Origin of the sequence: Catenulispora pinisilvae (genome assembly GCF_015356865.1) — a bacterium.
In the GTDB taxonomy this organism is placed as follows: domain Bacteria; phylum Actinomycetota; class Actinomycetes; order Streptomycetales; family Catenulisporaceae; genus Catenulispora; species Catenulispora pinisilvae.
The window spans coordinates 1-57671 of the sequence record NZ_JAAFZA010000027.1; the positions used below are offsets into that span (position 1 = coordinate 1).

At 66.1% G+C, this 57671-nt stretch carries 47 protein-coding genes and 1 pseudogene; 18 read left to right on the forward strand and 30 right to left on the reverse strand.

From position 1 onward, the window contains the following. Both IZR01_RS10095 and IZR01_RS10100 read left to right on the forward strand, forming a co-directional pair. Window positions 1-976: pseudogene (locus tag IZR01_RS10095) on the forward strand (hypothetical protein); the annotation flags it as partial. A 673-nt stretch (window positions 977-1649) separates the two neighbouring features. Beyond that, window positions 1650-2723, forward strand: a complete 1074-nt coding sequence (locus IZR01_RS10100) for a tyrosine-type recombinase/integrase (protein ID WP_194892009.1) — start codon at window positions 1650-1652, stop codon at window positions 2721-2723. Between the two features lie 626 nt (window positions 2724-3349). Here IZR01_RS10100 and IZR01_RS10105 read toward each other — a convergent pair. From IZR01_RS10105 to IZR01_RS10170, 14 genes are all read right to left on the reverse strand, one after another. Continuing rightward, window positions 3350-4609 (reverse strand): cytochrome P450, encoded by a 1260-nt coding sequence (locus IZR01_RS10105; RefSeq protein WP_194923701.1) that lies wholly within the window; start codon window positions 4607-4609, stop codon window positions 3350-3352. Window positions 4610-4616: 7 nt separating this feature from the next. Beyond that, window positions 4617-7865 (reverse strand): non-ribosomal peptide synthetase, encoded by a 3249-nt coding sequence (locus IZR01_RS10110; protein ID WP_194923702.1) that lies wholly within the window; start codon window positions 7863-7865, stop codon window positions 4617-4619. A gap of 15 nt (window positions 7866-7880) precedes the next feature. After that, complete coding sequence (locus tag IZR01_RS10115; RefSeq protein ID WP_194923703.1) at window positions 7881-8819, reverse strand: NAD(P)-dependent oxidoreductase; 939 nt, start codon at window positions 8817-8819, stop codon at window positions 7881-7883. Next, window positions 8816-10630, reverse strand: a complete 1815-nt coding sequence (locus IZR01_RS10120; RefSeq protein WP_194892005.1) for a non-ribosomal peptide synthetase — start codon at window positions 10628-10630, stop codon at window positions 8816-8818. Before IZR01_RS10120 ends, IZR01_RS10115 begins: the two co-directional genes overlap by 4 nt. Next, the gene (locus IZR01_RS10125) at window positions 10627-11757 is read right to left on the reverse strand and encodes a pyridoxal-phosphate-dependent aminotransferase family protein (RefSeq protein WP_228553921.1); all 1131 of its coding nucleotides are present in this window, start codon (window positions 11755-11757) and stop codon (window positions 10627-10629) included. Before IZR01_RS10125 ends, IZR01_RS10120 begins: the two co-directional genes overlap by 4 nt. Before the next feature lie 109 nt (window positions 11758-11866). Beyond that, window positions 11867-13219, reverse strand: a complete 1353-nt coding sequence (locus tag IZR01_RS10130; RefSeq protein WP_194892003.1) for an MFS transporter — start codon at window positions 13217-13219, stop codon at window positions 11867-11869. Window positions 13220-13263: 44 nt separating this feature from the next. Beyond that, window positions 13264-13491, reverse strand: coding sequence for an MbtH family protein (locus IZR01_RS10135; protein ID WP_194892002.1), 228 nt, complete (start codon window positions 13489-13491; stop codon window positions 13264-13266). 43 nt (window positions 13492-13534) lie between these two features. Then, complete coding sequence (locus IZR01_RS10140; RefSeq protein ID WP_194892001.1) at window positions 13535-17827, reverse strand: non-ribosomal peptide synthetase; 4293 nt, start codon at window positions 17825-17827, stop codon at window positions 13535-13537. Window positions 17828-17839: 12 nt separating this feature from the next. After that, entirely contained in the window at window positions 17840-20107 is a 2268-nt protein-coding gene (locus IZR01_RS10145; RefSeq protein WP_194892000.1) for a condensation domain-containing protein, read from the reverse strand. A gap of 50 nt (window positions 20108-20157) precedes the next feature. Next, entirely contained in the window at window positions 20158-21189 is a 1032-nt protein-coding gene (gene gntD / locus IZR01_RS10150; protein ID WP_194891999.1) for a guanitoxin biosynthesis L-enduracididine beta-hydroxylase GntD, read from the reverse strand. A 22-nt stretch (window positions 21190-21211) separates the two neighbouring features. Continuing rightward, window positions 21212-22285: a capreomycidine synthase gene (vioD, locus tag IZR01_RS10155; RefSeq protein ID WP_194891998.1), complete on the reverse strand. Its 1074-nt coding sequence runs from the start codon at window positions 22283-22285 to the stop codon at window positions 21212-21214. A gap of 331 nt (window positions 22286-22616) precedes the next feature. Next, window positions 22617-24947 (reverse strand): amino acid adenylation domain-containing protein, encoded by a 2331-nt coding sequence (locus IZR01_RS10160; RefSeq protein WP_194891997.1) that lies wholly within the window; start codon window positions 24945-24947, stop codon window positions 22617-22619. A gap of 458 nt (window positions 24948-25405) precedes the next feature. After that, window positions 25406-28354, reverse strand: a complete 2949-nt coding sequence (locus IZR01_RS10165) for an AfsR/SARP family transcriptional regulator (RefSeq protein ID WP_323746124.1) — start codon at window positions 28352-28354, stop codon at window positions 25406-25408. A gap of 102 nt (window positions 28355-28456) precedes the next feature. Next, window positions 28457-29530, reverse strand: coding sequence for an integrase core domain-containing protein (locus tag IZR01_RS10170; RefSeq protein WP_194923705.1), 1074 nt, complete (start codon window positions 29528-29530; stop codon window positions 28457-28459). Between the two features lie 131 nt (window positions 29531-29661). Here IZR01_RS10170 and IZR01_RS10175 point away from each other — a divergent pair, with 131 nt between their 5' ends. From IZR01_RS10175 to IZR01_RS10195, 5 genes are all read left to right on the forward strand, one after another. After that, complete coding sequence (locus IZR01_RS10175) at window positions 29662-29943, forward strand: GyrI-like domain-containing protein (RefSeq protein WP_323746971.1); 282 nt, start codon at window positions 29662-29664, stop codon at window positions 29941-29943. Between the two features lie 745 nt (window positions 29944-30688). Then, window positions 30689-31654 carry an AfsR/SARP family transcriptional regulator gene (locus IZR01_RS10180; RefSeq protein WP_194923707.1) on the forward strand — a complete coding sequence of 322 codons (966 nt, stop codon included), beginning with the start codon at window positions 30689-30691 and terminating at the stop codon, window positions 31652-31654. An 88-nt stretch (window positions 31655-31742) separates the two neighbouring features. Further along, complete coding sequence (locus IZR01_RS10185; RefSeq protein ID WP_323746970.1) at window positions 31743-32813, forward strand: integrase core domain-containing protein; 1071 nt, start codon at window positions 31743-31745, stop codon at window positions 32811-32813. Between the two features lie 108 nt (window positions 32814-32921). Further along, window positions 32922-33110: a hypothetical protein gene (locus IZR01_RS10190; protein ID WP_194923709.1), complete on the forward strand. Its 189-nt coding sequence runs from the start codon at window positions 32922-32924 to the stop codon at window positions 33108-33110. Next, the gene (locus IZR01_RS10195) at window positions 33107-33298 is read left to right on the forward strand and encodes a hypothetical protein (protein ID WP_194923710.1); all 192 of its coding nucleotides are present in this window, start codon (window positions 33107-33109) and stop codon (window positions 33296-33298) included. The genes IZR01_RS10190 and IZR01_RS10195 overlap by 4 nt, the downstream gene beginning before the upstream one ends. Window positions 33299-33810: 512 nt before the next feature. Here the strand turns inward: IZR01_RS10195 and IZR01_RS10200 are convergent. Then, a complete protein-coding gene (locus tag IZR01_RS10200) occupies window positions 33811-34713 on the reverse strand; it encodes a phosphotransferase (RefSeq protein ID WP_194891992.1) in 903 nt (300 codons plus the stop codon). Window positions 34714-34725: 12 nt separating this feature from the next. Beyond that, on the reverse strand, window positions 34726-36072 hold the full coding sequence (locus tag IZR01_RS10205; protein WP_194891991.1) for a helix-turn-helix domain-containing protein: 1347 nt from the start codon (window positions 36070-36072) through the stop codon (window positions 34726-34728). A gap of 631 nt (window positions 36073-36703) precedes the next feature. Here IZR01_RS10205 and IZR01_RS10210 point away from each other — a divergent pair. Both IZR01_RS10210 and IZR01_RS10215 read left to right on the forward strand, forming a co-directional pair. Continuing rightward, complete coding sequence (locus tag IZR01_RS10210; RefSeq protein WP_323746123.1) at window positions 36704-37156, forward strand: ATP-binding protein; 453 nt, start codon at window positions 36704-36706, stop codon at window positions 37154-37156. Beyond that, window positions 37153-37800 carry a helix-turn-helix transcriptional regulator gene (locus tag IZR01_RS10215; protein WP_194891990.1) on the forward strand — a complete coding sequence of 216 codons (648 nt, stop codon included), beginning with the start codon at window positions 37153-37155 and terminating at the stop codon, window positions 37798-37800. The genes IZR01_RS10210 and IZR01_RS10215 overlap by 4 nt, the downstream gene beginning before the upstream one ends. Window positions 37801-37835: 35 nt before the next feature. Here the strand turns inward: IZR01_RS10215 and IZR01_RS10220 are convergent, their stop codons facing one another. Beyond that, on the reverse strand, window positions 37836-38435 hold the full coding sequence (locus tag IZR01_RS10220; protein ID WP_323746122.1) for an NUDIX hydrolase: 600 nt from the start codon (window positions 38433-38435) through the stop codon (window positions 37836-37838). Beyond that, a complete protein-coding gene (locus IZR01_RS10225) occupies window positions 38432-39244 on the reverse strand; it encodes a DUF5919 domain-containing protein (RefSeq protein ID WP_194891989.1) in 813 nt (270 codons plus the stop codon). The genes IZR01_RS10220 and IZR01_RS10225 overlap by 4 nt, the downstream gene beginning before the upstream one ends. A gap of 269 nt (window positions 39245-39513) precedes the next feature. Here IZR01_RS10225 and IZR01_RS10230 point away from each other — a divergent pair, with 269 nt between their 5' ends. The 9 genes from IZR01_RS10230 (at window position 39514) to IZR01_RS10270 (ending at window position 47833) form a co-directional block, all read left to right on the forward strand. Then, a complete protein-coding gene (locus IZR01_RS10230) occupies window positions 39514-39690 on the forward strand; it encodes a hypothetical protein (protein ID WP_194891988.1) in 177 nt (58 codons plus the stop codon). After that, complete coding sequence (locus IZR01_RS10235; RefSeq protein WP_194891987.1) at window positions 39678-40793, forward strand: radical SAM protein; 1116 nt, start codon at window positions 39678-39680, stop codon at window positions 40791-40793. The genes IZR01_RS10230 and IZR01_RS10235 overlap by 13 nt, the downstream gene beginning before the upstream one ends. Beyond that, a complete protein-coding gene (locus IZR01_RS10240; RefSeq protein WP_194891986.1) occupies window positions 40790-40960 on the forward strand; it encodes a hypothetical protein in 171 nt (56 codons plus the stop codon). The genes IZR01_RS10235 and IZR01_RS10240 overlap by 4 nt, the downstream gene beginning before the upstream one ends. Window positions 40961-41027: 67 nt before the next feature. Further along, complete coding sequence (locus tag IZR01_RS10245) at window positions 41028-41843, forward strand: phosphotransferase (RefSeq protein ID WP_194891985.1); 816 nt, start codon at window positions 41028-41030, stop codon at window positions 41841-41843. After that, on the forward strand, window positions 41840-42553 hold the full coding sequence (locus IZR01_RS10250) for a hypothetical protein (protein ID WP_194891984.1): 714 nt from the start codon (window positions 41840-41842) through the stop codon (window positions 42551-42553). The genes IZR01_RS10245 and IZR01_RS10250 overlap by 4 nt, the downstream gene beginning before the upstream one ends. A 171-nt stretch (window positions 42554-42724) precedes the next feature. Beyond that, entirely contained in the window at window positions 42725-43732 is a 1008-nt protein-coding gene (locus IZR01_RS10255; RefSeq protein WP_323746121.1) for a tyrosine-type recombinase/integrase, read from the forward strand. A 201-nt stretch (window positions 43733-43933) separates the two neighbouring features. Beyond that, window positions 43934-46258 (forward strand): tyrosine-type recombinase/integrase, encoded by a 2325-nt coding sequence (locus IZR01_RS53110; RefSeq protein WP_323746120.1) that lies wholly within the window; start codon window positions 43934-43936, stop codon window positions 46256-46258. Beyond that, window positions 46255-46947 (forward strand): DUF6262 family protein, encoded by a 693-nt coding sequence (locus tag IZR01_RS52255; RefSeq protein WP_194891982.1) that lies wholly within the window; start codon window positions 46255-46257, stop codon window positions 46945-46947. The genes IZR01_RS53110 and IZR01_RS52255 overlap by 4 nt, the downstream gene beginning before the upstream one ends. Then, window positions 46934-47833 (forward strand): hypothetical protein, encoded by a 900-nt coding sequence (locus tag IZR01_RS10270; protein ID WP_194891981.1) that lies wholly within the window; start codon window positions 46934-46936, stop codon window positions 47831-47833. The genes IZR01_RS52255 and IZR01_RS10270 overlap by 14 nt, the downstream gene beginning before the upstream one ends. Before the next feature lie 152 nt (window positions 47834-47985). On the opposite strand, the gene IZR01_RS10275 is transcribed toward IZR01_RS10270, so the two are convergent. The 12 genes from IZR01_RS10275 to IZR01_RS10330 all read right to left on the reverse strand — a co-directional run bounded on the left by IZR01_RS10275 (window position 47986) and on the right by IZR01_RS10330 (window position 57634). Beyond that, entirely contained in the window at window positions 47986-48465 is a 480-nt protein-coding gene (locus tag IZR01_RS10275; RefSeq protein WP_194891980.1) for a hypothetical protein, read from the reverse strand. A gap of 438 nt (window positions 48466-48903) precedes the next feature. After that, window positions 48904-49962, reverse strand: coding sequence for an AfsR/SARP family transcriptional regulator (locus tag IZR01_RS10280; protein ID WP_194891979.1), 1059 nt, complete (start codon window positions 49960-49962; stop codon window positions 48904-48906). A gap of 200 nt (window positions 49963-50162) precedes the next feature. Continuing rightward, on the reverse strand, window positions 50163-51533 hold the full coding sequence (locus tag IZR01_RS10285; RefSeq protein WP_194891978.1) for a LysM peptidoglycan-binding domain-containing protein: 1371 nt from the start codon (window positions 51531-51533) through the stop codon (window positions 50163-50165). Between the two features lie 39 nt (window positions 51534-51572). Further along, entirely contained in the window at window positions 51573-51977 is a 405-nt protein-coding gene (locus IZR01_RS10290; RefSeq protein ID WP_194891977.1) for a TadE/TadG family type IV pilus assembly protein, read from the reverse strand. A gap of 26 nt (window positions 51978-52003) precedes the next feature. Further along, window positions 52004-52429 (reverse strand): TadE/TadG family type IV pilus assembly protein, encoded by a 426-nt coding sequence (locus IZR01_RS10295; RefSeq protein ID WP_194891976.1) that lies wholly within the window; start codon window positions 52427-52429, stop codon window positions 52004-52006. Continuing rightward, entirely contained in the window at window positions 52426-52779 is a 354-nt protein-coding gene (locus tag IZR01_RS10300; RefSeq protein WP_194891975.1) for a TadE/TadG family type IV pilus assembly protein, read from the reverse strand. Before IZR01_RS10300 ends, IZR01_RS10295 begins: the two co-directional genes overlap by 4 nt. An 89-nt stretch (window positions 52780-52868) precedes the next feature. Beyond that, window positions 52869-53096 (reverse strand): hypothetical protein, encoded by a 228-nt coding sequence (locus IZR01_RS10305; RefSeq protein WP_194891974.1) that lies wholly within the window; start codon window positions 53094-53096, stop codon window positions 52869-52871. A gap of 18 nt (window positions 53097-53114) precedes the next feature. Continuing rightward, a complete protein-coding gene (locus IZR01_RS10310; protein WP_194923712.1) occupies window positions 53115-53999 on the reverse strand; it encodes a hypothetical protein in 885 nt (294 codons plus the stop codon). Further along, complete coding sequence (locus tag IZR01_RS10315) at window positions 53996-54886, reverse strand: type II secretion system F family protein (RefSeq protein ID WP_194891972.1); 891 nt, start codon at window positions 54884-54886, stop codon at window positions 53996-53998. Before IZR01_RS10315 ends, IZR01_RS10310 begins: the two co-directional genes overlap by 4 nt. Further along, complete coding sequence (locus tag IZR01_RS10320; RefSeq protein WP_194891971.1) at window positions 54883-56220, reverse strand: TadA family conjugal transfer-associated ATPase; 1338 nt, start codon at window positions 56218-56220, stop codon at window positions 54883-54885. Before IZR01_RS10320 ends, IZR01_RS10315 begins: the two co-directional genes overlap by 4 nt. Next, complete coding sequence (locus tag IZR01_RS10325; RefSeq protein ID WP_194891970.1) at window positions 56217-56990, reverse strand: hypothetical protein; 774 nt, start codon at window positions 56988-56990, stop codon at window positions 56217-56219. The genes IZR01_RS10320 and IZR01_RS10325 overlap by 4 nt, the downstream gene beginning before the upstream one ends. Then, window positions 56990-57634, reverse strand: a complete 645-nt coding sequence (locus IZR01_RS10330) for an SAF domain-containing protein (protein WP_194923713.1) — start codon at window positions 57632-57634, stop codon at window positions 56990-56992. The genes IZR01_RS10325 and IZR01_RS10330 overlap by 1 nt, the downstream gene beginning before the upstream one ends. Between the last annotated feature and the right edge of the window lie 37 nt (window positions 57635-57671).

The window sequence follows — 57671 nt, forward strand, 5'->3', positions numbered from 1 at the left end:
GGGCGGAGGCGGCGGTGACATCGCCGACGTCCCGGGGTCTTTCGGCGGCGCAGGAGGCGCCGGCGGATCGGGCGGCTACGTGCACGGCGTCGTGACTGCCGCGTCGGCCAACGGCACCTTGACCGTCGTGGTCGGGTCGGGCGGCACCGGCGGCGCCGGAGCGCCGTCCGCCTCCGTGACCCACGGGGTTGCCGGTGCTTCCGGGCAGTCGGGTGCCGCCGGCGCAGACAGCACGGTCAGTACCGGCGGCTCCGTCGTCCTGGCCGCGCACGGGGGAGCCCCCGGAACCGGCGGGGGCGGGGGCGCCACGACCGGAGCCTACGGCGCCAACGGACAGGGCGGCGCCGGAGGCACGGGCACCTGCCCGGCCGGCGCCGGACTCACCCGCACCGGCGGCAACGGAGGAAACGCCGGCCATGACAGCACCAGCGTCCCCGTGGCCGGCGGCCCCGGCGGCTCCATCACCAACGGCTTGCTCCCGCCCACCTCCAACACCGGCGGCCCCGGCGGCCTCAACACCCAGGGCACCTCACCGGCGGGAACCGGCGGCGCCGGGCACACCGGCTATGTCGTGCTGACCCTGCTCGACAGCCCCACGGCCGCCCCCGCGGGCGGGTCCACCTACACCGGCCAACAGATCGTGCCGTACTCCGGCAACGCCTTCGGCCAGACCCTCAACAGCCAGAACAGCTACGCCACCGCGGCCTGCGCCGGCGGCACCCTCACCGTCCAGATCGTCCTGAACCAGACCAACCACCCCGGCGCCACCTTCCAGCCGGTCTACCTTCTGGACAGCGGCAGCTTCGTCTGGACCGGCGTGATGCTGACCACCGACGCCAACGGCAGCGGCGCCGCCGCCTTCACCGTGACCGGTATCGCGCCCGGATCGCACACCATGGCCATCGACATCAACAACACCCCCAACCCCGGAGACACCTACTACGTGCCGACCGCACGCATCCCCTTCACCTGCTGACACCCGGCGATCACGCGGCCCCAGCCCCCGGCCGCGAACGCGGCACGAAGAGGAAGTGATGAAGCGATGCGGACCGTACGCACCGCCATCTCAAACCCACACAGATACCGGTCCCATAAGCACCCTGCGCGCCAGAAGGCTGAAGCAGCAGGAACCACTCATAGCCTGACCAGGATCGGAGACTACGACGCGGTTCGCATACACGACCTCCACCAGCTCAACGGCCCTTGCCCGGCCGGCTTGGACATCGACGGCCAGGACCCACCGTCCTGCAACGAGCCGCTGAGCACTGCGGGCCGCCGCAGACGTCGAGCACGAATGGCATCAAGTCCGCGTCCCCGGTAGTTCTCGGGGATGGTTCGATGACGTCACAGCGAGACCATCGCCGTGAAACTATCGAGATCTCCGAGAAGACGTGCAGAACAACAACTCAAAAGGCAGCGTGTATGCACGCTGCGGCTGCCGACGCCCGATCGATTCCCGACCGCAAGGGGGTTGTGCTCGAGCGGGACGGCCTGGGCATGGCTCCTGGTACTACGCCCTCGACCTGCCACGGGAGGTGGAGGGTCGTCGGTTGCGGATACGTCGGGGCGGGTTTCGGACCCGCAACGAGGCAAGATCCGCGCTGAACCGGCTGCGGCTACCAGATTCGTCCGGACGCCGGGTGGCGACCGTGGGACAGTGGCTGACGGTCTGGTCGGAGACCAGACTGCGGCTGCGGCACTCCACCAGCCGTAGCTACCGCAGCATCATCGAGCACTACCTCATCCCGCACCTGGGGAAGGTGCCGTTGGTCGAGCTGGACCACAAGACAGTCGCCGCCATGTTCCGGGCGATCATCAAGGGCGGGGGAGTGTCGGGGAGGTCGCTGACGGCTGCGACCCTGCACCGGATCCACGCCACTCTCTCGGCGGCTCTGAACCGCGCCCGCCGCGAGGGGCTGATCGTCGGTAATCCGGCCCGGCTGGTGCGTCTGCCGCGCTCGCGTCGGCCGCAGGCGGTGGTGTGGTTGCCGGATGTGGTGGCGGCGTGGGAGGCGTTCGGGATTCGGCCGGCGGTGGCGGTGTGGACCCCGACGCAGCTGGCCGAGTTCCTCACGCGGATCCGCGGGCATCGGCTGTACGCGGCCTTCCATCTCACCGCGCTGCGTGGCTTGCGCCGTGGCGAGGTCGCTGGACTGCGCTGGTGCGACGTCGACCTGGACAGCGGCGTCATCCACGTCGCCTGGCAGTTGCAGAGACGGGACGGCGACCTGGTGATCGGACCGCCGAAGACCGCCTCCGGCCAGCGGTGGGTCGCGCTGGACTCGCTCACTGTCGAAGTGCTGCGCGCTCACCGCGAACGCCAGCTGGTGGAGCTGCGTGAGGCTGGAGCGGTCGACACCGGCTACGTGTTCACTGATGCTGTTGGGCTGCCGCTGGCACCTGCCCGTTTGTCGGATACCTTCCGGCGCCTGGTCAAGGCCACTCGGCTGCCACCGGTGCGGCTCCATGACCTGCGTCACGGCGCGGCGTCGCTGGAACTCGCCGTCGGGGCTGATCTGAAGTTGGTCTCAGATCAGCGTGGGCATTCCTCAATCGTGCTTACCGCCGATACCTATATCAGTATCCTGCCGCACCTGGTCCGCGACGTCGTCGAAGACGTCGCCGGGCTGCTCCTGCAACACGGCCTGCGCGTTCCGGGCCAGCCACGGTCGCGACGGCCGTTCGAGACCCGCTCCACGGTGCGGATGAGCGCGACTGTCTGACGTGTTGGTAGCCCGTCCGTAGTCCACAACGCCGGGATCTTCCGGGCGAATCGATCATGTCATGTCCGCAGATGCCCGAGCGCGGAATCAAAGCACAGGGATGGGTTTCCGCCTGCGGTTGAGTCCGAGCTGAACAACGCGATCACCCAGACTGCGTGGCGCACGGCGCCATGCGGTCATGTCGTGCTATCCAAGAACAGGGTCTGACCTGGGCGAATGACCATGGCCCCACATCGGACCCACGCCGGACCCACAAAACAAAACTGCTGGAACAGCAATACGCTGTTCCAGCAGGTCAATACGGGTGCGCCGCCAGGGACTTGAACCCCGAACCCGCGGATTAAGAGCGCGAATTTCCGCATCGCGGTGAGGGAGGGGTTCGTGGTCGAGCTGGGGCCGCGGGACGGATTCGGCCGTTCGAGGTACCGGCAACGAAGCCTGCAGCGGCCCAGGTCGGCATCGGTGTTCCGGTGGTTTCCCGGATCAGCGCCTCGACGGACCTGGACAATCTCCCTGGACCACCCTGGACCATCGAAATCCCGCGGACTTCGACCGCCGGACTCGCCGAGACTGTGGTCCAGGGATGGTTCAGGGTGAGTTCCTGGTACTGCTGTACCGCGCCGGTTCTATGGCGCAACTGGATGCCGTGCGCCCGGCGTGAACCGCACTGTCAGAGCGGAAATCCCGTACACGGGAGTCAAGTCCGGAAACCACCGGATAGACTCGTCGGCCACGCTGTAGTCGGGCATGCGATCGAAGACTTCTTCGAGCATCGCTGTGAACATCTCGCGGACCATCGGCGCTCCGAGGCAATAGTGTGGTCCGCCACCGAACGCCATGTGGCGATCGGAGTCCCTGTCGAGGTCGACCACATCGGGGTCGGTGAAGGTCCCCTCGTCTCGGTTGGCCGCTGCCCACGCCAGCAGAACGCGATCGCCCTTGCGCAGCGTCCGGCCAGCCATTTCGACGTCTTCCGAGAGGATTCGGCTCGTGCCCTGAACTGGCGAGACCCATCGTAGGAATTCGTCTGCGGCCTTCGGGATCAGCGTACGGTCGGCCATCAGTCGGGCTTTGAGTTCCGGCCGATGGTCAAGTGTCCGGAGCGCGATGGCGGTGAGACTGGATGTGGGGTCGATTCCCAGCAGCAGAAAGTACATCATCGAGACGATGGCGTCGTCCGATACCGGCTCGCCGTCAACCTCGCAGGTGATCAGGTGGGCCAGCAGGCCGCCGGGCGCTCCTTCGCGACGAGACTCCAGCGCCTCGACGATATCCAGGCAGATTATCTGTGCGGCTTCCCGTGCGGCCGGCGGGTCGTGGGGGGCGCTGAACAGGGCGCGATGGAGCATTGCGTCGATCTCGGACCATCGTTCCTCCGGGATTCCGATGTCGCGCATCGTCAGTATGCTCGGCAGCTTCTCTGTCAGCGCTTGCACGATGTCGCATGAGCCGGATTCGATCACTTCATCGATACATTCCCTGGCGAGCTTGCGGAACTCTCCGGCGCGGGCCGCGGTTCGCCTAGGTGAGTAGAAGGCGGCCATCAGCTTGCGGTATTTGAGGCACTCGGGGGAGTCAAGTTCGAGGGGGACCATCCTGCCTGTCTGCCCGAGCGGCGGAATTGTCACCCCCTGTACTGTGCCATCAGTCAAGTCCTGGGATGTTTTGAAGACTTTTGCGTTTCGGGCCGCGAGTGAGACTTCGCGGTGTCCGGTGGCGACCCAATAGCCATCCCAAGCCCGGCTCCATTGCACGGGGCAGGATTGACGCAGCCGAGCGTAAACCGGGTACGGGTCTTCGGCGATGGCCGGGTCGTGGCTGTCGTAGTCGACGTCGATATCCAGCAAGGAGGGCTTCTCGGGTGACGAGTAGACGTAATCAGTCATTCTCATCTCATGTCCTGTCTTGAGTCGGAGGGCGTCTTCCCTCGGCGGTGGCTCCATTGCCCGCGCTGATCAATCCGGCGACAGCCGCGATCGAGGAGTTCGCGAAGAAGTCGCCGATCGGGACGTCCACTCCGAACTCGCGCTGGATCCGCGAGACCAGGCGCAGGGCGGTCAGTGAGTGGAATCCGAGCCCGAAGATCTCCGCGTCCGGATCGATGTCGGGCAGGCCCAGCACCGTGCGATAGACGCCGTCAAGCCGCAGCTCCATTTCCGTCCCGCGCCGCTCGCGCCGTTCGATGGGGAGAGGCTGGATCGATAGCAGGGCTTCTTGATCGACTTTCCCGTGAGCCGTCATCGGGAAGCGATCGACCACGACGACCCGAGCCGGAACCATGTAAGTCGGCATCCGTGCGCGCAGGAAACGATCCACCGCTGCGGCCTCGGCACCTTCACCGACGATAAACGCCACAAGGTGGACGTCACCCGCACCCTGCCGTGACCGCTCGGGTGTGACCACAGCCTGCATGACATTCGGATGACCGGTGACGACGGCCTCGATCTCGGCGGGTTCCACCCGGTGGCCCCGTATTTTCACCTGTCTGTCGCTGCGGCCGAGGAACTCCAGGTTCCCGTCGGCGGTCCAGCGGCCGTAGTCGCCTGTGCGGTACATGCGAGCGCCTGCCCGCGGTGAGAACGGATCAGGAAGGAACCGCTCTGAGGTCATTTCGGGGCGGTTCAGATATCCCAAGCCGACCCCGGGCCCGGCGACGTAGATCTCACCCGGAATCCCGGGCCCGACCGCCGAGAGAGCCTCATCGAGCACATGGACGGCCGCGTGCGGCATGGGGGTGCCGATCAACAGGGCGTCTCGCCCGAAGTCCTTCGATGGCTGGAAAGTGGTACTGGTCACCGACGTCTCGGTCAGGCCGTAGACGTTGATCAACGGGACGCCGGTGTCACGCCATTGCTGATACGCCGAAGTGGGCGCCCGCTCGCCGCCGACCAGCAGCACCCGCATGTGCTCGAGCCGGCCCACCGACCCGAAAGCATCGCAGTTCACCAACTCGGCCCAGTAGGAAGTCGGCAGCTCGCAGATGGTGATCGTCCGGGACTGAAGGACTTCCAGGTACTCGTCGGCGATGGTTCTGGAAAGGTCGCCATCGAAGTAGACCAAGCATCCGCCGGCCGCCCACGTGGGAAAGAACTCCTCGACGTGCACGTCGAACGTCATCGCGGCGTTCTGCAGCATGCGATCGGCCGGTCCGAGGCCGAACGTGGTCACGGCCGAGCTGGTGAACGACACGAGGTTGGCGTGGGTGACCAGTGTCCCCTTCGGCGTGCCGGTCGATCCCGATGTGAAGGGGATGTACGCGACCTGGGTATCGCTGACATCGATCTCGTCGAGGTCCTCGCCGGGCTCCGCTGCCAGGGCCGACACGATGCCCTCATCGTCGAGCCGGAGAATCACCGCTCCGTCCGCGACGTCGGCTGCGAAGTCGCCGCGTGACAGAACGAAACGCGGCGTGCTTTCGGCCAGGATGTGGCTGATCCGCTCCACCGGGGCGAAGGGGTCGACCGGTACGTAAGCGCCACCGGCCTTGAGCACCGCCAGAACTGCCATCGGCCAGGACGAGTCTTGAGCCAAGGCGATCGCCACCGAGTCGCCGGTGGCGAGCCCTCTGGAGCGCAGCAGCCGGGCAAGCCGGTTCGCCTGCCCGTTCAGCTCTGCGTAGCTGACCTGGCTTCCGTCTTCGCGCTCCAGGGCGCCTGCTGCCGGAGTCATGCGGACGCGCTTCTCGAACAGGCCATGCAAGGTGCCGCTGTTCTCATTGTGCGGCGATTCGTCCGAGACGATTCCGAAGGGCTCGTTCCCAGCGGCCGTGGTGCGGAGCCGACCGATCTGCCGACCCGGGTGCGCCGAAGCGTCACCGAGTAATGCGAGATAGGACTTCGCCAGGTTCTCGATGGTCCCGGTGTCGAACAACCGGCTGTCATAGGCGAACTGCAGGCTCAAGGAGCCCAGTGCCTCCACGACACCGAGGTTCAGGTCGAATCGCGCCGCGCCATTGGAGAGCTCGTAGAGTTCTGTAATCTCGCATCCGGGCAACGAGGTCTCGAACTGGCTGGACTGCTCGAAGGAGAAGGCAGTCTGGAACAGCGGCGCCTGCCCGGCTGATCGGGAGCCCCCGACCGCGGTGACCAGTTCGGTGAACGGCACATCCTGACGCATGAGCGCTTCCAAGGTGCTGAGCTGCACCTCCTTGGCCAGGTCCGCGAACGGTTTGGCCATACTCGGACGCATCCGCAGCGGCATGGTGTTGACGAACAAGCCGATGAGGCTCTCCCACTCCGGACGACTCCGGCCGGCCAGCGGGCTGCCGATCAGAAGGTCCTCATGCCGGGTGAACCGGGCCAGGACGGCGCCCCAGGCCGCTGCCATCATCGATGCGGGCGTGATTCTGAGGGAACGTGCGCAGCGCAGCACCGCGTCGCAAAGTGCGCCGGGCGCTGTCAGTTGCAAATCTGTGCCCTGATATACGTTCGTCTCCCCGCGCGGGCGGTCGGTCGGCAGGTCCAGGAATGTCGGAGCGTCCGCCAGCTCCCGCACCCAAAGATCCAGGGCCTCCTGGTGCCCACCACTGTCGACCCAATGGCGTTGTTCCATCGCGAAGTCGCAATACCGTGTCGCGAGCTCCGGCAGCTTCGTATCAGCGCCGTCGACACCGGCGGCGTACAACTGGGCGAGCTCCGACCAGAACAGGCGCAGGGACCAACCGTCGGCAACGATATGGTGCATATTGAGAAAGAGAACGTTCTCGGTCTGGCTCAACCGCAGCAGACGTACTCTGATCAGCGGTCCGGTGACCAAGTCGAACGGCTCGGCAGCGGCTTGTCCCAGTAGGTCGCGCCACTGGCCCGAATAAGTCCGCAGATCGAGTTCCGGTACTTCGACCGGGTCGGCGGCGTCGGTGACCAGTAGTAGGTCGTCACCGTCGGGAACGAATCTTGATCGCAGCACTTCGTGCCTTCGAACGATCTCGGTCACGCAACGCGCGATCAGAGCGGCGTCTACGTCGCCGCGCAGACGGATCACCATCGGCATCCCGTACACGCTCCGGTCCGGCGCGAGCTGTTCGGCGATCCAGATCTGTTGCTGAGCATGAGTGGCTCTGACCCGGACTGAGTCGGCGATCGCGCGGGCGTCCCTGGTGTCCCCGGTCTCAGACGTCGTCGTCCCGGTGATGACATTGCTCATCGCAGCGCCAACCTCCTAGTAGCCGAGCAGGGGATCGATGAGGCCGATGGGTTCGCGGCCTTGAGCGACCAGTCGGATGTTGTCCGTCATCAGGTCGGCGAACGCCGGCAGCGAGTTCTCCAGGTCTCCACCGCAGTGCGCGGTGATCACACAATTGGGCATCGCCCACAGCGGGTGTCCTGCCGGGAGCGGCTCGGGATCCGTGACGTCGAGTCCCGCACCGCTGATCCGCTGCTCGGCCAGTGCCTGAACGAGGTCGTCCATGACGATCAGGCCGCCGCGCGCGACGTTGACCAGGCAGGCATCTGAGCGCATGACCTCGAGCCGTGCTCGATGGATCAATCCTTCGGTCTCAGAGGTCAACGGAAGCGCCAGGAAGACGACCCGGGCTTTCGCGAGCAACTCGTCCAACCGATCCAGCCCGTTCACCGTGACGGCCGCGCCGGGAACAGGCCCGCCGGAGCGCCGGACCACCGTCGTGTGGACCTGGAACGGTCGCAGGAGATCAAGCAGAGCACGAGCGATGGAGCCACCGCCGACGATCAGGACGTCGTTGTGCGCCAGCGAAACAGCGGGTCTCGGCTGCCATGTTCCGGATCGGATGGAAGCCGTCCCCTCGCGCAGCACCGTCAGCGCCAGCATCAGGGCATGCTCGGCTACCAGGTCGGCCTGGACCCCCATGGCCCGGCTCCACAGGACACCGCCGCGCATAAGCGGGAGGTAGTTCTCGATGCCCACACTGGCCAGCTGAACCCACCGTACTTTTGGAGCCACCTCCAGTATCTCCGCGAGTTCATCGGGTCCGTCTCCGATCCAGACCAAAGCCTCAGCCTCGGGTGCCGCACACAGCGCCGCGCCCGCGGCGTGTACCGCCGCGGACAGCTGCGGGTGCGGGGGTGCAGGCAGCACCGCGATCGACAAGCCTGGACTTGTAGTGGTCGATGCGGAAGTCATCGGTCACCGTCCAAGGCGTCGGCGGCAGCTGCTGCGAGCCTTGCTATGCCGCGGATGTGATAGTCGGCGAACACTTCGCGCAAACCAAGACTCACGCCGAGGTTCTTCCGGATCCAGCTGATCAGCCGAAGCATGAACAGCGAGTCTCCGCCGAGTTCGAGCAGATCGTCGACCACGCCCACCTCGTCCAGGCCGAGCAGCTCGGCCGCCGCCGAGGCCAGGCGCAGCTCCCGGTCATCGGCCGGAGGGACGAACTCGGTGGCCTGGTCGGGCCGGCGCCGCGGCGGCGCGGGCAGCGCGGCCACATCGATCTTCCGGTGCACGGTCATCGGCAACTCGTCGAGCCTGACCAGTACCGAGGGCACAAGGTGCGCCGGTAGTTCGGAGATCAGATGAGCCCGCAGCTCGACGAGGGTGACCGCAGCGGCGTCGGCGGCGACATACGCAGCGAGCCGCCGGTCGCCGGAGTCGTCGGTCTGGACGGTCACGGTGGCCTGACGCACGGCGGGGTGCCGGCCGAGAGCCGTCTCGATCTCGCCCGGCTCCACTCGGTATCCGCGGACTTTGACCTGATAGTCGCCGCGCCCCAGGAACTGCAGTCGGCCGTCCGGGAGGCGCCGGACGCGGTCACCGGTGCGGTAAAGCCTGGCCCCGGGCACGTCGGAGTACCGGTCGGCGACGAATCGTTCGGCGGTCGCGTCGGGCCGGCCCAGGTAGCCTCGCGCCAGGGACAGCCCTCCGACCAGTAGCTCGCCCTCGTCTCCCGCGGCCACCGGGTCGAGCCGTTCATCCACGATGTGGATGGTGGTGTTGATGATGGCGTCGCCGATGGGGAGGATGCCGTCTTCAGGCATCTGTTTGTCCGCGGGTTGCCAGTACGTCGCGGTCGCGGTCGTCTCCGTCGGACCATAGACGTGGACCAAGCCGACCCTGAACCGGTCCCAGTTCCTCACCATCTCGGGCAGGGGCCGGTCGCCGCCCATGATGATGAGTTTGAGCGAAGACGGAAGCGCCTCGCCGGTATCTGTCAGGTGACGGACCAGCAGATGCCAGTGTGCGGTCTGCATTTCCACGAGGGTCACGTGCCGCGATTCGATGTAATCCAGCAGGGCGTGAATCGGCGACAACGCCGCGCGATCGGCAGGAAAGACACACGTCGCTCCCTTGACCAGCGGTGGAAAAAGCTCTTCGAGCGATGCGGAGAAGGCCGCAGCCGCCAGCATCAGATACCGGTCACCCTGATCCATGGCGAATTCGTCGCTCGCCGCGGCGGCCAGGTTCGCCAGGCCCAGATGCGTGAGCATGACGCCCTTGGGCTGTCCGGTCGAACCCGACGTGTAGATCACGCATGCCACGTCATCCGGCCCGGGGGTCTGGACGTTCGGCGCTTTGTCCGATCGCCCTCGGTCCGGGGACAGCGTGGGAACGTCGACAGCGGGAATCGGGCCGGGGGACGTATCGGTGATCAGCAGCCTGATTTCCGAATTCTCGGCCAGGAATTCTTGCCGGCGCCGGGGATACTCCACGTCGATCGGCACGTACGCCGCGCCCGCTATGAGCACCCCCAGGACCGCCACCAGCAGGTCTGTCGAGTGCCGCATCATCACGCCGACCCGGTCCTCAGGGCGCACACCGGATTCGACCAGTCGCCCGGCCAGATGCCAGGCCTCGGCACGCAATTCCTGGTATGTCAGGGTGCGCTGTGGATCCTCAGCCGCCCGCGACCCAGGCGTGTTGAGTGCCGCGTCGTCGAGCAGCTCAGGCACCAGCGTCACAGTGGTCTGTGATCCCGTCGCGAAGCCGGTCGTCATGCCGAAACCTCCTGCGCGACCGCCAGTGTTGCGCCCTCTTGCAGGTCAACGATCGGCCGGAGGTCGGATCGCAGCACTTCGAGGGCGGGCACGACGCCGCTGCCGGACGCGGCTGCAACTCCGAAGGCGGGCAGGACCGCCTCGATCGCGGCCAAGGCCGCGACAATATCCAGCGGGTCCATATGCCCACAGTGGCCGAGCCTGATGACCTGATCGGTCAGATCACCGTTGCCCGCTGTCAGCTGCACCCCAGTGTTGTCGGCAACGGCTTGGACGACGTGCCCGGCCGACACATCGGCCGGGCAGTACGCCGCCGTCACGATGGCGTTGCGGTCCGATTCGGGCGTCAGCAGCGAGAGCCCCATCCCTTGCAACCCGGCCCGCGCCATGCGGCCCAGCAGCACGTGCCGTCGTACGCGCGCCGCCATACCTTCGTCGAGCAACAGGTCCAAAGCCGCGGCGAGCTGTAGCAAGGTCCCGATCGCCGGAGTCCACGGGGTTCGCGGTACAGGCTGTCGGAGCGCGTCGCGGGTCGTCGTCCAGTCGAAGTAGTACCTCGGCATCCTGGCGGTGGTGTGGCGCCGCCAAGCCCGCTCGCTGACTGAGGCGAACGAGATCCCCGGCGGCGCCATCAACGCCTTCTGCGACCCGCCGATGACGACGTCCAGCCCCCACTCGTCTGCTCGCAGTTCACACCCCCCGACGCCGGAGGCCGAGTCCACGATGGTCAGCACATTCGCGGCGGCCCGGCCCAGCTCGCGTAGATCGGTGACAACTCCGGTCGAGGTCTCGCAGTGCACCACGATGACCGCGACGATCGCGGGGTCCGCCACCAGGCGAGCGGTCACGTCGGCGGCGTCGGCCGATCGCCCCCATCCGACGGCCAGCTCGACGACCTCGAGTCCGAACGCCCGGCACATCTGGACCCAGCGCTCGCCGAACGCGCCGTTGTTGACGACCAGGACTTTGTCACCGGGCGAGAACAGGTTCTGCACTGCGCCTTCGAAGGCGCCGGTCGTACTCGAGGTGAACACGAGTACGTCCGACGCGGTGCCGAGGACCTGCCGGAGTCCGTCGACGACATGCGCGAAGGTGAGCGCGAACCCCGGGGTGCGCTCGTCCACCATCGGATGGGCTCCCGCTGCTGAGACCTGCGGCGGTAGCGGGGTGGGGCCGGGTACCATCAAGCGTTCTCGATAGAGCACGTTTCTTCCCTCGTGAATCCGTTGCGCCGGCTCAGCCGGCGGAAGCGTCGCCAAGCGGTGTGACAGGGTGCGCGGCGGGAACCGTGGTTGACTGTGGTTGTGATTCGCCGTCTTCGCCTTCCTCGTCCAGATCGGGTTGACGTGCGGTGGAAATGAATCCTGCGAACAATGCAGACCCGGTAGCCGCGACAACCGCGCACGCGATCAGCAATCCGCGTACGCCGAACGCCAGGCCGAGCGGGCCGGCCAAGGCATACCCGACGGGCTGGCCGACTTCGGAGGCGACCAGATCGAAGGCGGCGACGCGGCCCAGGACCTCACCGGGTACCGCCTTTTGCATCGTGGTCTGGAACACCACACCTTGAAGGCCCATCGCGCAACCACTGAACACCGCAGCGATCGCCACGGCGGCCAAAGGCGCCTTCAACCCCAGTGTCAGAGCCTCGGCGACCATCAGTGGTGGCAACCATGCGATGAAGACCACCGGCCGGCGCACGTTCAGCCGCCCGGCCAGGAACTGAGACCCGACGATCCCTACGGTCAGACAGGTGCTGATCAACCCCCAGGCCTTCGCTCCGCCCAGGTGTTGTTTCGCCACTGTCGGTCCGAGGACAGCCAATGGCGCCAACAGAACCAGGGAGAACAACGTCCACTGCACGGTCAGCAGCCACAGCCAGCGCCGCAGGCGGAACTCCTGCCAGCCCTGGCGCAGTTGGGCGCCGATTCCCCCGGGCATCTCCGGCTCGTCTTCGGCGGAGGCAGCGGGGATGCGGGCCAGGACCAGGCACACCGTGGTGCCGACCATGAGCGCGGCGTCAGCCAGGAACGCCGTGCCGGGGCCGAAAGCCGAGACGAGCACACCGGCCAGCGCCGGGGCGACCGTCCAGGTCATGGATGAGAAGCTGCCGATCAGACCATTGGCCTCACCTAGGTCGTCGGGGGCCACGACGTCGGGCACGATTGCCGTGCTCGTCGGGCTGAACAGGGCGTCGGCACCGCCGTAGACGACGGCCACGACGAAGAACCAGGGCAGCGAGGCGACTCCCGTCAACAGGGCGGCCGCCAACGCGCCGGCGGCCGCCAGCCTGGTCAGGGCCGAAGCCATCAGGACCCGGGTCCTCGGCAACCGATCGGCGGCTACCCCGGCGAACAGCGACAGGGACAGCGAAGTCGCCGCTTGGACTGCCAGCACCGCGCCGAGATCATCCGGTGAGCCGGTGACCTTCAATACTCCGAAGCTTTCCGCCACTGGTAGAAAGCCATTCGCCATGCCCGAGCCCAGCAGCGCGCCGAAGACGTATCGGAACTGCCTTTCAGCTAGCAGTCTGCGGCGTACTCCGCGGCGCCGCGACGAGGAGGATTCGGATTCCTGGAGAGCATCCACTGCCGACTCCCTGGTAGTCGAGAACTGTCAACGAAACCTAATTCTCAAGCCTGTTTCTTGATCACATCTCCCTTTGCCTGAATCAATGACAGCGGACGCATGTCCGTCCAGTTGTCGCGGACGTAGTCGAGGCACGCGGCCCGGTCGGCAGCGCCGAAGGCCCTGTCCCAGCCGACGGGCACGGTGATCGACGCCGGCCACAGCGAATGCTGTCCCTCGACGTTCACCAGCACTATGAACTCGGCGTCCTGATCCTCGAACGGATTCACCATCGACTTGCTCCTCTTCGGTGTGGGGGACGGCGCTCAGGCTGAATCACGCGACCGGACGCCGATCGAGATCCCGCAGCACTGCGCGCAGATAGGTCAGTAGGGCCTGATCGGTCACATGAGCGCCTTCGACGGACCGGCCGAACAAAGCCGGATCGGCATACGGGACCGGCTCTGCTCCGCCGTTCTCAACGCCTGGATCCTCGACGTCGACGGCGGTGAGAATCACCTCGTTCTCCGCGGAGCCGCTCTGGCGTACCAGCTCAGCCCATTGCGCTGGGGGGACTATCTGGGTCCCCAGCTTGGCGGCACACATGCCGATGACGCTCTTCCAAGAGCTGTACTCATCGGTCAGGACGGTGTGCGGACCGCAATCCGGGTCGCTCAGTGTCGTTTCCACCACCAGGCGCGCAGCGGTGTCGACGGGGATCCACATCTCCTGGAATTCGGTGTCCGGCGCGGAACCCATCGCCATCGCCAGGCGCATCAGCCGGAGCACGGCGTCGCGGGGGTTGCCGAGACCTGTGCTGGTGTCGAGGAACAGGCGCGGCATTCGGAAGATCGATCCTTGATAGCCTCTGTCCCGAACCGCGAGGACGACCCGCTCGGCCATTTCCTTGCTGAGCACGTAGCCGTTGCCGTCTACGTTGCGAGGTACGGCGTCAGTCGAGATCAGATGCAGCGGCTTGGCCCGGCCGCGCGCTGCCAATCGGACGAGTTCCCTGGTGCTGCCCAGGTTCGTGGCTGAGAGGCTGCCGTAAGGCAGCACGAGGTTCACCGCGGCGCCGTTGTGGTAGATGCTGGTGACGGCCGCGCCGAGCTCGGCGAAGTCCGCTTCGCTCAGTCCCATCATCGGCTTGGACAAGTCGCCGGCGACAACGTCAACCCGTTGTTCGAAGTCGGGCGTCATACGGTTGAAGTGCTTCATCCGCTCCCTGAGACGCTCCAGGCCTTGCCCTGCGTCTGCCGCCCGTACCAGGCAGCGAATCCGGCCGTCGGTCTTCTGCAGCAGTTCGTAGAGGAGGAACACGCCGAGATACCCTGTCGCGCCGGTGAGCAGGATGTCGGAGGTCTGGTCGCCGGCCGAGGGCGCGGGCGGTTCACCGATCTCCCCGAGAAGCGCGGACAGGGCATCCTCGGCTGCGTCGACCTGTTCCGAGACGCTCGCCGAGGATGGCAGCCGGGCCTTCTCGCCGCCGGCTTCCAACGCGGCCGCGAGTTGCGCCACTGATGGGTTCCCGAAGACCATGTCGACCGCGACCCAGTCTCCGAACATCTTCCGCAGCCGGAAGACCAGCCGGGCGGCGAGCAGCGAGTGTCCGCCGAGATCGAAGAAGTCCGCCTCGACGCCTACCTCCGGCAGTCCGAGCAATTCAGCGAACACCGCGCAGATCTTCTCTTCGTAGGGGGTGCGTGGCGGTGTTCCGTCCGCGACGGCGACGCGGCTCAGGTCGGGCTCCGGCAGCGCGGAGCGGTCGAGCTTGCCGTTGGGTGTCGTCGGAAGCCGGGTGAGAACCACGAACGCGGACGGGATCATGTAACGCGGTAGCAGGCCGCTGACATATGAGCGCAGATCGGCGATGAAGATGTCGCCGGTGTGCGAGGGCACCACGTAGGCGACCAACAAGCGGTCTCCGTTGTGATCCGTGTGCGCTGTGACCGCGACCTGGCCCACGTCGGGATGGCGGGCCAGGACGGCTTCGACTTCCGCGGGCTCGACCCGATGACCGCGTATCTTCATCTGGTCGTCGGCGCGGCTCAGGAACTCCAGTTGCCCGCCGCGCAGTCGGCGAACGAGATCTCCGGTGCGGTACATCCGCGTGCCGGCGCTTCCGTACGGGTTGGCCACGAAGCGCTGCGCCGTAAGTGCGCCGTCACCGCGATAGCCTCGCGCCACACCCGCGCCGGCGATGTACAGCTCGCCGGGCACGCCGAGCGGCACCGGTCGCAGCCGGCCATCGAGCACGTAGACCTGGGTGTTCCAGATCGGCGTGCCGATGGGGACGGGACCGCTGTCCAGTTCCGGCCCCGACGGCAGCCGGTGGAACAGTGACTCGACGGTGGTCTCAGTCGGTCCGTAGCCGTTGAAGATCTGCACGTCGGGGTGCTGCCGCTTCCACGGCGCCAGTGCCGCGCCGATCAGCTGCTCCCCGCACAGCAGTAGCTGCCTGCGCGGCAGGAAGTCCGGGCCGAGCTCCGAGACCAGGGGCAGGTGGCTCGGCGTGACCTTGAGGAACGTGGGGGGACCCGCCATCGCGGCGGTATCCGGATCGGCGTCGATGTCCAGCGCTTTCAGACGCACCTCCCCACCCGCGACCAGCGGGGTGAACAATGTCGTCAGTGTGAAGTCGAAGGAGATGGAGGAGTGAGTGATCACCGATCCGGTCACCGCGGAGAACGTGTCGGCCGACCACAGTAGGTAGTTGGTCAGGTTGCGGTGTTCCACGGCCACCGCTTTCGCGTCGCCGGTGGAGCCGGAGGTGAACATGATGTAAGCGGTGTCGCCGGGGCGGATCGTCGCGCGTTCCGCCGCGGAGAGGTCTGCGCAAGCAAGCCGGCCGACAGCGTCGGCGACGCCCGGGTCGTCCATGAGGATGCGGGGGACTCCCGATCCTTCGGCCGCCGGGCACACGGCGTCGGTGATCAGCACCAGCGGTCGGGCCGCGTCGAGCATGAAGTCGATCCGCTCGACGGGATAGGTCGGGTCGATCGGCAGATATGCCGCCCCGGCCTTCAAGGCGGCGAGCAGGGCGACGACGAGATGCTCGGAGTTGCCCAGCGCCACCGCGATCACGCTGTCCGGGGCAGCCCCACAGGCCAGGAGATACCGGGCGAGTTCGTTGGCCCGGGCATTGAGCTCGCGATAGGTGAGTTCTGTGGTGCCACATCTGACCGCGACCGCGTCCGGTACCGTTGTCGCCTGTGCTTCGAAGAGTTCGGGCAGTGTGGTATCGGGAACTGCGACCTCAGTACGGTTGCAGCCGTCCAGCAGCTCGCTCCGCTCTTCGTCGCCGAGCACGTCCATTGTGCCGATCACCGCGTCCGGATCGGCGGCGACGGCGGCCAGGACTCGTTCGAACCCGCGCGCGATGCTCTGCGCCGTCTCGCGATCAAACAGATCGAACTGGTACTCCAGGAGCCCTTCGACGCCGGCCGGTTCGCCGTCCGGGCCGAAATGTTCCGTGAGACTGAGATAGAGATCGAAGCGGGTGCTGCCGGTCTCGATCTCCACCGGGGTCTGCTCCAAGCCGTCCATGGCCAGGTCGAAATCAGCGCTGTTCTGCAGCGCGAGCATGACTTGGAACAGTGGATGGCGAGAGCGGGAGCGAGTCGGGTTCAACGCCTCGACCAACAGATCGAAAGGGGTGTCCTGGTTGTCGAACGCTTCGAAGTCCGCGGCCTGGACCCGCTTGACCAGCTCCAGGAAGCCGGGGTCGCCGGAGATGTCGGTGCGCAGCACCACCGGGTTGACGAAGAAGCCGACCAAGTCAGTCAAGGCCTCGTCCGTCCGACCCGCCACCGGTGTCCCGATGGGGATGTCCGTTCCTGCCCCGAACCCGCCCAGAACTATCGCGAAGGCTGCTTGCAGCACCGCGAACATGGTCGCCTTTTGCTTACGGACCAGTGCTGTCAGCCGCGCATGCACAGCGGTGTCGACGGCGAAGGAGATGGTTCCACACGCGAAGTCGGATACCGGCTTGCGCGGCCGGTCGGCCGGAAGCTTGATCTCCTCGGGCATTCCGTCCAGGGCCGCACGCCAGTAATCCAACTGCCGCGTACCCAGGCCGTTCGGGTCGCCGTCGCCCAACAGGCTGCGCTGCCAGAGCACGTAGTCGGTGTACTGCACCGGCAGGGGCGGGAAATCAGGTGCCACACCTCGTCGGCGGGCGTTGTAGGCCTCAGCAACTTCCCGGGTGAGCGGGCCCATCGACCACCCGTCGCCGGCGATGTGGTGCATGGTGAGCAGAAGAACGCTTTCTTTCGCCTCGAGTTCCAGCAGCCAAGCGCGCAACGGCAGGTCCAGGGACAGGTCGAACGGGTTGGCGCTCATCCGCTCCATGACCGCCTGCAGATTGGTCTCCGTGACGGACCGGTGTTCCAAGATCGACGGGACCTCGGCCGGATCAAGGATGACCTGGCAGGGCCCTTTCTCGGTGTCGTGGTAGACCGTACGCAGCGTGTCGTGCCGCAGGACGACATCGCGAAGTGCTGCGTCAAGGGCTGTGCGGTCCAGGTCGCCGACCAGTCGTGAGGCGAACTGGATGAGGTAGAGGGAGCTGTCCGGGCTCATCTGCTGGATGAACCACATGCCTCGTTGCGCGTAAGAGAGAGGGAACATGAAAGTCCTTTCTTATGGCCGGCTGGACATGGGCACCAGCGGTGGGCGGGTGGTGGCGGTCACCCCACCGGTGGCGATCCGCTCGGCCAGCCCTGCGGCCGTGGCCGTATCGAGCAGGTCCTGGAGGCCGAACTCGACGCCGAATGTGGTCCGGACCCGGCTCAGCAGTCGAACGGCTAGCAGCGAGTGGCCGCCGATGTCGAAGAAGTCGTCATTGACGCCGACCGTCTCGACTTCGAGGATCTCGCTGAAGATTTGGCACAGCTGCTGCTCATGCCCGGTCGTGGGGGTGCTGCGCGGGCGCACCGTCGAGCGGTCGGGTGTCGGCAGCGCACCGAGGTCCACCTTCCCGTCAGCGGTCAGCGGCAGCGTGTCCAGGTGGACGATGATGGTGGGCCGCAGGTATCGGGGCAGTCGCTCGGCGGCGTATGCCAGGATTGCCTCATCGGGCACGTCGGACACGACGTAGGCGACGACCTGCCCGCCGCCGGGGCCGTCAGATTTGATCGTGGCCGCTACCGGTCCCGCACCCGGATGGCCGGAGAGCACGGTCTCGATCTCACTGAGATCGACACGGTAGCCGTTCAGCTCCACCATCTGGTCACGCCGGCCGACGAGCTCCAGTTCGCCGGTCGTTCGTCGACGGGCACGATCACCCGTGCGGTACATCTGTTCACCGGGTCCGCCGAACGGACAGGCCACGAACGACTCGGCGCGCAGACCGGTGGCCCCGGCCGGCGTCGCGCCGGGAAACGGGCCGGCGAGGTAGATCTCGCCGATCGCTCCGACAGGAGTCGGTCGTAGCCCTTGGTCCAGGACGAAGACCCTGGTCCCGTCGCCGGCTTGGTCGACGGGAGGCGGCGTGTCAACGGACAGCCGTGCGGCGAGAGTCGCATGAAGCAGGCGCGCGTGCTCGCCGCTCGCGTGCCGCAAGGCCTCCTCGTGTTCGGCTTGCGACAGGAGGGGAATCTCGCCGACGCTGCGTTCCGCGTCCTCCAGCGCGCCACGGAGAAACGTTCCGAAGTGAGTGGCGATCCGTGAGATGGTCTCGGCATCGAACAGCGCCGTCGAATATTCGATCTCGGCATCGAAGCCGTTCGTGTGCTCCACTATCTCGATGCTCAAGTCGAGCCTGGAAGTGGTGCGGGGCGGGGGCGGGACCGTCTCAATCACCAAACCTCCGGCGTGGTGCGGACGGTCCTGGTGTTCTGCCAGGGTGAACAGCGTCTGGAACACGGGGCTACGGCTGTCATCCCGGGGCGGGCGCAGGCGCTCGACGACCTTCTCAATCGGTGCCTCCTGGTGGGCGAGGCCACTGAAGACCACTTGCCGAACGTGATCCACCATGTGCGGGAAGGCCTTGTCGCGCTCGAACCGCAGACGCAGGACGAGCGTGTTCACGAACATGCCGATGAGATCGTCCGTCTCCGGGTCCAACCGACCCGCTGCAGGTGTTCCAACAAGCACCTCGTTCTGATCGCAGTACTGGGACAGCACAGCGACCCACGCGGTGAGCATCACGACGAATGGCGTCGCCTTCCACCCGCGCGCCGCGGCGATCACCCGGTCGCGCAGGCCCGCGTCGAAGGTGAAGGTGTGGCTGGCGCCCGAGAAGTCGATCCTGGCCGGCCGGGGCCGGTCCGTGGGAAGGCTCAGGGCGAAAGGCGCACCGCTCAGTTCGTGGCACCAGTAGTCGATCTGATCGTCCAGCAGGCCCTGCGCCAGTGCTCGTCGCTGGGCCAGTGCGTAGTCGCGGTACTGGGCCACGAGAGCGGGAAGCGCGGGCTCGCGGCCCTTGGACTTCGCATCGTAGAGTTCTGTCAGCTCGCCGACGAGCACGTCGAATGACAGCGCGTCGAACACCATGTGGTGGACATCGATCAACAGACGGTGGTCGGCTTCGCCCAGCCGGTAGAGCCCAAGCCTTACCAATGGCCCCGCCTCGAGGTCCCAGGGGGCCAGAACCTCCCGGGAAACCAGATCCTCGAACCCGTCCGTCCCCTGTGTCTCCACCGGAGACAGCCGTACCGGTGTGGCGGCACGAGCCACAAGGCGGGCTGTCCCGGAAGCGGTCGATACCACGGAGCGCAGGACAGAATGTCGGGAGATGATCTCGGTGAGGCTCTCCTGCAGGGCTTCCAGGTCCATGTCGCCGCGCAGCGCCAGCACCACCGGACTTCCATAGAGGGCATCAGATGCTGACATCTGCTCCGAGGCCCATATACGTTCTTGGCCCAAGGCCAGGGGGTGCCCGAACGGTGAGTCGTCAGTTACCGGCATTCCGTATCCAATCCGCGTACGTTATGTTCGGAGCCTTTGCGGGAGAGCGATCAGTAGATGACACGCGCGGTGTGGCTCATACGGCGGTCACGCGACTTCCGCAGATCACGCGCGACGCTTAGGCGCTTCAACCATCGGTCGGTCCCGTCGAACCGTGCCGTGAACGGCACACGCCCGTGGACGATCTTGTAGTTGTCCAAGAACAACACTTCGCCCGGTTCCAGGATGTGCTCGCGGATCGCCCGGTCGACCGCGTCGACGATCCCGGTCATCGCCGCCGCGCTCTCCGTATCGGCGTACGCTTCCTCCATGAAGTAGGGATCGATGCGCAGGTACGGCGCGGCCGGATCGCCGAAGAGGATCGACACGTGTTCGGGGTGGCTGTCCAGGTTGGTTATCCACTCGTAGCTGCGCGTCAGAAGAGCTTCCTCCCGCGCGGACAAGTGCTGCGTCTCTCCCCGGTTCTGGGGCAGGTGTGACCGGTCGGGCCTGATCGGGTAGCGCTTTTTGCCGAGCAAGTCCCGCAGATCCTCGGAGAGGTCGAGGTCGTCGACCGATGCGAAAGTGGTGGCCACCGAGTCTGGATTGCGCAAGCAGGCCAGGCCCAGATAATCCGCTCGCAGGGGATGGAACGCTTCCTCGGTGTGCCAGGTCAGCAGCTCCTTGCTGCCGGATCCCAGCTGTTCGTTCTCGTGCCCTTTGATCGGCAGGATGTCGTGCATGATGCGGCCGTCCTGCTGCGTGGACCAGCCCACAACATCGCCCAGGAGCGCGGCGCAGAGCACGAAGTAGATCTCTGTCGGCAGCGTGGCCGCACGGCCGGTCTGGCTTCGCCAATGTTTCGGGGTCGGTCCGATCCGGGTGTCATCGATGACGTGGCCGCGGATGGACAGAACGCCTCCCGATTCCTCATGCCGGAACGTATTCAGTTCGGCACGCAGTCGGTCCGGGAGCTCGTGCGCATAGACGGTGCTGTCACGTAGGAAAACGGGATCGTTCACCGAGTCGAACTTCGCTGCGAGCGACGACGTCACCGTGTCGATCTGCCGCAGTTCGCTTTCGGTGAGAGTGACGGCATACATGCTTGTGTCTCCTTTCATCAGGTCAGCCGGCCAACTCACGTGCCAGGACCTTGAGGCCTTCGCGGAGGGCTTCGGCGTCGCCGCCGAATCCAAGCCGCACCCTGCGGGGGTGATCGAAGGCCATCCCGGGGATGAGGAGAACGCGGTGGGCCTCGCCCAACCGCCGGCATATCGCTCTTGTGTCTTCGTTTACGCCCAATGCGGGGAACGCTGTCACTCCGCCCATCGGCACTGGCAAGTCGACGACGTCACCATGCTGGCGGGCCCACTCGATGAGCAGCTTCCGATTGGCCGCGGCGGCGGTCAGCCGCGGCTGGATGAACGAATCAGCGTTCTCCACCACGCAAAGGGCGATCAACTCAGTCAGCGGGGACAAGCTCAACGTGACGCAGTCCCGGAGAACGGTCATCGCCGAGAGCACCTCAGGCTCTGCGATGCACCAGCCGAAACGCAGGCCCGGAAGCCCCATCGATTTGGAGAAGGTTCCCACCGAGACGGTTCGCGGGTAGAAACGTCCGGGGTCCGGCAGCGGATCACCGGCGTAGACCAGGTCGGAGAACGCGGCGTCCCAGATGAGATAGGCACCCGCCGACGCCGTTATGTCCAGCAACCGGTGCAACTGCTTCTCACTCAGTGTCGTACCAGTCGGGTTGTGGGGGAAGTTCACCACGATCGCCTTGGTCCTGGCCGTGACCAGTGCCTCCAGGTCCTCCAGCCTCGGGCGGAAACCGTCTTCCTCCCGTAGCCGCCATCTGAGAACGTCACAGCCGATGGACTCTGCGACAGACACATGTGAGTGATAGGCCGGCGCCAGCGCTATCACCTGGTCGCCGGGTTCGAGCAAGACGGAGAGCGCCGTGTAGATGGCCTCACTGCCACCGTGCGTCGTCATGACGCGTCGAGGGTCCCCGGTGCCCCAACGGCTGGCGATGGCTTCCCGCAGGTCTTCCCGGCCCAGACAGGGGCTGTCGCGGAATACCACTTGGTCGAGGTCGGCGGTGGTGATTCCGCAACGCTCACGCACCTCCTTGAGCGAATAGTCCAGGACTCCGCTCGATCCGATGTCGATGGCCGCATCCTGATAGTGGTCGCGCATCCAGTCTTCCAGGAGCGCAGAATTTAGTTTCATGTGCAGGTATCCGTGATCTGCTCTGGTTTTCGGCGCGCACTTGAAAAACGCTCGGCGATGTCTCGAAAGGTTCACATCTCCAGGCGCAGGAATGACGTTAATCCGGACCGCTCTCGAAAAACTCCTCGCCGCCTACTTGAGGTCGCGACCGGTCGGTGCTCACGCTCGGACGAGCAGGAGTGTCACAGCCAGTGCTACGCCGCTGACCTCGAACCCGCGTTCGCTTGGCGGTAGTAGCGGGGGAGTAGCTTCCTTGACGATCCGCCAGCGCCGATCCGCGGCGCATCGCGGCGACGCCTTACAGCAGCGTTGCCAACGCCGCTCGGTCCACCTTGCCGGTGCTGGTGAGCGGAAGCGTGTCGACAGCGATGATCCGTCGCGGCACCATGTATTCGGGGAGATATTTGCCAGCGAACGCGCGGAGTTCGGCGAAGGGGACGGATTCGTCAGTCGGCACGTAGAAGGCCGCTAGGTCTTTGCCGCCTGGCCCGTCCACGGCCATCGCCACGACGGCGTCGACCCCGGGGCAGCGGGACAGGGCTCCGCGAACCTCGGCGAGCTCTATCCGATATCCGCGGATCTTCACTTGGTCGTCGACGCGCCCGAGAAACTCGATTTCGCCGTCGGCGCGCCAGCGAGCGCGGTCGCCGGTCCGGTACATCCGCGATCCCGGCGGTCCATACGGGTTGGCGCAGAACTTGGCGGCGGTCAGCGCCCGGGCACCGGCGTAGCCGATGGCCAGGCACTCCCCGGCGATGTACAGATCTCCGGGTACGTTTATGGGGCAGACCTGCAGTTCCTCGTCCAGAACATGGTATTGGGCATTCGCCATCGGGCGACCGTATGGGATGCTTTTCCACTCGGGCTCGATCGAGTCCACGATGAACTGGTTCGACCACACCGTACATTCCGTGGCTCCGCCCAGCGCCGCCACCTGGGCCCCCGGAAACGCGGACTGCAATTCGCCCGGGGTGGTCAGAGGTATCCAATCGCCGCTGAGCAGCGCTAACCGCAATCGGCTGCCGGCGATGTCGGTTCGCTGCCTCAGCAGGGGTGTGAGCATTGCGAGCATGGCTGGCGCCGAATCCCAGATGGTGATCGGCTCGCCTGCGATGATATCGATCAATGCGGAAGGCTCTGCGAGTTCGCGGTCGCTGGCGACCCTCACCGATCCGCCGCTGGCCAGTACGCCGAACATGTCGTATACCGACAGGTCGAAGCAGAACGAGGTAACGAAAAGCAGACGGTCGTCGTTCCCCACCGCATGGCAGCGCTCGATCCAGTCAAAGAGGTTGGCCACCGCCCGATGAGCCACTACGACAGCCTTCGGCGCGCCGGTCGACCCCGACGTGAAGATCGCGTAGGCGGGGTCGCCCGGGTTTGGATTCGTCGTCGGCGGGCCTGTTGGTGTCGCAGCGACATCCTTGGCCGACCACACACTCTGCACCCGTCTCGGAGTGGCCTGGTCCGTCGGAACCGGCTCGTCGCCGAAGCGGATGACCGCGTCGTAACGGCACGCCCATTCGCCGGGAAGATCGTCGGTGCGGCGGGCCACCGAAGCCTGCGTGACATTCGGGATCACCTCGGGGAGCCGGGTGATCAGCGAAGGCGGGATCCGCAGACCGGGATGCTGCTCGGCTCCGGGGTCGATCAGATCGATGAGCACGACGGCTCCGCCCGGACGGACCAGACGGCGTACATCGGCAAGAGTGTTCAGAAAGTACTCGCAGTCCGGAAAGAACTGCACAGTGCTGGCAAGGACGACGGCGTCGAACCGCCCCGTGACCAGATCTGGTAGTTCATGTGCATACGCAGTGAGCTCTTCAATACGTAGCCCGCGTGCTTCGGCGAGGTATCGCGTGCGCCGCACGGCGCCTCTTGAAGGGTCGGCTGCGACATAGCGGCCGGCTTCCGGGGCGAGGGCCTCCATCACCAGTCCCGTCCCACAGCCGACTTCGAGAATCGACGCCCCTGTCCCGATCGCGTCGGTGACGAGCAGGGAAATGTGACGCTGGTACACGATCATGTCAGCGGGCGTGTATTCGTGGCCGGCCTGCCGGAGATTGAAGCCCGCCGCACGGATGGGATCAGGATCGTCGGCAAGGAGATCGAAGAGGTCCTCTATCGACTCGCGCTCCAGCCGGGCTGTACCAAGTCGAGCAGTCGACGCGTCCGGGCTGACCACGGCCCGCAGCGAGGGGACGTCCCATCTGAACTCCTGGGCTTCGTCCAAATGCGCTGCATCGGTCACCAGGATTTCGACGCCGAGATCGCAAAGCATCGCCACCACCCGTGCCCGCGGCCAGGCAGGGTCGATGGGCACGTACGCCGCCGCAGATTTCACAATGCCGGTCAACCAGAGCACCGTCGCGGGAGTTCGCGAAGCATAGAGCCCGATGAAAGTGCCCGGGGCCGCGCCGATCGCCTGCAGTAAGCGGGCGATCCGGTCGCCTGCGCTGTCCAACTCACCGTGTTCGATCACCGATCCGTCGGCACCGACGAGAGCCGGGCTGGATGGGGTGCGGACGGCCGAAGCACGGAGATAATCGGCGATGGTCATGTCGTGGTGGAACGGATGTGAGGTTTCGTTCCATTCGGCGGACGGCATCAGTGGGTCGGCAGACGGCATGTGGTGCCTCTCAGTCCTTGCGAGGAGCAGCATCGGTCGATGCACGACGCCGTCTCCGCCAGGAACACGCAGAGGTCGCAGCCATCCCTTTGACACCCCCTGTCACGGAGTTCCAGGCATTGGGGGAGAGGTAGCTTCGCGACCCTGCGGTGGAGACGATGCGGCAGTGAGGTGGTACACAGAGTCCCACGCCCAAGGCCCAGTCACGCGTCCTGCATGGCAACGCTAGCTGTTGGGTCTATCGCAACCCTCTTCCGCAGCTACCCTTCGTCCAGGGCTGCTTCCAGACTTATGCCAAGGCGGGAATCCTCGCCGCCAAATGGTCCAACCTCGAGGCTATGTGCGGTTTCTATCCGTCAGCGCAAAGCAGGATGTTGACGCTTATACATTGGGACAGGATAGTCTGTTGGCCCTGACGCCGTGGCCTTCGAGATATCAGCTGCCAGGCATCGAGCGGATCACGCGAACTTGCACCGCCAACACCGCTCGGATCTTGGGTCGTCCGCTTCCAGGTGGCGGCTGGCAGCCGCAGCGTCCACGACTCCACCGGGGTAAACGGCCAGCGCTTTTCGCCAATGGTCTTTGGCCTTGGCGATATCGTGGCGAGCGAGTGCGACATGCGCAAAGCCTTCGTGGGCACGTGCGACGTATCGCTGAGAGGAATACAGCAGGCCTAGGGATTCGACCCGGGCGTACGACTGCTCGGCCGACTCCAGGTCTCCTAGGCTGACGTGCGTGTCGCCGATCGCGTTGAGCGCGTCCCCCTCGAGCTGGAACCAGTCGACGGACCGTGCCAGGTCGACGGCCTCGCGGCCGGCATCGAGGGCTTGGGACAGGTTGTTTGACGCCCGATACACGGCACAGAGCCCAGCCAGGGCTAGTGCTCTACTGCGCGGGCTTCTGTTTCTGGTGCTGAGTTCCAGCGCTTCCAGATACCTCTCGCGGGCACTGTTCGTCCGACCCTGGAGATTGAGCACTTCGGCGATGTTGCAGACTCTGTTTGGCGACCGGTTGGAAGATTTATCGTCTGTGCAGCCGATCTCGATCGCCCGGTTGAAGTATTCGATAGCTTCTGTCAATCGCCCGAGTTCGCGAGAGATCACGCCGAGATTATTGTTGAGTGTCGCCTGAAATTTGAGATCTCCGACCTGTGCTGCGAGGGCCAGGGCGGTGAGGAAACAATCACGGCTCTCGGTGAAGTTGTTTGCGTCCAAGAGTATTACGCCGAGGTTCGTCAGCTGGTTTGCCTCCGCCAGCAGGTCGCCTCTTGCGCGGCTGATCGCGATCGCGCCGGATATGAGCTCACGCGCCTCAGAAACTGCGCCGCGAGCACGCTTCACGGTGGCCAGGCCCATGAGGCACACGGACTCTCCGTAGTCGATGCCTAGCCGGCGCACTGACGCCAGCGCCGTTTTGTACAGGTCTTCCGCTTCACCCCACTGGTTTATCCGAGAAAAGTAGGGTAACATCGCACATGTTAGCTGCCAGGTATGTGAGTCGAATCCGCGTAGCGCGGCGTCTCGAACAGCGGCCGCAATATTTCGATATTCGTCCTCGAATAACGAAAGGGCTGTGTCGTAGTCAGAAACCTCCTTCAGGTATTTCGGCTCCGCATCGGCCTTGAACGTCACGTAGCGATTTTCGGCCTTCATGGCTCGACACCAGGCGTCGATCGATACGAGGTAGTAGTCAAGGAGTCGACTGAGTGTGGATTGTCGCGCGTCTTCGTCGTCATCACGAACGTGCAAGTCTTGTGCGCAATCCCGGACCAGGTCATGAAAACTGTAACGACCGGTACGCCGCTGCTGTAGAAGGTTTATATCAAAGAGTTCTTCCAGGCCGTCCTCGGTCTGCTCCAACGATAAACCCGATAGCGCCGCAGCAGTGTAAGCGTCGAAATCGTGCCCGGGGTGCGCGCTCAGTCGACGGAAGAGCTTTTTCTGCATAGGAGTCAGATGCTGGTACGACCAGCCGATGATAGTCAGTACATTTCGGTCTCCCGCCACCAGAGTCCTAGCCCGGCCGTCTCTTCGTCGCAGCTGCCCGACCAGATCCGATACGGACCAGCTCGGGCGATCACGGAGCCGGGCGGCGGCGATCTGGATGGCCAGTGGTAGCCTTCCACATAGTTCGAGAACGAGTGTGACCTGATCGGGCTCCGTGGTGGCACGGTCCACCCCGACAATTCGACTGAAAAGCTCATAAGCATCGCGGTCCGGCATCACATCAAGGGACAGAGGCTTCGCACCCTCCAGGGCAGTCATACGACGCCGGCTTGCAATCAGCACGAGAGTTCCAGGCTCGGCAGGCAGCAGGGGACGTACCTGCGCTACATCTGAGGCGTTGTCTAGCAGCACAAGTATTCGGCGTCCAGTCAACCTGCTACGCCATACAGCGCTACGTTCGGCAAGCTCTTGAGGTATTGCTTCGGGAGGAACGCCGATGCTGCGGAGTAAGATGTTCAGAGCCCGCATCGGAGACATCGGTTCGACTCCGACCGTAAAGCCCTGCAGGTCAACGAAGAACTGGCCATCCGGGTATCGATCGGCCAGCCGATGCGCGATGTGGACGGCGAGTGTCGTTTTACCGACGCCGCCCATGCCGTCGATCGCAGAGATCACGAGCGCCGCAGTGGCTGAGTTGGTCGCATCGGCATGTAGACGATGAATCTCTTGCTCGCGGCCGGTGAACTCCGTAAGGTCCCGGGGGAGGAAGTTGGCCATCAGCGGCGCGGAGGAATTCTTGGCGATCTCAACTGTCGCTGGTGCTGAGAAAACCGCAGCTGACGGAACTGCGGTGCTGCTCATCAGTACCTCCTGATGGGCCGCGCGCAGTCGAGGTCCGGGGTCCAAGCCGAGCTCTTCGGCCAATCGGCTTCGTACATCCTCGTAGACAGCGAGTGCGTCCGCCTGTCTATCGCTGCGGTATAGCGCCCGCATAAGAAGTGCGCAACTCGATTCACGGAGAGGGAAGTCGGCTACCAGCTGTGTCAGCATCCCTACTGCCGATGCGGCGTCGTCCAACTCGATACTGATCTCCGCCAACTGCTCGATGGCGGCGGCTCGCCTCTCGGCGAGTAGGACCGCGGTGCTCTGAAGCCTTTGAGACTCAAGGCCCATCGCTCCCGGCCCTCGCCAGAGCGCGATTGCCTCCTTGAGATGGTTGCTCGCCTCGGTGAGTTCTCGTGCCGCTACGGCGCTGTCAGCCGTCAGCAGTAGTGATTCGAACCGAAGAAGATCGACGGCATCCTTCGGCACGCTGAGCTTGTAGCCAGAGTCGACCCTCAACACCGCAGCGGCGCCGGCGGCTGGTTTCAACGCTTTGCGGACACCAGCGATGACGTTGTGCACCTGTTGACGTGCTGATTCCGGCGGAACTTCCCACAACGCGTCTATGATCTGGTCCACCGACACGACTGAGTTCGCGTTGAGGCTCAACAGAGCCAGAGCTCTCGCGTAACGCCCCCCTGTGGTGGTCAGAAACGCGGACACCAGGGTTGACCAGGGTTATTATGCGGCAGGCTCGTACTCGTGGATCAGTCCGCCGAGGATGCGTTTTCGGCGGATCCGGTCGGCCTGGGCCGGGAACGGGATCACGTTTGGGTCGTCATCTGGGGCGCGCAGGTTCATTCCGTCGCCTTGGTGGCTGCGGCCGGCGTTGTAATGCGCGATGTACTGGTCCAGGACGACGCGAAGTTGGCGTTCGCCGGAGATCAGCATCCGGTCGGTGCATTCACGGCGAACGGTGCCGACGAACCGTTCGGCGATGGCGTTCATCTTCGGCGCTTGTGGCGCGGTCATGATCGCGGTGATGCCGGCGGCGCTGAACACCGCGTCGAACGCGGCGGTGAACTTGGCGTCGCGGTCCCGGATGAGGTGGGTGAAGCAGGGTCCTGCGGTTTCGAAGTCTGCGGTGAAGTCCCGGGCCAACTGGGTGGCCCATGCGGCGGTCGGGTATCGGGTGATGCCGAGCAGGTGGACCCGGCGAGTGGAATGCTCGATGACGAAGGCTACGTAGAGCCTGGTGAGAGTGAACGCACAGTCGACGTGGAAGAAGTCGGTGGCCAACAAGGTGTCGGCCTGTGCCCGCAGGAATGTACGCCAGGAGTCGTCGCGGTGTTTCGGTGGCGGGATCCTGTGGGCGCGCAGGACCTTGCGGATCGTGGCCGCGGCCACACGGTGCCCGAGGCGACGCAGCTCTCCTTGGATCCGCACCGCGCCCCAGGCGCGATTCTCCCGTGCCATGGTGAGGATCAGCTGGACGAGTTCGTCGCTGATCGGTGGTCGGCCCGGAGCCTTCGGCTGGCGCCACTTGTTCGCGACCAGGCGGCGGTGCCAGCGCAACAGCGTGCCCGGGGTGACGATCCGGTGGCCGCGAAGGGTCTTGGGCAGAAGTCTGGACAATGCCGCGAGCACGGCCCGGTCGGTCCAGGAGATCCTCGGCTTCGGATTCGTGCGGCGCAGCACCGCCACCTCTTGGCGTAACACGAGTATCTCGGCGTTCTTGGATGCCTGCGATCGAGCCGACAGCGCCAGCCAGGACAGAACGCTTATGAAGATCCGATACAGCAGACCAACAGCCACAGACCCGATCGTCCCACGGCATCACCCCAGGTCCCGGGCAGTGGCCGAATTAATGACCAGCACAGGTACGCACCGGATCCGACGGCGCGCTGTATCCGAGCGAGTTCTTCGAGGACGAGCAGGGCCAGCTCATCGCGTTCATCCCGGTGGCGGACAAGGCCACTGTTTCCGGGCGGGTGCGCCTGACGGAGATCCCGGCAGCCGAGTTGGCGGTCACCGTGCACCACGGCGCCATCAGCGAGCTGGACCAGACCTACGGCGCGCTCGGGACGTTCGTGGCGGAACAAGAGATCGGGGTGCGGGGGCCCATCCGCGAGAACTACGTCGTGAGCTCAAGCGACGCAAGCCCCGAACCCACCTACCACACCGAGGTGTGCTGGCCCGTGTTCCGTACCAGAGGCGACCGGATCTGAGCGCAGCCCTCTCCCGCCCGTCGGCGCTGTGGCAGGCGGCGTCGAGTTGGCGCAACAGCGCCTGGGGCTTGGTGCCCATGGCCTGCTCGACCAGCGGTGGCTGGCGTATCTGGGGGATAGCGAAGGCAGCGTGTAAGCGCTCGGCCTCAGCGAGCATCTCCGGTCCCGGAGCGGGCTTGGCACGCTGCGGGGAACCGGTCACGGCGGCCGCGTCGAAGTCGGCCCGGCCACTGACCGGGACGAAGGCCAGCCCGGCCTGTTCGACCTGCGCGCGAACACCGCTGCCGGTGACGACCGTGATGTGGTGGCCGCGCTCAGCGAGCCCTTTGGCTATGTACAGCAGCGGTGACAGCTCGCCGGGGATGGGCGGCGCCGCAACGATGATCTTTGACATGTCCCCTACTTGGACTTGTGGACCACTGATATGCGGATGCACTAGTTCACGCCCGATATCCGGATTCCATCTTCGGCACAGCCGCCGGACCGCCTATATCCCAAGCGCTAGGGATGTCTTGGGCCGCGTGTTGACTGTTCCCTGGAAGGAGGGCCGAAGTCGTGGCATCGGCGGAACTCCGATCCCCGGCGTTCGCCGATACCGGCCCGAGCGCGGCGATGTTGAGGATCGAACCGTGGGAATCCCTGCCGGGCGTAATGTCTTGCGCGCGACAAAGGGGAATCAGAGGTGGCAGATGGGTGGCGATTCCGTCTGGTCGGGCCGCTGGAGATTCGGCATGACGGATTGTTGGTGCCCGTCACCGCGGCGAAACAGCGGATCCTCATCGCGACGCTGGCCCTCGCGGCCGGCGAACCCGTCACCGTGGCGCGGTTGGTCGCGTGCCTGTGGGGCGATCAGCCTCCGCTCAGCGCCCGCAACACGCTCACGAACTACGTGCTACGGCTGCGCCACACGCTTCAGGTCGGCGCTGAACCGGGGCCGCTGGTCACTTCGGCGGCCGGATACCGCCTCGACGTCGACGCCGACGCGGTCGACGTGCACCGGTTCGGCTCCCTGGTCCGGTCCGCCCGCTCCACCGTGACGACCGGCGAACCTCAGGCAGCCGCGGCGCTGCTGGATGAAGCGTTGGAACTCTGGCGAGGAGAACCGCTGGCGGACGTGCCCAGCGAGGTGCTGCACCGTGAGGTCGTGCCGGGGCTCGTCGAGCAACACCTGGCCGCGCTGGAACAGCGCATCGACCTGGATCTCGAACTCGGTCTGCACAGGGAACGGATCACCGAGCTGATCGCGTTGACCACGGGATATCCGTTGCGTGAGCGGATGTGGGCGCAACGGATGCTCGCCCTGTACCGGTCCGGACGGACTGCCGAAGCACTGAGGGCCTACCACCAAGCCCACAAGGTCCTCGCCGAGGAACTGGGTATCGACCCCGGTCTTGAACTGCGCGACCTGCATCAGGCCGTGCTGACCGGTGACCCCGCCCTGGCCCTGCACTGGGCACACCTGCACGCTGACCGGTTTCCCGACGGGCAGCTCTATTTCAACCTCCGTGGTTTTGATCCGACCGGCGCCCCGCAGGCGCCCATGACCGCGATGCACGGATTCCTGACCGCGCTGGGGGTGCCCGCGCAGGAAGTGCCGGCAGACCCCGACGAGCGGACCGCGCTCTACCGCTCCCGGCTGGCCGGCCGGCGGATTCTGGTGGTTCTGGACAACGCGCGGGACGCCGGGCAGGTCCGGCCGTTGCTGCCCTGAAGGTGCCGAGAAATCTATCCACACTGGTCACAGGCTTGCGGCGGCTCTTGCCATCCGGCGATGATTGAGGCTTGTGTGTCTGCGTTTCGTGTTCCTGATCGTCACCTGCGTGCTCACGGCGTTACGGATCTCCTGCCGCGACACAACCTGGCAGACCACGGAGATCCTTCTGCTGCGACACCAACTCACGATCACCCAGCGTCAGCTCGGTGAGCGTTCCCAGCCAAGGATGTCCTGGGCTGTTCGAGCATTGATCGCGCTGCTGCTTGGCTTGATTCCCAAAGTCCGACATTCCACGCTGAAGCTGATCGTCACCCCCGGCACGATCCTGCGGTGGCGCCGCGACATCCTGCGCCGCCGCTGGGCTGCAAGATCCGTCCCAAAAGGCAGGCCGGCGACCCGGCAGAACATCAAGGCCCTGGTGCTGCGGATGGCGAAAGACAACGAACACTGGGGCTACCGGCGGATTGCCGGGGAGCTGGCAGGCCTGGGCATCAAGGTCGCGCCTTCCACCGTGTGGGCCATTCTGAAGAAGGTAGGCATCGATCCGGCACCTCGTCGCAACAGCCCCACCTGGGCGCAGTTCCTCCGGTCCCAGGCCGAGGCGATCTTGGCCACGGACTTCTTCACGGTCGACCTGCTCGACGGAACTACCGCCTACGTCTTGACGATGATCGAACATGCCACCCGCCGAATCCGGATCCTGGGCGTCACCGCAACTCCAACCACGGGCTGGACTGTGCAGATGGCTCGGAACGCCCTGATGGATCTCGAAGAACACGCCAACAGGTTCAAATACCTCATCCGCGACCACGGCGCACAGTTCACCACTGCGTTCGACGCAGTGTTCCAGGCTGCGGATATCGAGATCATCATTACCGCAGTCCGTGCCCCAGTCATGAACTCGATCCAGGAACGCTGGCACCGATCAGTGCGTGCCGAACTCCTTGACCGCACCCTGGTCTGGAACCTGTCGCACCTGCGACGCGTCCTGGCCGAATACGAGACTTTCTATAACGAACACCGTCCCCATCGGGCTCTCGGCCAGGCCGCACCGCTGAAACCCCTACCCGACAACGTCGTCGATCTCGACCGCTTCCGCGTCGCCCGAAATGACCGCGTCGGCGGCATCCTCCACGAGTACCGCCTGATCGCCTGACCAGCACGGATGGACTTCTCGGCACCCTCACGGTTGACAGGCACGAAGCTCGAAGAGCCTGTCAGGACCGGCCATACCATGCCCCGCGTGCGGGTATCGTGGTTCGCGATGGAAGGCAACGAGCAGGCGGAGTTTCAGCGTATCGAGATCACCGCGAAGATGGAGCGCGCCAGGGAGCTTGTCGTGCAGTACGAGATCGGGCTCGCCCACTACCGGGCCGACCTTGAACGCAACAGTTACCTGCTCGGTCGGCTAGGCGAGCGTCTGGGCGAGGCGGAACCGGAGGAGTTGCGATGACGCTGGAGCAGATGGATTTCGAACTGGCCGAGATGAAGGCGCGCAACGCTACTCACCGTGCCGCCTCGATTGCGGAGATCGAGGAGCTTTTGCGGACCGAGACGAACGTCCACGCTCGAGAGTTCCTGGAGAAGCAGTTGGCCGGGTTCAAGGCGGCGGGAGCAACTGGACAACCCGACGCGGCGTGATGGTGGCATGCGTGGTCCAGGGTTGGTCCAGGGTCGGCTCTGAACCAGATCATCCCAACCTGACACTCGATGACACCGAGAGCCTGCTAGAAGCGGACAGACTGACATAGACTGTACTGGCTTGACATTGGATGACCGTGTGAAGGTTGACAACCTCGGCGCTTCTAATCCGATGGTCGCAGGTTCGAATCCTGCCGGGGGCACCGAAGTCGAACCCCAGGAAGCCCAGCTGACCTGGGGTTTTACGTTTCCTCGACTTGAGCACTCGACTCGAGTCGACCCGTAAAGTCGTCGAAATGGCCCCGTGTGATGACGATGTGATGACGGCCGTAGCGACTCCGTATGGTGACGGCCTGTTTTTCGCTGTGCCGTCGTATCGCTCGCTCTCCACGGGGGCAGGTGCTCGCCACGAGTTCGGGTCCCCTCAGGGGTCGAGCCTTCTGACTTTTGTCGGCGGACCCCCGCCTTTGGAGCGTTCGTTGCTCGCCTGCGATCGGCTCATGATGCTCTGTTCAGAGAGTGAGCCATTGCGACGAGCGGTCGCCGGCGCGGATCGCTGAGAACCGCTGCTGCAGGAACGTGAAGTATCGCTGGTCCGCACTGGCGCGGCGGAGTGGTCCGGTGAGCTGCATCATGTCGCGCATGTGCATGAGTGCTTCATAGCCTGGAGAGCGAGCCAGGTCATAGCCGTACTTGGCCGCGAAGGCGCCCTTCCAAGCGCTGTTACGGCCGTACCTGCGCACGGCATGCCAGGTTGGCACTAGGTCCACTTCGCGAGGCCCGTGGCTGACCCAGTCCCAGTCACCGAGCAGCAGGCTGTGGGAACGGCTGTTCGCTAGCAGATTTCCCGCCCACGCGTCTCCATGGACGAGGCCCGGTGGGAGTTGCCACTCGATGGCGGCGAGTTGTTCGCGCACCTTGACGATCTCCTGCTTGAGCCATGCGACATCGTCGCGGGCCAGCACCGTCTCGGGCACGGACTCAGCGAGCGCGCCCTCCAGCGAGGTCAAGGCAACCCAGGACCGAAGGTGCACTGGGACGGCGTCGTCGATCGTGTGGAGCCGATGCAGCAGCGCAGCGAGATCGGTCGATGAGTACTTCAGCTCGACTGGTTGCTCATGGAACTCCCAGAAGCTGGCTACTGATCCGGACTCGAGCGCTACCGGTTCGACGGTTCCAAGCGGCGCAGTAGCGGGGAATCCGTGGGACTGCACCAGCCAGCGGGTCACCGCCTGAGTTAGCCGGACTTGTTCGAGGTCCGCAGGCCCCACGGTGATGCGGATGACCGCCTCTGCACTCGGCAGGTAGTAGATGGCGTTGCTGTAGTGGTGGATCAGTCGCGCATCAGCAGGGTCTATTCCGGCGTTGGCGCAGGCTGCGACGAGCTGGGCCTGAAGGTCGTCGTCGTTGGTCACGCCGCCGTGCTCCTAGCTGTCGACTGTCTCGGCGTGTGCGAACGCCGCATCGAGCTCCTTTACAGCGGCGTTGGCGCTGAAGTCTGCCAGACGCGAGCGGGTCTGTTCGATCGCGGCCATGGCGCGGGCGCTCGTGAGTCGTCCGATCAGCGGTAGGCACCCGGCCATGACCGCACACGCGTGCTCGACGTCGGTGTTGCCCGGTTGGAGATAGGACATCGCGAGCGTCGTATTGGCCAGGACATCACGCCGCGGCATCGCGTCGGCCGCTGCCTCGTCTAGATGGGCTGCGTCGGCGTGCCGCTGTACGTAGCTGGTCCGGCCGAGCGCGTGCGAGGCGTACATGGCCTCGACCGTGAGTTGGCGTACGGAGAAGAAGGTGACCCATCGCGGCTCCTCGGCGTCGCCGCGTTGATCAAGCAGGACTTCGGCCTGGACGAGATGTCGATCGCTCGTCGTGGGGTCGTTGGCAGCAGCGGAGGCGCGGGCGGCGACGGCGTGGCAGCGGGCGAGCGTCAAGGGCGAGCAATCCTTGTTGGCTGCTTCGACCGCGGCTTGTGCACTGGCGACAGCCGAGTCGGGATGGTCGATGTGAAGGGCCTGCATCGACAGGTCGGTCAGGATGTGCGCGGCCAGGGCGTAGTTCCCCGCAGCCCTCGCCAACCGCAAGCTGTGGGCGAAGTAGTGCCGGGCGATGCCCTGATGGCCCGCGTCGAACGCCATGAAGCCGGCGACGTCGGCGAGACGCGCGATCTCGGTGAACAGGAGCCGGCCGACATGATCGCTGTACTTGCCGGCTGCGGCCAGCGGGATGGCGACGTTGGCGAGATAGTGCGCCAAAGTACTGCGGGCATGACCGCCGCCAAGGCGGTGGTCAGCGTCAGCGAACGCTTCGGACATGATGGACAGCGTCTGCACGTCCGCGGAACCGACACGCTGCCCCGTTCGATCGCTCCATACGGCTTTGTCCGCCTGAGAGCTGTCCGCCCAAGCCAGCAACACCTCGACGACGGACTCGGGCCCCGCATCGGCCGCGATGTCCGCCACGCGGACGTTCACATCGGCTCCGGTCAGCGTGCCGAGTCCGGCAAGAGCCTCGTCTACGGATGGCATCCACGAGATGCCGTGCTGGAACAGTTCCTCGTCTTGGGCGGGTAGAGCGGGGAGCAGTGAGTCGGGGATGCCGAGTTTCTGGGTGAACTCGAGAATCTGACGCCGATCGGCAATGCTGCGTCGTCCGTTCATCAGGCGGCTGATCACCGACTGGTCGACGTTGAACGCGGCTGCGAGAGTCGCCTGCCGGGCCCCGGTATGCATGCGGTATAGGCGCAGCACCGCACCCAGATCCCACTTCGCCATAGCCTGGGCGACTTGAGCGCTAGCCCACAGCTCCGGCGAGGCCGCCAGTCGCGTGTCACGGCTACAGGCGCCGCAGCGCGTTCCCCGGTTGTACTGGCTCAGGGAGGCGCGACATCCGGTGCAGCGTCTCATCTCACCATCGGCCATGACTACTCCCTGTAGTCCATCCAGATGCCGTCAGTGTCCTTGCCTGGACCACCCTGTCATAAACCCACATATCCGGGTGCTGAAAACCGAGCGATGCTGACCGTGGTGAGATCAACAGCCTGCGATATCCGACGAGATCGGAGAGTCAGGTCAGACAGAGGAACGGTGCAAAGTGAACGAGCAGCATTCAGGTGTCACGCCGGTCTTCCGGGGCACGGAGCACGAAGTCGGGCGCCGTCTGCGAGAGCTGCACCTCACAGGAGCGGAATCGTATGCGGTCGATCGTGCTCTGCAACAGGTTCGAGAGGGCAAACGCCACATTGTCTGTGAAGGCGAAGAGTTTGAGGTCCTAGACCAGGAGTGGTCGATCGTCCAGGACGTCTACGGCTGTCCGGACGGGCGGGACTGCCGGAACATCTCCAGGCGTCAGCGTCGGCGCTTCGAAGCCACTATTCGGGCTCGCGTTCAATCAGAGGAATGAGCCGTGCCCTACTACTCCGTCACGTTCCCGGGCAGCAGGGAATCTGTACACGAAGCGCGCGCGTGGACCCAGCACATGCTCGGAGAAGCGCAAGGTGCAGATGATGTGGTGCTCGTAGCGTCAGAGCTCGCCACAAATGCTATCCGCCACACTGCAAGTGGTCTGCCCGGCGGTACTTTCACCTTGCACCTGGCGGCCTTCACCAATCGGTGGCGCGTACGTGTCGATGATGCCGGCGGGCCGAGTGAGCCACGAGTCCAAACAGTCGATGACGACGAGGACGAGGCCGGTCGCGGGCTAGTAATGGTCGCGAGTCTGTCGTCGGCCTGGGGCGTCCTCGGCGACAGCCATGCCCGCGGCGTGTGGGCAGAGATCCCGGTGCCTCCTGGGAACGTCACGGATGACTGTGGCATCGGCGCTCGGGCAGTCGTGCTTGCTGAGACGGGGCGGAAATGAACCCTCCGACAACGAGCGGACTACCGGCCCCAGGCCTTGGGGCCTTCGCTGGATGCGGTGCTTCCCATCGAGTAGGAGCCGCCAGCTCCGTCATTTACGTGAGCCGACTGCCGGTGCCTCCAGACACACCGGAGCCCTCGGCGACCTTGCATGTTGACGATGAGGCGGAACTGGCGCTCTGGCAGATTATCGCTGGTCTGAGGACTGTGCGGCAGGGAGTCGGCCTCACCCAGAACGCCCTGTCGTCCCATCTGCCGGTTCGGGGTCGAGCGATCTCCGAGTGGGAGACCGGGCAGATGGAGCCCACACTCCAGCATTTGATGCAGTGGTGCCGCGCGCTGGATCAGCGCCTGGTGATCTCGAGCCCAGACGGCGAGTTGTGGCAAGGACCATCGCGTCCGAGAGCTGGCGAGAGTTGGGAGTTCTTTGAGCGGCGGCGGCTGGCTTGGCCATTGCGAAACCGCCGCAGGGCGTCAGGTCTCAGCCAGGCAGGGCTCGGCCAACTCGTCAGCGTGAGTCGAGACTCGATCCAGCGCTGGGAGCTTCTCCGTGTACCTCCGCGGCCGATCGCGCTTGTTGTTTGGGCACAGAAGCTCGGGTGCTCGGTCGTCCTGCGGCCGGTCTGCGAACCTGGACTGGTCTGAGCAAGCGGTACACGGTTTGCCAGTCGGGGACGGACTCAGACGGCTGCGATGTGCTGCCTGGCGAGCATGAGTGCGCCGACGGTTTCCATGCCGTCGATGTCCGTTCCAATCCGCTTGAACGCATCCGTCACGGACATTGTCACGACACTCATGTCGAAATAGCGCTCGATCTCGTTGTCCAGAACGGGTTCGTGGTGCTTGGTCACCCGGGCGGAGTAGAAGTAGGTGTACTTGTTCGTCTCTGACGGCAGGGAGTAGAAGCGGCCAAGCGGCGCCAGTTGCTCCCCGGCGGCCAGGCGGTATCCCGTCTCCTCTTCCAGCTCGCGAAGCGCCGCATCTGCCGGGTCCTCACCGGCAGACACGGCGCCGGCGGGTAGCTCCAGGCAGTGCGTCTTGAGGTTGTGCCGGTACTGGCGGACGAACACCAGCTGGTTGTCGTCGGTAATCGGGACCACCATCACGCTGGCGGGCGTGTCCATGAAGTACCAGTCGATGACCTTGCCGTCGGGCATGCGGAGGTCTTCGCGTACGACCCGCTTGGGCTTGGCGAGCAGGATCTCGGTGCTCAAGAGCTCGGCGTCCGCCATGCTGCCGTGCTGGGCAGTGCCGGTTGCGGTGTCGTCGTTCGCTGTCACTGTGTCCAATCCCTTGCTCGGTTCCAAGCGCTGTCGAAATGCCGGATGTAGCGGTCAAACATGCCCCCGTCGCCGGCGCGGCGCAGTTCCAACGTCGGCGAGCTGCGGCCGGCGAGGTACCGGACGTAGGGCGTGACGATCAGGTGATCGTCGGCCCGGACGATGCTCGTGGTCGGGGGAGCGGCGTAGATGCGTAGCTGCATCGCGGTACCGCAGTCCTGCTGCATGGCGTGGAAGCGCGCGAGCGACGCGGTGATGCGGGTTGCCAGCGCGCCTTCTGGGTTTCCCTCGTCTCGGTCGATGCCAACGATGCCAGAAAGGGCGGGGTCCAGAAGTAGAACCTTGATCTCGCAGCCGCTGCCAGCCGCATCTTTAAGGATGACGGGGACTTCGTTGTCGAAGGCGTAGCGGTATTCGGCCATCCCGTAGAGCCACAGCGTGTGACGTGCGACCTGGATGGTGCCGTTCCACTGGTCGCGCGTGATCAATTCGCGAGCGGCATAGGTGGTCACCATGTCGCCGTCGTCAGGGTCAGATCCGCTGGCGCCCTCGGCGTCATTGTTAGAGGTAGATGTATGTGGGGCTCGCTGCCTGCGGGCCGCGGTCCGGAGTACTTCGACGTCGATCTGGAGTACCTGCGCCAGCGCTGGCAGCCAGTAGCGTGGGGTGACTTCGTTTTCCTGCCAGCGCCACACGTCGTGCCGTGTCAGAGTGTCGCGATTCATGATCGCCATCATCTGATCGGCGACTTCCTCAAGCGTCAGGTTCAGCACGTCGCGCTGCTGCTGTATCAGCACACCGACACTCATGAGCTCAGCGTAGCGCGACCGCTACGCACGAGTCCGCCTTTATCGAGGTCATCGGGCAAGCGCAGGGCGAATGGCTACGGCCATGGCTACACGTTGACCACCGCTATGGCCTCTTCGGTCCATACAGCGTTGAGGCACGCTCCGTATCGCGGGCCGGGCCGCTTCGGCGAGATGACGCGGTCGGAGCGAGGCGAGGCCAGCCAGTGCGCTCGCAGGCACTGGTGAGCCCGGCCCGCACTCCGCAGAACGATCACGTACAGGAAAGGCGGATGGTGAACGCCGACCAGCGCCGCCACGATCCCGAGCCTGACCAGGAAGAAGATCACGCTCGCCAGGACCGCCGAGAGGTCTACGAGGTTGGGCGAAACATCGAATGGCTGTGCGACCCGCAACTTGCGAGGGAGCTCATCGAGAACGTCTTAAAGGAGGGGCAGTGCACCAGCTGATCGCAGCGCCGTTTCTCGGCGGGCACTTCATCGTCAAACCCGGCGGCAAGCCCGGGCTTCGGCTGCCGTCTGCGTTGTTCAACGAACTGGCGAGAGCCGACCGGTGCCCGCCGGAACTAGTCGACCCGATCAAGACAGCGTTCGGTATCGACATTGACCAGCCGCAACTTCGCGACGCGATCCTGGTCCGCGAGCCCTCACCCGTGCCCAACGGAGGCTTTGGGCGGGCCTCATGGGAGATCAACCTGGGCTGCAACTGGGACTGCGAACACTGCTACCTCGCGCTGAAGAAGTTCGAAGGCCTGCTGTGGGAGGACAAGGTCACACTGCTCAAGACGATGCGTGACGCCGGTGTCCTGTTCCTCCAGATCACCGGTGGCGAGCCCACCATCGACCGGGATTTCATCCGGGCATACGCTCTCGCCGCTGAGCTCGGGATGATGCTGCACATCTCGACCAACGCCTCCCAACTGCACCAGCCGCGCATCCTCGAACTCTTCGACCGGTACCCGCCTTGGCGGATCACCGCGTCCATCTACGGTGCGTCCGAGGCCGCCTACGACGCCCTGGTTCGGCGTCGCGGTGGGTGGCGGCTGTTCATGAGGGGGATGGCCGCGGCGCTCGAGTCTGGCTTGCCTCTGCGGCTGAACATCGTCCTCACCCGGTCCAACGCCCACGAGCGTGACGCGATGATCGGACTGGCCGAGACGTGGGGTATCGAGCACAACGTGTACGGCAATCTGTCGCCAACGATCTATGGCGGCGCCGAGGTGCTCGATGCGCAAGACGTCGCCACGCTCACACCGCGCTCGCCTTTCACCGGCTGCAATGCCGGCCACACCTTTTTCCACGTCGATCCGCACGGTCGTGCGACCGTCTGCAAGGTCGAGCGCGACGTGAAGATCGACCTCCCCACCGAAGGGCTGCCAGGACTGGCCAGGCTCGGAGCCATCGCAGACCGGGCGCAGGTGCGGACCGGCGGCTGTTCGGGCTGCGCGATCTCCGGGAGCTGCACCGTGTGTCGGCCCCTGGCCAAGCTCTACCAGCAAGCCAAAGCTCCGCTATCCAGCTATTGCCAACACGGAAGGAAGGAATCGGTATGACCACAGTCATGGTGGCTCTAAGCACCCGCCGAGTCAGGGACGAGGAGGCTGAGCAGTTGCCTCGCATCTTCGACGATGTCGACGCCGTCGAGATCATCGGTGACATGGGCGACTTCGGCGAGCACATGATGTGCTCCTGCTCCGACAGCGACGACCAGCCCTACTAGAGTCCGAGCAGCGGGGCCGGTAGCGAGGCCCCGCTCCTCCCTCCCCCGCACCAAGGAGCTCCGTTCTGTGGCGATGACTCACACCGACTGGTCGGACTTACCCCAGACTCTCCGGGATGCCGTCGAGTGCAAGTCTGGTCGTGTGGTCTCCGCACGTACCGTGGCTGCTGGGCTCAACTCCCAGATCGCCGCAGTTCTCGAGACGGCCGAGGGTCGGGTCTTCCTCAAGGGGGTCCCGTTGGAGGCGAGGACGGCCCTCGCGTCCCAGCGGCGTGAGGCCGCGATCAACCAGTGCGTGCTCGCCGTGTCGCCGCAGCTGTTGTGGTCTGCGGAAACCGAGGGCTGGAATCTGCTGGCCTTCGAATACATCAGCGGGGGTCACGCTGACTACGCACCCGGTTCGCCGCACCTCGATGACGTGGTGAAGGTCGCGAACCGCCTGCACCGCGTAACTGCTCCCGACTTGCCTGAGCTTCGGGCCGCTGATCAGCGATGGAGCGCGTGGGCCGGGGTTGATGACGCCGGCCTGCTGTCCGGAGACTCGCTTCTGCACACGGACTTCGCCGGCCACAACATCCTCATCGGTGAGGAGGGTGGCGCATGGATGATCGACTGGGCATGGGCGACGCGAGGCGCGAGCTTCATTGACCCGGCGTGCCTGCTCATCCGACTCATCGATGCCGGCCATTCGGCGAAGAACGCGGAACTCTGGGCGCAGCAGTGTGACGGATGGGCTGGTGCGGACGATCGGGCCGTCGATGTCTTCGCCGCGGCCGCCGCGCGCATGTGGGACGACATCGCGAAGGCGGAGCCATTGCAGTGGAAGGTGTCCATGGCCCGGTCCGCACAGAAGTGGGCGTCATACCGTAAGGGTGCATCGTGACGGAGCCCGCCGCGCAGAGGTACGACCTTCGACACCACGATGTCCGAGACGTGATGGACCGAGTCGAGCAGATGCTTGATGTTCGGCTGGATCCTGACTCTGTGGTGCGAAAGCGTCGAACGATCGGGGCAGTGACTAGCGCAGGCTCGTGGGTCCGGATTGAGCTGCGGGGCAGCGAGCGAATGGCCGGCCCGGTCGCTGGCCAGGGCTGGGGGTTCGAAGCGGCCGAGGCACTTACCGGTGTGGCGCGGCCACAGTGGTTCCGCGGCGCGTCCTGGCGTGGCGAGCCTCTGCGTCCGGCTACGGTATGGCGCGTCGATGAGGTCGAACTGATCCGCGGCGCTGAGCCCATACGTACGAAGGCGGAGTGGCTAGAGGAAGCCGATGCCCTGCCGCAGCGGTGGTGGGACGATCTGGGCACGTCGTTGGAAGCTCTCGCGGCGACCGACACGAGCAGGCTGGCCACCCCCGACTGCCAGCCGGTCACTACCGCGCGCGTCGAGGCCGAGATCCGCAGAGTGTTCCCTGGCCTTGAGGACTTGCATCCGGAGCGCTGGCAGTGGATGACTGCGCATGCGGACCTCGGGTGGGCCAACGTTACGGGACCGCGGCTGTGGATCACTGATTGGGAGGACTGGGGAAGAGCTATCACTACGGGGCCGGAGGCTGTGAGGCACATGAGGCCCGGAGTCACCCTACAGCCCGCATAGTAAGTATCTGATAGCTCACAGGCTCGTTAGCGGCCTATGAAGTTCATTGCAGAGAGGGCTGTCCCTCCAGGGGTTGCTGCTTCGGAAGCCTGGGTTGTCGTCGACGATGCCTACCGGCTGCACCGCGAGGCGAGTACGTATCTCGAGAGTCTGCGTGGGAGGGGGTGTTCGGTGAACACTGAGCGGATCTACGCCTGCCGGGTGGCGTTGTACTTGTCCTGGTGTGCCGAGTGCGGGCTCGACTGGGCCGCTCCCGGGTTCGAGAACCTGCTGCGGTTCCGGGATTGGCTGATCAGCGAGCCGTTGCCGCCCCGAGGCAAGCGACCGCAGGTGCGGCCCCGGTTCCGCCGGGACGGAAGCGCCGACGCGGTGCTGTGCACGATGACGGAGTTCCTTCGGTTCGGCGCGGCGATGGGCTGGGTCGGTGAGAAGGTCGTTGCGTCCCTGTCGCAGCCCAAGGTCCTGCGGTTCACGCCGTCGGGCTGGAGCGCGGGCGAGACCAAGCGGTTGCGCAACGTCGAGGTACGGACGCTGAAGTTCAGGACCGACGACCCGGGGATCGAGTGCTTCACACCCGAGCAGGTCGCGGCGATGGTCGAGATCGCCGGCAACGCCCGCGACCGCTTCCTGATCGTCCTGATGCGCGTGACCGGCTTGAGGATCGGCGAGGCCCTCGGGCTGCGCCGCGAGGACCTGCACTTCCTGCCGGATTCGACGATGTTGGGTTGCATCCATCGCGGGCCCCATTTGCACGTCCGGCGCCGCGAGGACAACGTCAACGGGGCGTTGGCCAAGTCACGCCTGTCCCGGGTCGTGCCGGTCAACGACGAGGTCATCGGCTACTGCCGCGACTACCAGTGGCAGCGTGACCAGGTGCCGGAGGCCGCTGCGTGCGACATGGTCTTCGTGAACCTTTACCGGGCGCCGTTGGGTGCGGCGATGAAGTACGCGAACACGAAGCAGAAGTTCGACCGGATCGCGAGGCAGGCGCAGATTGTCGCTCGCCCGCACATGCTTCGGCACACCGCGGCCACGGAGTGGATCGCCGACGATGTGCCGCACGACGTTGTGTCCGACCTGCTCGGGCACGCTTCGCCGGTGTCGCTGCGGCCCTACTTGCACCCTTCGGATCAGCGCAAGCGGGAGGCCGTGGAGCGGGTTGCGGCGGTGAGACGATGACCTCGAGCCTCGCCGGGATCCTGGCGGTCCCCATCGAGGGGCCGTCGCCGTTCGCGGTCGACTGGCCAGCCTGGCAGTTGTGGTTGCGCAGCAAGGTCGACCCTGGCTGGCGACCTGGTGAGTGGGACGAGCGGTGGTGGCTGTTCACCGGCGCCTCCGACAACCCGCAGACCTCAGTCTGGAAGTGCTCCACGCCGACGTGTGTCAGCGGGCTGTATTCACGGCGCGGGCGCTGCGCACCGTGCGTTCGAGACCATCAGGCCTCGGGGCCTGAGCCTGGAGGAGTTCGACCGCACCTACGTGCCACAGCGGCGGACTCGCGGCGGGTTCGACTTGGACGACTGCGCGCTGGTCCGGGACGGGGTTCGCTGCGGCCGGGCCGCCTACGGCACTAAAGGGCTATGTGAGGCCCACGCACACCACCTCTATCAACGTCGCCGCAGCGGGCACGATGCGCCGCTGCCGCTGGAATGGGCGTTGCACGGACGGGACGGAAGCCCCTACCCGGCTCCGGCTGGGTGCACGGTCGGCGGCTGCGGGAACAAGACGGTGCACGACGCGGTGGTGGTATGTCACTACCACCTGACGAAGTGGGAGCAGCGCGAAGGCGGCCGACGCACCGATCGCGCCGGGATGTTGGCCTGGGCTGCACGGCAGGCGCCTGTTCTGGGCGCGTGGCGGTTCTCACTGATAAGCGTGTCGCCGCTGCTGCGCCTGGAGATCGCCTACGGGCTGCAGCAGCGGGACGAGTTGGGTCACCGGCTCGATCCCCGCGCGGTGCGGAAGGTCGCCGCGGCCGTCGCCGCATCCGGCGTCCGCAGCCTGCTGATCCGCGACGAGCAGCTGGTCACGCGGTTCAGCGACCAGACGAACGAAGGCTGCTTCTTCCGGCAGGTGGCCTGGTCGACGCAGCGTGGCTACGTCGAGTTCTCCGGCCAGGACCCGTGGAGCGAGAACTCGATCGACCTGCGGGCCGCCGGGCTGAAGTCCCGCGGCCGGACCGGCCGGAGGCGCATGCCCGGCCTGGCCGACCTGTCGGCGATCCCGCAGCCGTGGCTGCGAGACCTGCTGCGGCGCAACACCGAGGCAGTGCGGCCGAACAGCAACACGTTCAGCAGGATGCTGCGCGTGGTGACGCTGGCCGCGGCGGGGATGAACCGGCTGCCCGGCGGCGGGATGGACTTGAAGCAGCTGGACTTCAGCCACATGCAGGCCGCGTTCGACGAGATCACCGACGACCGGAAGCGTGACGGAAAGCTGTCGAGCGCGAGCTTCCGCGGCGACTTGCTGAGCGTGTTCTTCGGGATGCTGGACTTCGGCCGGTTCACCGGTCTGCTGGACGACGTGCCGGGCAGCTTCGCACGCCACCCTTCCCACCGGATCCTGGGTGAGGAGGTCAACGAGGAAGGGCTCGGCCGAGCGATCCCCGAGTCGGTCATCGCGCAGTTGGACGCGCACCTGGATACGATCGGCGCCGGCATCCGCTACGGCGACCTCACCGGTGAACAGGTCCAGCAGATGTTCGCGTGCGTCTATGTGGTCATGCGCGACTCCGGGCGGCGTCCCAGGGAGGTCGCGGGCCTGCCGATCAACTGCTTGGAGTTCGACGGCGACGAAGTCTCGCTGATCTGGAACAACCACAAGGGCCGGCGGATGCGGCGCAGGCTGCCGATCGTCCGCGAGACCGTCTCCGCGATCGAGCAGTGGCAGAAGACCCGCGCGCAGATCCCCGTGCCGCCGACCAGCGCCGACTACCTGTTTCCGGCGATCAGCCGGGCCAGCGCCTTCGATCATCTCGACACCAAGGTGCTCAGCGTGACCTTGCGCAGCTGGGTCAGCTCCCTGCCCGCGATCCACAGCGACGCCATCGGCGCCGACGGCGATCCTGTCCCGTTCGACCGGACCCTGATCTTCCCCTATGCGTTCCGGCACAGCTTCGCCCAGCGACATGCCGACGCCGGAACCCCGCTTGACGTGCTGCAAGACCTCATGGACCACGACGACCCGGCCACGACGACCGGCTACTACAAGGTCACGCTCAAGCGGAAGCGCGAGGCGGTGAAGACGCTGAGCAAGCAGGTCACCGATCGCCTCGGGAGCGTCAAGCCGTGTTCGCCGACCGCCTACCAGCAGCGCTCGGTCGCCGTCCCGTTCGGCGGGTGCGTCGAGCCGTCCAATGTCAAAGCCGGCGGCAGCCACTGCCCGATCCGCTTCCAGTGCGCCGGCTGCGGGCACTACCGCCCCGATCCTTCCTATCTTCCGGCCATCGAGGACCACGTCAACAGCCTGCGAGCCGATCGCGAGACCGCTCGGGCCCTGGACGCGGCGCACTTCGTCATCGAGAACCTCACCGCCCAGATCGACGCCTACGCCGGCGTCGCGACCAGCATGCGCGAACGCCTGGCGGCCATGCCGGAGGCCGAACGCGCCGAGGTCGAAGAAGCATCGACGGTCCTGAGGCGTCTGCGCGCCGGGGGCGACCGCACGATGCTGCCGCTGACCGTGATCGCGCGAGGTGCGTCGTGACCGCGACCTGCACCCCGGCCCAAGTGCTCGCCGCCTCCCGCCGCGAGACCAGCCTCCGCAAGCGGCAAACCGTCCTGGACACCGTGCACGCCATGGCAGCCGACGACGAACCGATCAGCTTCGCCGCCGTCGCCCGACGCTCCGGAGTCTCAACCTGGCTGGTCTACGCCGACGGCGTCCGCGAGCACGTCCAGACCGCCATCGCCCGCCAAGCCCACCAGCCCGCTGCGGCACAACGCGACGGCCGCCAGGCCAGCTCGGCGAGCCTGCGCACGGAGCTGGCCACGACCCGCGCCGAGGTCGCCGAACTGCGCGCCGAACGCGACCGGCTGCGAAACGCCCTGCGGGCGAACCTCGGCCAACAACTGGACCAGGTCAGCAACCGCCACCTGACTGAGCGCATCACCGAGTTGACCGAACAGGCCCGGGTCCTGGAGCGCTCCGAGGCGGAAGCCCGAGCGCACAACGCCCAGCTGACCGATCGTGTTGCAGAACTGGAAGCCGACCTGGCCGCCGCCCGCACCAGCCTGCGATCCGTCATGCGCGAGGTCAACCGCACGACGCTGGAAAACCAGCCGCGGGCAACCCCGGACGCCGGGCCCGGCCCAGCACCCGGACACCACGACGTGATCGCTCTTCCCACCCACCTGCGACCGGCCGATCAGGAGACCGACGATGACGAATACTGAAGCCCCGACGCAGCCCGCCTCCCAGCGCTACGACCTGCGCCGCACCGACATCGACGACGCACTCGACCGCGTCGAGAAGGCGCTGCAGGTCCGCCTCGACCCGGACGGCCAGGTCCGCAAACGCCGCTCCCTCGGCGCGGGCACCGACCGCGGAACCTGGATCAGGATCGAGCTGCGCGGCCCGGAGAAGCTGGACGGGCAAGGATGGGGCGTCGAGGCCTCGCACGTCCTTCACGGTGTGGCCAAGCCCACCTGGCACGCCGGATTCTCCTGGCTCGACACCGCACGTCAAGTCATGTGGCGAGCCGACGAGACGGACCTGGTCACCGACGCCCCAATCAAAGGCGGCGGGACCCTGATCACCGACCCGCAGTTGTCGCCGGACTGGTGGGCGGTGTTCGACCGTTCCCTCGACGCGCTTGCCGCTCACCGCACGGTCCGGCGAGCCACCATCGACACCGAGCCGATGACCCAACAGCGTCTGACCTCGACAATCGAGAACGTATTCCCTGGCCGCATCGACACGACCATCGGCGAGTGGACCACCGCGCACGCAGACCTGGGCTGGGCCAACCTGACCAGCCCGACCTGCTTCCTGCTCGATTGGGAGGACTGGGGCACATGTCCGCGCGGGACCGACTCGGCCAAGATCTGGGCCAGCTCGCTGGCCGTCCCCGGGCTCGCCGACCAAATCCACCGCCACCGTCGCGCCGACCTCGACAGCCGGACCGGACGTCTCATGGCCCTGTTCTACTGCAGCCAGATCATCGCAGTCGGCGTCGACGACACAAGCCCACTGCTCCAACCCGCGAAGCACGAAGCCGCCCGCCTCATCGAGCACCTCCGCGATCGGCCACGAGCCTCACAGGCCGGGCAGTCTGGATGAAACAAGATCGCGGTTATTCCACGCGGAGCCAATAAGTTCGAACGTGGCCTGGGCGGTAAGGTCAACACGCGGGATGGCAGACGGGCCAGCGCGGTACCTATCGGACCACTACGGGCAGCTCACCATCGGGTGTTGGATACCTTGCGGTTCCATCAGCACAGCAGCTGGCGCATCACGTTCTCGTAGTGGACGAGGTCGAACTCGATCGGCGGCAACGCGGCGAAGTCCGGCGACGGCTCGAGTCGCGGCTCGCCATCGGACTCCCAGGCGAAGTCGGTCCAGGTGACGATCGCCGGGTCGGAGGTCTTGTCGTAGGCGACTCGGACTGAGAAGACACTGCAGCCGAGGTCACCGCACCGGGAGCACACATACAACGGTGCCCGGCCCGACGGCAGGTCGTGCGGTTCCGACTTCCGGGCCTTGCGCCAGTAGGGCGTATTGACGGCTGTGGGGCGACCCAACAACGCGCGGACGTCGTCGGCGGAACAGGCGATGAGCACGCCGCCGCTGCGGGGCGTCGGGCCCTGGCACTCGAACCAGGACAGCCAGCGCGCCAGAGGAACGTCGTCGAGGTACCAGTCATCGAGGACAGGATCGGCTTTCGATCGCCTTACGGACAGCACACTCACCATGGCCGCCAACGCTAGTCCAGCTGAGCCCCAAACCCGAGGGTAAATATGCCTCCAAGCGGTTCCCCGCGATAATACGGCCGACCGTCTTGGCGTCGGCCAGGCTCGGCCTGGTGGCCTGACCCACAGCGACTCGTGACTAACGTGGCTCACACAAGGACATGCCAATGACCTGCACAAACGCGATACGAGTCGAGATAAGCCGGGCGCCCCGTGGCCTGGACGCGGCGAATCTGTGGGCGAACTCGCTCGGAAGCGCGTCGGTGGCGGCCAAGGTCGAGCGGAGGTTCAGGTCCGACCTTGAATCGGGGACCGGCAGGATCATGGCCTTGTGGCGATGTGCGCAGATCGTCGCGTGGGGGCAGACCTACGCCTCTGCCCATGTCCGGGCCAGGACCGAGGCGGCACGTATCGTCGAAGAGCTTTGAGAAGTGGGGTCCGCTACCTTCCACGGGCCGGGGGATTAGCGCCTCTGTGGTGCTGTGGCCCGGCCGCAGCTGACTCTACTAACGCGACGACATTAGGACTCGGCCGCATGCCGAGGTGGGCCAGGTGGTCGGTGAGGATGCCCAGGCGACGCGCCGCAGCATGATGTTGGCCTTGTCCGATGTGGAGCTCGATGATCTGTTCGGACAGTGCGTAGTTCCATGGCTCGAGTTCGGCTGCGCGTTCCAGCAGGTTGACAGCGCGGTCGGGGTCTGTGGCGCGTAGGAGCATGGCGGCATCGGTGTGCGCGTCGATGAGCTTGTGGAAGCACGCCTCGCGGTGCGGGGCCAGCCACGCCTCGTCGATGGCGCGCTTGGGATCGGTGTGTTCATGCCCGTGAGCGATCGCTCCACGGTGCAGCTCGATCGCTTCCAGCAAGGCGGTCGCGTGCTCGGGTCGCTGTCGGCCGACGGTGGATCCGGCGGTGTCGAGGAGCTGGTCGAAGTGCCAGCCGTCGACGGCGATCAGCTCTGGGTCGAAGGTCAGGAGTCTGGCGGGCCGGGCTTCGTGGATGTGATCGGCTTTGGTGCCGTGGGCCTCGGCGAGAGCGGTGCGGACGTGCGACAGAGTCGCCTTGAAGCGCTTGGCGCGGGTGTTGGGGTCGAGCTCGGGCCAGAGGTCGGCGGCTAGGGCGGTGCGGGTGATTCCGCGCGGGTTGAGCGCGAGTTGGATGAGGATCGCGGCGGTCAGCGGGCGAAAGAGTGCGGTGACGTCACGGTCTGCTGCCTTCACCTGCAGCGGCCCCAGGATGTTGATGGTCAAGGCGGCCTCCGGTGCGGCTGGGGAGGCGCCGGAGGCCTGGGGAGGGATCGGTGGATCGGCTGCCATGTTTTCAGGAGGCGGGGTGGCAGCTGGATGCTGGGTCTGTGTGGGGGCATCGGGGGTGGTGACGAGTTCGGGTTCGGCCGTCGGTGCTGCGGCCAGAAGCCGCTCCATGAGCGCTCTGGCTTCATCCTTGCTGAGTCGGTAGGCCTGCGCGCCGTCGAGGATCGGCGCGGCCGCGCCGCTGGCCACGATCGTGCCGTCCGCTTCGATCTCGGCGACGGTGGCCGCGTCCGGGCAGCCGAGAAGGACGGCTTCGACATCACCGCTAATCGCCCCGTTCAACACCGTGGCGGTGTTGGCGGTGGCTAGGAGCAGTGGCCGCTGCTCGGCGGGGTGGGCGCTTGATGCCGCGGTCGCGGTCAAGGCTTCGTCGAGGGTGGCGTAGGCGATCAGTCGGTCGTTGACGCGGCCGGTGAGTTCGGCGCCGGTGAGGTGCGCAGGTCGTCAGTGGTGGTGAGGACCTGGTAGACGGCTGAGCCGGCCAGGAAGCCGCCGGCGGACAGGGCAGATGCGAGGACGGCGCGGGCTGCGTCGTGGGTGCCGTCGCCGACGAGCCCGATGCCCCCGGCGGCCACTGGCTGGAGCGGGATCGGGTGGCCGTGGCGGTTGCCGATGTAGACCGCGATCGGGGCGCGCAATGGAGTCAGGGCGCGTGGAACCGGTGGGACGCCTTCAGTGGGTTTGTCGATGTATGGGTCGGTGTCGCGACCGTAGCTGAGCGTTGCCGCGGCCTGTAGGAGGGTTGCCTCCGGCTCGCCAGGGCGCTCGATCTTTTGGCGGGGTTCGCCAGGGGTGCGCCGACGAGCATTGATGCGGGACCGGATGGAGGCGGCGGCCAGGGCGGCGGCCAGGCCCGCGCCGAGAGTGAGGCTGACGTAGCCGCCTGTCGGCAGGTGAACCGCTACGGGGCGACGCACCATCGACGGGGCCTGATGCTCTGGCGCGTTCGGCGTGGAGGAAGGACTCGGTGCCGCGGTGCTCGGTGAAGTGGACGCTGCCTGCCGGAGCTGCGGAGGGGTGGGAATCTGGATCTGCGGCAGGGCCTGGGCCGGCAGCGTGGACACTGCGGGGGAGGGCGTGTTCGAGGTCCCGGCGGCCGGTGTGCCATCGGAGGGGAGGTTGAGGATCCATCCCGGCCGGATGACGTTGGGGTCCGTGAGCACGTCGCCGTCGGGCTGCGTGCGATACCGGTTGAGCTCGTAGATCTCCCTCCAGCGATGCGGGTCCCCGAGGCGTTGCTTGGCGATGTCCCACAGGCTGTCACCGTCGATGACGACATGGACTGCCACATTCGTCGTCGCCGTTGCGGCGGTGCCGGGTGTGGCCGGGATAGGGCTGCTGTCACCGGCCGCGGCGGAGGCTGCGGTGATGGTGCCGCGGGTGGCGAGGATGCTGATCGCGACGGTGGCCAGCAGCCGGCCCGCGACGTTCGCGTGGGCAGCCGTCGGGAGCGGGGCCTGCGTCCGCAGAGCCCGGATCGTGTCGGCGGTGACACCGGGCAGTTGGATCGCGATCTGGACGGAGAACAGAGCCCAGTAGCCCCAGGCTGCGATGTCCAGGACCTGGATGGCCGCCTGGTCAGGGTGCATTCTGGCCTGGTCCAGCCAGGCCTTGACGTCACCGTAGTCGGGCACGCGACTGGGCACGGGCGGACCGAAGAAGTGCCACAGCCCCCACGGTAGTCCGGCGATCACGGCGGCCAGAAGAGCGAGCAGCAGCAGGGCCCTGATGGCCCGGCTGGTGGCGCGCAGCGTGTTCACGACCGGTTGTCTCCTCTTCTTCACCCCCTGGCTTGTGAGCTACGGAACAGACGTAGCCGTCTCTGGGCTGGCGGTCGCGTCGGCGGTCATCGCGATGGAGTCGATGCCGACGATCGGCAGGATCCAGGTGTGCTGCCGGGCGGTCGCGTACACCGTCACCGAGTTGGTGGTCGCAGTAACGGTGCCGGTGGCCCCGGTTGAGGTCAGGAACCTTTGCGCGGCGGCCTTCGCCTGGTCAGGGTTCAGTACGCGTACCTGCCCGGTGTGCAGTGCGGGGAGGTCGAGTTGCTGCGCGCCCATGCGTGCGGCCTCGGAGGCGGCGTGCAAGGCGCGGACTTTCGCATCCAGGGCGGCGCCGAGGTCGAGGCTGACGGCGGCGAACAGCATCAGCATGCCCAGCACGATGGTGGTGAACAGCGTTAGTGAGCCGTCGTCGTGGCGCAACCTACGTCTCCACCTGCCGTGCCTTGTCATCCGGCGTCCACCTCACGCCACTGGTCGATACCGGAGGCCATGGTCGACGTGAGGTGAACGTGGCCGGGAAGTCCGATCGAAGTGAGTTCGGCCAGGCTCGGCCGACACGTCACGGTGACTTTGACCAGCCCGCCGGGGTGGAAGGCGGCGGTGTCCACCGTGACCTCGGGGCTCGGGCAGGAGCCGCGGTCGGCCTGCGCCATCGTGCGGGCAGCGGCCTCGGCCGTAGCCGGGGTGCGGGCCAGGGATGCGGCGCGTGCGGCGGCCGCTGCGGTACCGGTGGCAGAGAGGTTGGCCTGCTCGACTCGGCCGAACCCGATCACCAGCTCGCTGATGATCATCAGAATCGGTGCGATGATCGCGAGCTCGACGGGGGCGCTGCCACGATCTGAGCCGTCTCGGCCTGTCTGGCACCGGCTCATCGCGCATCTCCGGCGGTCAGTCGCTCAACCGGCCCGTGAGCTACCGAAGACGCCGTCAGGTGGATAAACGGCAGCAGCGAAACCACTCGGCCGCTGATCCGCACGGTGGCCAGGTCCTGGTCGCGAGAAACCTCGACGGCCGGATTCAGTAGGAACCCCGATGCAGTGGCTGACAGGATGCGAGTCGCCTCGTCCCGTCCGTTGTCCTCGGTTCCGCCGTCGACTCCCGCGGTGGTCACCGCTTCGGCAGCTGCGGCGGCCGTGATGTGCTCGGCATGAAAGTAGATCGCTGCCTGCACGATCAACATCAACAACGCCATGTAGGCGGGCAGCGTGATCGCGTACTGCACGCTGGCCGATCCTGCGTCCCGGCAGGTACACGCGTGCCGCCGCCGGCCTGGCGACGGCACGCGTGGCTCACCGCGGCGATTGGCCGTGGTCACGGGTTCGTGGCAGCGTTGCCGTCGAGGTTGATGCTGTTGGCCTTGCCGATGACCTTGGCGGAGATGACGCCGACCACGATGATCGCGAGCAAGGCGAGTCCGGCCATCCAGATAACGCCCTCCGGGATGTTGCCCTGGTCGCGATCTGGCGCGGTGAGCTGGCGATGCAGCCACTCGCGGCCGGCGGCAGTGCGGACGGTGTAGAGGGCGCCAAGGTAGTACATGATTGATCAGATCCTTTACTAGAAGCCGGCGAGGAACCGGTCGAGGGAGGGGAACACCAACACCAGAAGGAAGCCGAGCATCATCACGGACACCGGCATGTGGGTGCGTTCCGTGGCCGAGATGTTCGCTGCGGCGCGTTCGGCGGTCCGGCGCCCGCGCAGCGAGGCCGATTTCGCTGCCAGCGATTCGGCGATCTTGGCACCCTGCCCGCCGGCCAGGCTCACGGTTGCGGCCAGCTCGCTCAGCTCGGGAACGCCCAGCTGTTTGGCCAGGTCGGCGTAGCAGGCCCAGACAGGTCGACGCGAAGTGCGGGCAGCAGCGGTCGCGGAACGGAAGTACTCGAACGCCGCGCCGTCCCCAATCGCCGCAGCACCTTCGAGCGCTGACTCGACGCCGTCGCCGGCCGTCATGGAAGTCGCGGCGAACGAAAGGAGAACGTCCAGGGCTTCGCGGGTCTGGTCGCGGATGTCCTGTGCCTTGCGGCGAGCGTCGGAGTCGGGAGCCAGGAAGAACACGGTGGCGAACACCACGGCGACGCCGAGCACAGCCACCGCGGGGACTGCCATGCCCGCGCTGGCCAGGGCAACCTGCGCAGCGATCGGCATCAGCAGCCCGACGATCGCGTTGATGACTTTCCGAGTCGCGAACGCCTCGACGTCGATACCGGCCAGAGCCAGGTCCGCACGCAGCGCTTGGTTCGGCAGCCCAAGCCGGCTCAGCCACCGTGCGGCCGTAGCCCGGCCACGCGGTCCAGTTCCGGCCGGTACGTCGGTGACTGTGGCCGGCTTCGCAGCGATCCTGCGTTGGGCCTCGGCCAGCGAGGGCGCAAGCGGGCGGAGTCCGGACCAGACCAACATGGAGCTGATCCCGATGCCCGCGCCGCACAGCATCACCGTGATCACGTCGCATCCCTCCTCGTGACCGCCACACGATCCAGACGGGTGAGAAACCGGTGCGGCACCACGGGGCGGGTCATGCGGTGCAGCCAGGCGAACCCGACAGCGAACAGCCCGCCGGCCACCGCGAGGTCCAACTGCCCGAGCGCGGTGCCGAACGGTTCCAGGTACTCGGCATCCGCAGCGAGTAGGACGCTCAGGAGTGAGACGATGACGCCCGTGATCGTGCGGACCGCGGTACGCGTGCGGGTCCGCTCGGCCATCATGTTCCGCATGGTCAGGGCCTGCTCGCGGGCATCTACGGCGAGTATCCCGAGGACCGGAGCCAAATTCTTCGCCGGACGGGTCGAGGCGTGGATCAGGGTGGCGCAGATCCGGTCGGCGATCGGGTCCGCCAGCGTGTCGGCGAGTTTGATCAGCGCCGGCGCCAAGCGCACCCCGAGTCGCAGGTCGTCAGCCAGGACCCGCAACGGCCCCGCGATCGCGGCCGGCGGCACGGCCGCAGCTGAAGCAACAGCTTGCTGAAGTCCGGATGCCGCGGCAAGGGTGTCGCGCAGCATCTCGGCGAACCCCGCGCATGCCTCGGCACGCTCGGCCCATGCCGCTGACTGATGGTCCGGTCCCAACGCGGACGGCAGGCACCAGATCGCGGCCGGGATGAGGACCAGTAGCACGGGCCAACCGGTGAACGCTGCCGTAGCTGCGCCGCCCGATGCGGCGATCAGTAGCCGTCGCCATCGAACGGCCAGCATTCGGAAGTCGACGGTGATGCGCCGCCGGGGTGCCTCGGCTGGGTTCGTTGCTGCGTGCTGCCCACGCCAGAAGGCGGATCCCAGCAGGTACAGGCTGTATCCAAAACCCGCGCCGAGCAGGCCGACCAGGGTCACGTTCATGGCATCGGCTCCCATCCCTCGGCTGTGAACCACGCTTCGTCGAACCCGCCGCTCTCCAGCGCCTCCCGGGTGTGATCGGACGGGTAGACGCTGAACCGGGCACGGCGGTCGGCGTCAGGCGCCCAGATCTGATTGCTCATGATCTGTGGCCCGTCGGCCTCGGTCAGCTCGCGGATCGAGGACACCACCCGCGTTCCGTTGCGGGACTCGGCCAACAGCACGACCAGGTCCACTGCGGAGGCGACCATCAGGTTCGTAGCCTCCCGCGTCATACGCTCGGGGCCCTGCGCAGCGTAGGTCGCCAACTTGTCGAACACTCCGGCCGACGTGCTGGCATGGATCGTGGCGAGGCTGCCGTCGATCCCCATGCTCATCGCGTTGCACATGGAGACGATCTCCGGACCCCGGACCTCTCCGACGATCACCCGCTTCGGGGAGCCGCGCAGTGTGCAGCGCATGAGGTACGTCATGTCGATTCCGCCGACGTCCTCGGTGTTGGCTTCCCGGGTCTGATAAACGGTGACGTTGCCTTGTCGGTTGGGATCCTGGTCTAGCGCGAGTTCGTAGGTGTCTTCGACAGTGATCACCCGTTGCGTGTGCGGGATCTCGGCCGCCAGGGCACGAAGCATCGTGGTCTTACCGGCCGCCGGGCCGCCGGCGATCAGGATGTTCAGTCGGCCTCGTACCGCTGCGGCCAAGAACTCCTTCAACCCCGCGTCGACCGTCCCGAGTTGGTGCAGGTCGTTCAACGTCACCCGCTGGTGCCGGTGACGGCGGATCGACACCGTGGGTACCGTGCAGATCCCGTGTGCGGCAGCGAACAGCCGTGAGCCGTCGCGCAGCTGCAGGTTCACCGACGGGACGGACACATCGAAGCGCCGGGCGTCGGTACCGCGACTGGACGCGAGGTCTTGAACCAGGGCGATCAGGTCTTCGTCCGAGGCCGCGACCGGGCGGTCGCCGCGTTCGCAGCGGCCGTCAGCGAAGGTCAGCCACACGTTGGCGTGGCCGTTGACGTCGATCCCTTCCACCGACTCCTCACGCAGATAGTGATCGAGGCCGCCGTGTCCGAACAGCCGATCTCGTACCCACTGCGCGACACGGGCCTCGGCCGCGGGTTCCAGCATCGCCTCCGCGCGGGACAGCGCCTGGCCGGCTACCGCTGCGAGTTCCTTGTCGATCAGTTCCTCGGTCAGTTCGCGTCGCCGAGGCACGTTGACTTGCGTGCCGGTCGCATGCTCCTCGTCTTGGCACAGATCGGACAGCCGCAATCCGACGACATCCGCGATCCGCGTGCCCAGCCGGGCCTCGGCGAGATAGTCGACGTCTGTCATACCGCCCGACCTCCTGAGGCGTTCGCGGCCATGACATCGCGCGAAGCCGTGCGCGGAGCGGGGATCTCGTCCGCAAGCCGCGCCACGACGGCTCGTCCCGCCTGAGCTGCCGCCTTCCGGAACGAGTCACGACACGCCAAGCGCTCCCACCCGGCGGCGACACCCGTCGGGATCAGAGGGAGCTGTCCGAGGATCGGCAACCGCAGCAGTTCGGCGACGTGCTCGGCCGGATAGCCAGGTCCGACAAGCAGCAGACCGGTGTCCGGATGCAGCCTGCGGGCCTGCTCGCCCGCGCCGGCCAACGACAGGATCTGCTCCGGACCGGGACGAGCCACAAGCACCAACGCATCGGCCAGAAGCAGTAGTGACTTCGTCTCCGGCACATCCGACTCGATGCGGCCCACGTCGGCGATCAGCGCCGTACCCGGGTCGTTGGCGGCCTGCTCGAAGACTCCGGCCGGCACGAGAAGTGCGTTCAGCGCTGCGCGCAGCTGGCGGCCGTCCTCGGGGCCCGTCAGTACCCTGGCTCCGCTCGGAACCGCGGCGGCGTGCTGATCCAACAGCACCAAGTCCCCACCGCGGCGGGCATGTCCCGCGACCACCGCCAACCGCCGCGGACCGGGCATCAGAAATCTAGTCACCAACGTCCCGCCGCGCGGGTCACACTCGGCGACGAACGCCTTCGCCTCCGACGGCCATGCCTCGGCCAGGGCGAGGGCCGTGGTTGTAGCACCTGGCGAGCCTCGCCAGGAACCCACAGCGATCAGCATCAGGAGTCTCCAGCTGGCAGGAGCGTCACCGCGACCCCAGACATCGACGTCGAAGCAGCCGCGACCCTTGCCGCACCGTCGGCGTCCATCAGCAAGTTCGCCACCATCACGCCCTGCGTATCCGGCCTTCCGACCGCCGTTACAGTCGCGACCAACGGCTGAGCTTGGGCAGCAGAAGCCGCAGAAGCTGCTGTCGGGGCGGGCGTCGGAGCTGGCAGGACACCGGGTTGCGCAGGCAACACGACCTGCACCCTGTCTCCGGCAGCCAGATGCAGCGGGTACATCCCCGCCTTCAGGCCGACCGCCGCCACCGCCTGTCCAGCCGGCGGGAACACTGCCGGCCCCACGTCCGCGCTGTTCAACAACGCCCCGGCGGTCAGCGGCAACGCTGCCGGGCGACCCACAACGGTCGAGATCTGTGCCGCTGGGATGACGTCGATTCCGTTGCCGGCCGCTACCGGTACGGCTTGGAGGTCGGCAGCCGTGATCAGCTGACCAGCCGCTACTGGCTGCGTCACCAGAAGCGTGGGGGTGCGCGGGTCCAGAACGTGCGAGGCGGCGACCGCCCCCATCGCGCAGACCACAACACCCAGCCCACCGATCACCGCCCTCGGCGCGTTCACGCGCCGGGCCGACAGCAACATGCTTGTCGAGGACGAAGCCACCGAGCGCTGGCCGGAA

What these genes read in the sequence shown, in the direction of transcription:
- IZR01_RS10125 (WP_228553921.1), bottom strand. Translation starts at nt 11,757, where the DNA reads ATGGTGGACGAGCGCACCCCGGGGTTCGCGCTCACCTTCGCGCATGTC.
- IZR01_RS10105 (WP_194923701.1), bottom strand. Translation starts at nt 4,609, where the DNA reads ATGACTGATTACGTCTACTCGTCACCCGAGAAGCCCTCCTTGCTGGAT.
- IZR01_RS10145 (WP_194892000.1), bottom strand. Translation starts at nt 20,107, where the DNA reads ATGCCGGTAACTGACGACTCACCGTTCGGGCACCCCCTGGCCTTGGGC.
- IZR01_RS10305 (WP_194891974.1), bottom strand. Translation starts at nt 53,096, where the DNA reads ATGTACTACCTTGGCGCCCTCTACACCGTCCGCACTGCCGCCGGCCGC.
- IZR01_RS10270 (WP_194891981.1), top strand. Translation starts at nt 46,934, where the DNA reads ATGACGAATACTGAAGCCCCGACGCAGCCCGCCTCCCAGCGCTACGAC.
- IZR01_RS10140 (WP_194892001.1), bottom strand. Translation starts at nt 17,827, where the DNA reads ATGTTCCCTCTCTCTTACGCGCAACGAGGCATGTGGTTCATCCAGCAG.
- IZR01_RS10160 (WP_194891997.1), bottom strand. Translation starts at nt 24,947, where the DNA reads ATGCCGTCTGCCGACCCACTGATGCCGTCCGCCGAATGGAACGAAACC.
- IZR01_RS10190 (WP_194923709.1), top strand. Translation starts at nt 32,922, where the DNA reads ATGGAAGGCAACGAGCAGGCGGAGTTTCAGCGTATCGAGATCACCGCG.
- IZR01_RS10275 (WP_194891980.1), bottom strand. Translation starts at nt 48,465, where the DNA reads ATGGTGAGTGTGCTGTCCGTAAGGCGATCGAAAGCCGATCCTGTCCTC.
- IZR01_RS10115 (WP_194923703.1), bottom strand. Translation starts at nt 8,819, where the DNA reads ATGACTTCCGCATCGACCACTACAAGTCCAGGCTTGTCGATCGCGGTG.
- IZR01_RS10230 (WP_194891988.1), top strand. Translation starts at nt 39,514, where the DNA reads ATGGTGAACGCCGACCAGCGCCGCCACGATCCCGAGCCTGACCAGGAA.
- IZR01_RS10135 (WP_194892002.1), bottom strand. Translation starts at nt 13,491, where the DNA reads ATGGTGAATCCGTTCGAGGATCAGGACGCCGAGTTCATAGTGCTGGTG.
- gntD (WP_194891999.1), bottom strand. Translation starts at nt 21,189, where the DNA reads ATGTATGCCGTCACTCTCACCGAAAGCGAACTGCGGCAGATCGACACG.
- IZR01_RS10225 (WP_194891989.1), bottom strand. Translation starts at nt 39,244, where the DNA reads ATGAGTGTCGGTGTGCTGATACAGCAGCAGCGCGACGTGCTGAACCTG.
- IZR01_RS10315 (WP_194891972.1), bottom strand. Translation starts at nt 54,886, where the DNA reads ATGAACGTGACCCTGGTCGGCCTGCTCGGCGCGGGTTTTGGATACAGC.
- IZR01_RS10240 (WP_194891986.1), top strand. Translation starts at nt 40,790, where the DNA reads ATGACCACAGTCATGGTGGCTCTAAGCACCCGCCGAGTCAGGGACGAG.
- IZR01_RS10195 (WP_194923710.1), top strand. Translation starts at nt 33,107, where the DNA reads ATGACGCTGGAGCAGATGGATTTCGAACTGGCCGAGATGAAGGCGCGC.
- IZR01_RS10120 (WP_194892005.1), bottom strand. Translation starts at nt 10,630, where the DNA reads ATGACGACCGGCTTCGCGACGGGATCACAGACCACTGTGACGCTGGTG.
- vioD (WP_194891998.1), bottom strand. Translation starts at nt 22,285, where the DNA reads ATGCGCGACCACTATCAGGATGCGGCCATCGACATCGGATCGAGCGGA.
- IZR01_RS10110 (WP_194923702.1), bottom strand. Translation starts at nt 7,865, where the DNA reads ATGAGCAATGTCATCACCGGGACGACGACGTCTGAGACCGGGGACACC.
- IZR01_RS10320 (WP_194891971.1), bottom strand. Translation starts at nt 56,220, where the DNA reads ATGACAGACGTCGACTATCTCGCCGAGGCCCGGCTGGGCACGCGGATC.
- IZR01_RS10215 (WP_194891990.1), top strand. Translation starts at nt 37,153, where the DNA reads ATGAACCCTCCGACAACGAGCGGACTACCGGCCCCAGGCCTTGGGGCC.
- IZR01_RS10330 (WP_194923713.1), bottom strand. Translation starts at nt 57,634, where the DNA reads ATGTTGCTGTCGGCCCGGCGCGTGAACGCGCCGAGGGCGGTGATCGGT.
- IZR01_RS10295 (WP_194891976.1), bottom strand. Translation starts at nt 52,429, where the DNA reads ATGAGCCGGTGCCAGACAGGCCGAGACGGCTCAGATCGTGGCAGCGCC.
- IZR01_RS10205 (WP_194891991.1), bottom strand. Translation starts at nt 36,072, where the DNA reads ATGGCGAAGTGGGATCTGGGTGCGGTGCTGCGCCTATACCGCATGCAT.
- IZR01_RS10325 (WP_194891970.1), bottom strand. Translation starts at nt 56,990, where the DNA reads ATGCTGATCGCTGTGGGTTCCTGGCGAGGCTCGCCAGGTGCTACAACC.